29 protein-coding genes and 4 pseudogenes (1 of these 33 only partly in view) are annotated in these 41,514 nt (G+C 65.0%); 17 read left to right on the top strand and 16 right to left on the bottom strand.

Annotated elements, in window-relative coordinates; all coding sequences use genetic code 11:
* Positions 1 to 401: 401 nt before the first annotated feature.
* The gene (locus tag E0H73_RS46305; protein WP_165556067.1) at positions 402 to 542 is read right to left on the bottom strand and encodes a hypothetical protein; all 141 of its coding nucleotides are present in this window, start codon (positions 540 to 542) and stop codon (positions 402 to 404) included.
* Positions 543 to 1,444: 902 nt separating this feature from the next.
* Here E0H73_RS46305 and E0H73_RS48540 point away from each other — a divergent pair.
* Positions 1,445 to 2,538, top strand: a pseudogene (locus tag E0H73_RS48540) (choice-of-anchor L domain-containing protein).
* A gap of 282 nt (positions 2,539 to 2,820) precedes the next feature.
* On the opposite strand, the gene E0H73_RS41135 reads toward E0H73_RS48540, so the two are convergent.
* From E0H73_RS41135 to E0H73_RS41120, 3 genes are all read right to left on the bottom strand, one after another.
* Positions 2,821 to 3,804, bottom strand: coding sequence for a hypothetical protein (locus tag E0H73_RS41135; RefSeq protein WP_131365960.1), 984 nt, complete (start codon positions 3,802 to 3,804; stop codon positions 2,821 to 2,823).
* Positions 3,805 to 4,393: 589 nt separating this feature from the next.
* The gene (locus tag E0H73_RS41125) at positions 4,394 to 4,816 is read right to left on the bottom strand and encodes a type II toxin-antitoxin system VapC family toxin (protein WP_131365958.1); all 423 of its coding nucleotides are present in this window, start codon (positions 4,814 to 4,816) and stop codon (positions 4,394 to 4,396) included.
* Positions 4,813 to 5,052, bottom strand: coding sequence for a type II toxin-antitoxin system Phd/YefM family antitoxin (locus E0H73_RS41120; RefSeq protein ID WP_131365956.1), 240 nt, complete (start codon positions 5,050 to 5,052; stop codon positions 4,813 to 4,815). The genes E0H73_RS41125 and E0H73_RS41120 overlap by 4 nt, the downstream gene beginning before the upstream one ends.
* A 273-nt stretch (positions 5,053 to 5,325) precedes the next feature.
* On the opposite strand from E0H73_RS41120, the gene E0H73_RS41115 reads away from it, so the two are divergent.
* The 5 genes from E0H73_RS41115 to E0H73_RS41095 all read left to right on the top strand — a co-directional run bounded on the left by E0H73_RS41115 (position 5,326) and on the right by E0H73_RS41095 (position 14,870).
* Positions 5,326 to 7,035 carry a DUF6119 family protein gene (locus tag E0H73_RS41115; protein ID WP_337590347.1) on the top strand — a complete coding sequence of 570 codons (1,710 nt, stop codon included), beginning with the start codon at positions 5,326 to 5,328 and terminating at the stop codon, positions 7,033 to 7,035.
* Positions 7,036 to 7,115: 80 nt separating this feature from the next.
* Positions 7,116 to 8,681 carry a hypothetical protein gene (locus tag E0H73_RS41110; protein ID WP_131365952.1) on the top strand — a complete coding sequence of 522 codons (1,566 nt, stop codon included), beginning with the start codon at positions 7,116 to 7,118 and terminating at the stop codon, positions 8,679 to 8,681.
* On the top strand, positions 8,678 to 9,418 hold the full coding sequence (locus tag E0H73_RS41105; RefSeq protein WP_131365950.1) for a hypothetical protein: 741 nt from the start codon (positions 8,678 to 8,680) through the stop codon (positions 9,416 to 9,418). The genes E0H73_RS41110 and E0H73_RS41105 overlap by 4 nt, the downstream gene beginning before the upstream one ends.
* Positions 9,415 to 13,818 carry a coiled-coil domain-containing protein gene (locus tag E0H73_RS41100; protein ID WP_131365948.1) on the top strand — a complete coding sequence of 1,468 codons (4,404 nt, stop codon included), beginning with the start codon at positions 9,415 to 9,417 and terminating at the stop codon, positions 13,816 to 13,818. The genes E0H73_RS41105 and E0H73_RS41100 overlap by 4 nt, the downstream gene beginning before the upstream one ends.
* On the top strand, positions 13,815 to 14,870 hold the full coding sequence (locus E0H73_RS41095) for a Wadjet anti-phage system protein JetD domain-containing protein (protein WP_131365946.1): 1,056 nt from the start codon (positions 13,815 to 13,817) through the stop codon (positions 14,868 to 14,870). Before E0H73_RS41100 ends, E0H73_RS41095 begins: the two co-directional genes overlap by 4 nt.
* A 298-nt stretch (positions 14,871 to 15,168) precedes the next feature.
* On the opposite strand, the gene E0H73_RS41090 is transcribed toward E0H73_RS41095, so the two are convergent.
* The gene (locus E0H73_RS41090; RefSeq protein ID WP_131365945.1) at positions 15,169 to 15,837 is read right to left on the bottom strand and encodes a phage integrase central domain-containing protein; all 669 of its coding nucleotides are present in this window, start codon (positions 15,835 to 15,837) and stop codon (positions 15,169 to 15,171) included.
* Between the two features lie 102 nt (positions 15,838 to 15,939).
* Positions 15,940 to 16,188 (bottom strand): hypothetical protein, encoded by a 249-nt coding sequence (locus E0H73_RS41085; protein ID WP_131365943.1) that lies wholly within the window; start codon positions 16,186 to 16,188, stop codon positions 15,940 to 15,942.
* Between the two features lie 1,292 nt (positions 16,189 to 17,480).
* Here E0H73_RS41085 and E0H73_RS41080 point away from each other — a divergent pair.
* The gene (locus tag E0H73_RS41080; protein ID WP_131365941.1) at positions 17,481 to 20,747 is read left to right on the top strand and encodes an ATP-binding protein; all 3,267 of its coding nucleotides are present in this window, start codon (positions 17,481 to 17,483) and stop codon (positions 20,745 to 20,747) included.
* Positions 20,748 to 21,391: 644 nt separating this feature from the next.
* On the opposite strand, the gene E0H73_RS41075 is transcribed toward E0H73_RS41080, so the two are convergent.
* Positions 21,392 to 22,894: a hypothetical protein gene (locus tag E0H73_RS41075; protein ID WP_131365939.1), complete on the bottom strand. Its 1,503-nt coding sequence runs from the start codon at positions 22,892 to 22,894 to the stop codon at positions 21,392 to 21,394.
* A 143-nt stretch (positions 22,895 to 23,037) separates the two neighbouring features.
* Entirely contained in the window at positions 23,038 to 23,196 is a 159-nt protein-coding gene (locus E0H73_RS46300; RefSeq protein ID WP_165556064.1) for a hypothetical protein, read from the bottom strand.
* Between the two features lie 335 nt (positions 23,197 to 23,531).
* Here E0H73_RS46300 and E0H73_RS41070 point away from each other — a divergent pair, with 335 nt between their 5' ends.
* Both E0H73_RS41070 and E0H73_RS41065 read left to right on the top strand, forming a co-directional pair.
* Positions 23,532 to 24,197 carry a response regulator gene (locus E0H73_RS41070; protein ID WP_131365937.1) on the top strand — a complete coding sequence of 222 codons (666 nt, stop codon included), beginning with the start codon at positions 23,532 to 23,534 and terminating at the stop codon, positions 24,195 to 24,197.
* A 156-nt stretch (positions 24,198 to 24,353) separates the two neighbouring features.
* Positions 24,354 to 24,740: a hypothetical protein gene (locus E0H73_RS41065; RefSeq protein WP_131365935.1), complete on the top strand. Its 387-nt coding sequence runs from the start codon at positions 24,354 to 24,356 to the stop codon at positions 24,738 to 24,740.
* Here E0H73_RS41065 and E0H73_RS41060 read toward each other — a convergent pair.
* On the bottom strand, positions 24,712 to 25,971 hold the full coding sequence (locus E0H73_RS41060; RefSeq protein WP_131365933.1) for a sensor histidine kinase: 1,260 nt from the start codon (positions 25,969 to 25,971) through the stop codon (positions 24,712 to 24,714). The two genes, E0H73_RS41065 and E0H73_RS41060, sit on opposite strands and share 29 nt — an antisense overlap.
* Positions 25,968 to 26,519 (bottom strand): hypothetical protein, encoded by a 552-nt coding sequence (locus E0H73_RS41055; RefSeq protein ID WP_131365931.1) that lies wholly within the window; start codon positions 26,517 to 26,519, stop codon positions 25,968 to 25,970. The genes E0H73_RS41060 and E0H73_RS41055 overlap by 4 nt, the downstream gene beginning before the upstream one ends.
* Positions 26,520 to 27,161: 642 nt before the next feature.
* Between E0H73_RS41055 and E0H73_RS41045 the strand changes: the two genes are divergently transcribed.
* The gene (locus E0H73_RS41045) at positions 27,162 to 27,740 is read left to right on the top strand and encodes a hypothetical protein (RefSeq protein ID WP_131365928.1); all 579 of its coding nucleotides are present in this window, start codon (positions 27,162 to 27,164) and stop codon (positions 27,738 to 27,740) included.
* Between the two features lie 821 nt (positions 27,741 to 28,561).
* Here the strand turns inward: E0H73_RS41045 and E0H73_RS41040 are convergent.
* Positions 28,562 to 28,999, bottom strand: coding sequence for a hypothetical protein (locus E0H73_RS41040; RefSeq protein WP_131365926.1), 438 nt, complete (start codon positions 28,997 to 28,999; stop codon positions 28,562 to 28,564).
* A 16-nt stretch (positions 29,000 to 29,015) separates the two neighbouring features.
* Positions 29,016 to 32,129 carry a choice-of-anchor D domain-containing protein gene (locus E0H73_RS41035; protein ID WP_165556062.1) on the bottom strand — a complete coding sequence of 1,038 codons (3,114 nt, stop codon included), beginning with the start codon at positions 32,127 to 32,129 and terminating at the stop codon, positions 29,016 to 29,018.
* 363 nt (positions 32,130 to 32,492) lie between these two features.
* Here E0H73_RS41035 and E0H73_RS47680 point away from each other — a divergent pair.
* Positions 32,493 to 32,660, top strand: a pseudogene (locus E0H73_RS47680) (transposase); the annotation flags it as partial.
* 64 nt (positions 32,661 to 32,724) lie between these two features.
* On the opposite strand, the pseudogene E0H73_RS46780 reads toward E0H73_RS47680, so the two are convergent.
* From E0H73_RS46780 to E0H73_RS41020, 4 genes and pseudogenes are all read right to left on the bottom strand, one after another.
* Positions 32,725 to 33,444, bottom strand: a pseudogene (locus E0H73_RS46780) (helix-turn-helix domain-containing protein); the annotation flags it as partial.
* A gap of 25 nt (positions 33,445 to 33,469) precedes the next feature.
* A pseudogene (locus E0H73_RS48535) lies at positions 33,470 to 33,748 on the bottom strand (recombinase family protein); the annotation flags it as partial.
* Positions 33,749 to 34,192: 444 nt separating this feature from the next.
* Positions 34,193 to 35,440, bottom strand: coding sequence for an NAD(P)/FAD-dependent oxidoreductase (locus E0H73_RS41025; RefSeq protein WP_131365923.1), 1,248 nt, complete (start codon positions 35,438 to 35,440; stop codon positions 34,193 to 34,195).
* A complete protein-coding gene (locus tag E0H73_RS41020; RefSeq protein ID WP_131365921.1) occupies positions 35,437 to 35,637 on the bottom strand; it encodes a ferredoxin in 201 nt (66 codons plus the stop codon). The genes E0H73_RS41025 and E0H73_RS41020 overlap by 4 nt, the downstream gene beginning before the upstream one ends.
* Before the next feature lie 88 nt (positions 35,638 to 35,725).
* On the opposite strand from E0H73_RS41020, the gene E0H73_RS41015 reads away from it, so the two are divergent.
* From E0H73_RS41015 to E0H73_RS40990, 6 genes are all read left to right on the top strand, one after another.
* On the top strand, positions 35,726 to 36,928 hold the full coding sequence (locus E0H73_RS41015) for an ROK family transcriptional regulator (RefSeq protein WP_131365919.1): 1,203 nt from the start codon (positions 35,726 to 35,728) through the stop codon (positions 36,926 to 36,928).
* A gap of 90 nt (positions 36,929 to 37,018) precedes the next feature.
* Positions 37,019 to 38,125: a cytochrome P450 gene (locus E0H73_RS41010; RefSeq protein WP_165556060.1), complete on the top strand. Its 1,107-nt coding sequence runs from the start codon at positions 37,019 to 37,021 to the stop codon at positions 38,123 to 38,125.
* Positions 38,122 to 38,856 (top strand): SDR family oxidoreductase, encoded by a 735-nt coding sequence (locus E0H73_RS41005; protein WP_131365916.1) that lies wholly within the window; start codon positions 38,122 to 38,124, stop codon positions 38,854 to 38,856. Before E0H73_RS41010 ends, E0H73_RS41005 begins: the two co-directional genes overlap by 4 nt.
* Positions 38,856 to 39,644 (top strand): alpha/beta hydrolase, encoded by a 789-nt coding sequence (locus E0H73_RS41000; protein ID WP_131365914.1) that lies wholly within the window; start codon positions 38,856 to 38,858, stop codon positions 39,642 to 39,644. The genes E0H73_RS41005 and E0H73_RS41000 overlap by 1 nt, the downstream gene beginning before the upstream one ends.
* A 15-nt stretch (positions 39,645 to 39,659) precedes the next feature.
* Entirely contained in the window at positions 39,660 to 40,856 is a 1,197-nt protein-coding gene (locus E0H73_RS40995; protein ID WP_131365912.1) for a Gfo/Idh/MocA family protein, read from the top strand.
* 13 nt (positions 40,857 to 40,869) lie between these two features.
* Positions 40,870 to 41,514 carry the 5' portion of a sugar phosphate isomerase/epimerase family protein gene (locus tag E0H73_RS40990; protein WP_131365911.1) on the top strand. Its footprint extends 360 nt past the window's final position, so only the first 645 of its 1,005 coding nucleotides appear in the window; its start codon is at positions 40,870 to 40,872; the stop codon falls past the right edge of the window.

Genomic DNA, 41,514 nt, shown 5'->3' with positions numbered 1-41,514 from the left:
TCACCCTCACGCAGAACCAACGCAGCAGCAGGACGATTCGCCATGCCTCATCATCCCAACCACCAACCGTAAATCAACTAACGACGCGCGGCACTAGCGTGTGCCGGAAACGTTCGCGAGCGGCTCTGCCGCGCGGGCGTGGGGGAATCCAGATAGGGGGGACCATGAGAGGAAAACTACGTGTATTACTGCTGCTCGTCGTACCGCTGGCGCTGATCGTCCCGGCGGCGTCCGCGGGGGCCACGGGAACGCCCAAGACCGGCAGCGTGCGAGTCACGATCGTCACGCCGCCTGGAGTGCCGGCGAACGTCGAGCTTGCCGGAAAGACGGCGTACGTCGCCATGAAGCAGCCAACCCGGAACGCTGACCCAGACGACGCTGAGCCTGCCAGCTGGCTCGTATCACGTCCGGCTGCCCAGCGTGCCCTTCAACGGGTTCGGTACGTCGGCCACTCGGTGCCGCACGAGGTGATCGTCCGGCCGGGCCGGACGATCCCGTTGTACGCCGGTTTCGTGCCCGACCTGGGCGCCCGGCAGCTGCATGCGACTGCCATCACCCAGACCGGGGTAACGCTGAACTGTCGGCCTCGCCCGGATCGCGTTTCGTGTTGCGCCGAACTAGCGGTGACAAGCCGGCGTCGAGCAGGTTGCACGGCACGGCGATCTCAACCCACGGGACGTCGGCGTCGGACCAAGGGCTGCAACCGGGCAAGCAATTCACCTACTCGCTCTACACACAGCTGAAAGGCCGGTGGGTCGGCCCACTGATCCTCACCGTGCAAACGGGAGCAGCACCGGGCAGTAGCGCTGCGACCTATGTCGTCTCATCGACGACACTGTTGGCCAAGGCAACGGATCTCACGGCAGCGGAGACCACCGGCGCGGGTGTCAAGATCGTCTTGCGTCCGGGGCTGCCGGCGCCGCTGGCCGGGGCGGGCGTCGTCCTTCCCATCTCGAATGCGCTACCTGGCGGCTTCCTGGGAGTTGTCACCTCTGTCGCCACGGATGGGCGGACTGTCAACCTTCAGGCCGGTGGGCTGAGTGACGCGTTCGACTACTACGAGCTCAACCTCGATGAACTGGCGACCGCAGCGATTGTCGGTAAGGCAGGCCCGGGTCCGCAGCAGAAGTCAGCTGCGGCTGCCGCGGGCTGTGGGGGCAGCGCGGGGACAGAGGTTGTGTTCGCGCCCTCGCTGGCGCTGGCCGGGCACTTCAAGACAAAGGTCGACAAGTATTCCTTGTTCGGGCAGGAGGTCCCCGTCGGTGCATCGCTCGACACGGCGCTCACTGTCAAGGTGGTCGGTGCCGCGAGCATCAACGTCAGCAGTGCTGTGCACTGCAAGATCGGGTTGCCGAAGCTCTTCCGGACGCTGAGCGTGACGCCGGTTCCAATCTCGATCTCGCTGGACGCCAAGGCGGAGATCGGTGTCGAAGGAAGCGCCGACATGTCGAACGTGGGCCTCAGCGCCTCAGGAGGCGTGGCGATCGCCGGCTCGATGAGCCTGAAGAACGGCGCGTCGTTCTCAGGCAACGCCATCATGGAAGCCGCGCCGCTCGTGCCGAAGGTCGGCTCGAACACGGTCATCACCCTCAAGGCGGGCGGCGAACTCATCCTGGGCCCGGGCGTCGGGACGACCGACGCCGGGGTGATCGCCGGGGTCAGCGGCGAGATCAATCCGCTCGATGCCAAGTTCAATCCCTACTGTCCCCAGGCCGATCCCCGCTTCAATCAGTGCAGCAAGACTGAAGCCTCGTTCACCCGCGGGCTGAGCATGGTGGCGAAGGCGTGGATCGGCAGCTGGGACGTCAGCCAGAAGGTGACCATCGATGCGCTGACCGGCAAGACGCCGTACGGCAGTTCGCCCTGGTTCCTGCCGAAGGGGTGTGAGGACCTCGCCGCGGATTCGCCCCCGGACACGCTCTACGGACCTGGAATCACCGGCGTCGATGACACGGTCGGTGGCGATCCCGGCCAGTGGGGGCACGTGGACGGGTTCGTTCCTGGCAAGAAGACGTGGGTCCTGACCACGGGGCAACTTTCCGGTGCAATAGGCACTCCGGACCAGTTCGCCAGCACCGAGTTGGGGCGCCCGGGCGACGACGACCTGACGCAGCTGGCCGGCGGGTTGCCGACGTTCGACGCCGCCTGCTACCAGGTCAGCCTGGTGCCAGCCGGTACGACGCTGCACATCAGATACGTCTTCGCCAGCGAGGAGTACCCCGAATTCGTGGGCAGCCCGTTCAACGACGTGATGGCCATCTACGTGACGGCACCAACTGCGCAACAGTTCCGTCCACCACCGAGGCCGTGTCGGTGAACACCATCAACGACAAGACCAACAGCGAGTACTACGTCGACAACGCGACCGGTGCGGCCGGCTACTCGACCACGATGGATGGTCTCACCGTGCCTCTCACCTGCTCGGTGCCCGTCACCCCAGGTCAAGCTGTAACTGTCAAGATCGCTGTCGCAGACACCTCTGACTACCGGTATGACAGCGCCATCGCCCTGGTCGACAGCGGCATCTGGACCGACTGATCACCACACCTGTTGCCGGAGTCTCCGACGGAGGGCTCCGGCAACGCGGGCGCCGCATCTTCTCAGATGGCCCGACCGGCGCCGCGACGGAGTTGTGAGGGTTGACGATCGAGACGTCGAGGAACTGCCTGATGGTCAACAACGGGATAATGCTGCTCGATGTCGCGTGGCCACCAGGCTGGAACGTCGTTTCGTGCACAGGTCACCAGCGTGTGTTCGGTGCGACCGGGCTGTCAGGTCCTTGGAGCAAGCGGGTCTGGTGGGTCGCTCGGGGTCGTCAGGTCAGCTCGCGAGTAGGTCGAGGAGTGAGCCGGCGATGAACAGGTACGCGGCTGCCCAGCGAAGCGGATGGGCAGGCTGCGCTCGGTCCATGAGGTGGGTGATGAACCGCGCAGGCAGCACCGGGAGGTGCTGGACGAGCGCCCACAGCCACATGAGCGCAATCGCGGCCGAGCGTCGTTGATCAGGCTCGGAAGTTATCATCGCGAACGCCGAACCTGACCAGAAGAGCAGAAGCGCCGGCGTCACTGCGAGCGGAAACGGTACGACCGGCATCAGGAATTTGAGAATGAGCATAGCCCCGCCGACTCCTACGAGCAGGCCAAGGCAAGAGCCTCCGAGCGCCCACCGTTGAACGCCGCCTCTGCCGGAGTAGCGCCAAGCCGCCTTCTCCTCGTTCGTCAGGTCGTCGAGGACCGCTGCTTCGACGTAGGGACCCAGGATCGTCCGCCCGTGCAGGCAATCCCATTTGGATGGATGCTCACCAGGAATCGAGACGCGTTGAGGCTGAACCTCCATGGTCACGACGCTCTTGGTGCATGATCGGCAGGTGAGCTCCCCATCGAAGGCTTCGAATACGTCGTCCAACAGCGTCTGGTAGGTGTCGTGATCGATGCTCAGGGGCGGCGGTTGTTCGCGCTCGCCTGTCGGTGGAAGGTCCTTTTTCACACGATTCTCGAGCACCTGCATCTTGTCCAGTACTCGTGCCGCGACGCGTGTGTACGTGATCCGTCGACGGGCCGTCGTCAGCCGTCGGCGACCACGCGTGCCGTAAGCCCGCAGCGCGTCAGGACCGATGAGGTCGAGGATGATCACCAGACCCGCAGCGAACTGGGAGACCTTCCCGATGCGCCCCCAGGCGAGGATCGACAATCCCAGCAGTTGACCATCAGCAGCCAGGGGCCCCTGCCACCAACTCGCCCACCACGGCCCCCACCGGTCGTGAGACAACACTGCGAACACAAGCAGCGCCGCACCAACCAGCACACGCCACACACCGCGGCGCCGCTGCCGCCTACCCGATCGTCCACTCATCAGTCCAACGTCTACCAGACTCCGGTGGCAGACCGGCCCGCATGGCAATCGCCGAACGCTCGACGTACTGGCCCGAGTTCTTGCACCCCGGGGGCGCTGACGAGGACGAGGCGGGTGAACGGTCACAGGGCGATCGGGGCGAAGGCTACGAGTGTGTGGAGTTGGAAGCCGATCGGTGCGTCGGCCATCAGGATGGGCTGGGTCGGAAGGCGAGGAAGGCGCACGTGTCTTTGTCCGTCCGGGTTGTGGCCGAGAAGACCGGGCCGACGGTATGGGGCTGTCGATCCGCAGCATCCGGTCCTCGTAGAGCTGGGAGGAGCGGCTTGTGTAGCGGTGCTGCCAGAAGTGGCCGACGACAAAGAAGGTCACGTCGAGGCCATGCGTATACGCCGAGAAACAGCACCGACACCACCGTCAGCGACCACTCGGTGATGCCTTCGTGCCTGTCCGCGAACGTGTCCCTCCTCATGCAACCCCGTGCCCGCTTGATCGGACCGCACAAGTTTGTGGCAGCGGTTCGGTGCCAGGTATGCGTCAGGTCTCAGGCTGGCAGCCACGGGTTGATGAGCGGGACGTTCAGTGGCTCGAAGTCGGCGAGGTTGCGGGTCACCACCGTCATGGCGTGTTCCTCTGCCGTCGCGGCGATCAGCGTGTCGCGGTCGGGCCGTGGATCAGGAACCTGCAGCTGTGCCGCCCTCCGCGCAACGGCCAGATCGACCGGCAAGATCCGGCCGGCGAACTCGGCCAGGACGCTGCCCTCCAGCCAGCGGCGAAGGCGCTGTCCTTGCGTGCGGTCCTTCCGTTCGAGTCGCCCGATTCCGATCTCGAGCTCCAGGATGGTGATGACGCTGAGGTGCAGGTCCGAAGGGCGGCAGGCGGCCGCCCAGGACCGCACGTTGCCGTCGGCCACACGCAGCGGCTTGCGCAGCTCGCTGATGACGTTGGTGTCGAGCAGAAACGTCACAGGTCGGGGACCTTCAGCTCGATCTGGACCAACTCAGGCTCGAAGTCGATCTCTTCGTCCATGCTCAACCTGTCGACGAGGTCCTTCCCGTCCTCACGCAGCCGTCGGTACTCCTCGAACGACAGCAACACGTACGCCGGCTCCCCGCGGTCGGTGATCACGACAGGTCCGTCAGAAGCCGCCCGCTTCGCCGCGCTGACGTCTCGGTTGAAGTCCCGTGCACTCATTGCGGTCATCACGATCACCTCCTGGGTAGGTACATACCTACTCTACTCGCAGTGGTGGAGGCCGACAAGCAGCATCACAGCTCACCAGACGCTAGGTACGACACGCGACCGGCGTGCGGGGAGGACTTCGAATCGTCACGATAGGTGACGGGGCTTGTGGGGAGGGTGGGGGATGAAGTCTGAGGCAGCAGGGGTCGACCTTCCGCTCAGTGTCTTGTTGCTGTCGCGGGACGCGGAGGTCGTCGAGCTGCAGGCTCTGGCCGACAAGGAGCATGTCCTCACGTGGTACTGCGTCCGCGAGGAAGGCCTGGTGGAATCAGGTGGGCCGGCGCCCGACGTCGACCTGCAGATCGCCGTGCGACGGAGCCGGAAGCGCCCTCCGACGTGGCGCCCGTTCTTGCGGCAGTTCGGGCTGCCGCTGCGGATTCTGCGGGCGACAGCGAGGCTGTGCTGGTGGTCGCCAGATCGACGGCGACGCAGGAGCCCAGGTGGGTCGTCTACTGCTTCGGCGGTGCGTCGCGTTCGATGCCGACCGAGTTGCTTGACACCCGGTTCGGTGTTGTCACGGCGCTGAATCGGCATTCCGTCGGCGACGGTGTCGGCCCTTGGCGGGAGGTTCCGGTAGGTGTGCGCAGGCGGCGTGTGGTCGGGGATCCGACGGCGCGCGTGCGACGGGTGTCTGGCGAGGTCCGTGATGTCTTCCGGCATCGGATGGATGCCCGGGCCGACAGTGCCTCGCCGTTGCAGGGGCTGCGGTTCGACAAGGTGTCCGACCTGCTGCGCAGCCTGAGTGTCCGGACGAACGACGAGCTGATGCGTGATGTCGATGGCGGCCGAGGGGTGAGATTCACGACGTACGTCGATTCGCTCGACGATTTCGTCGTACTGGCGGAGTACCTGGTCGACCTGCGGCAGCGCACCGACTACAAGGCGGATTGGGGATGGATCGACCAGATCGTTCCGGTCGCTACGCGCGCTGAGGCGGACGGCGTACTGCGGGAGATCGTCCGCCGGATCGGTACGCCCGACGAACCGGCCGTCGACCTCGTGCTGCCCGACTGGGCGGCCCAGAACGAGCACGCGTCGAAACGGCTCCTGATCGCGCTGCCTGGTCAGCGCGGTGTACCGCATGGGGTCCTCACGTCCTGGCAGCATCTGCGCGGCTGGATCATCAAGCACCCACCTGAGGACGACGACGGCAAACCGGTGCTGCGCAGCCGGATCCGCGCGTGCCTGGAGGGACTGACGAGCGATGTCGAGAGCGTCGCGATCAGCGATCTGATCGTGGCCGAACTCAAGATCGGCGACCGTGTGTATGTCGTCAGCGACGGCGAGGTCTACCTCGTCGAGGAAGGGTTCCTGAAACGGCTCGACGACGAGCTGGAACGGATCCCGTGGTCGACGTTCCCGTTCCCGGACTATCGCGGCGGCAACGAGCCCGACTACCTCGATGCTGTCAAGCGGTCCAAGAATCCCCGGCTTGCCGTTATCGACCGGCTCAACGTCAAGCTCCCCGGCGAGACTGCCTTCGAGGCCTGCGACCTGTTGACCGACGAGGGCACGTTGACGTTCGCCAAGATGAAGGGGCGGTCCTCGACGTTCAGCCATCTCTGCACGCAGGCGGTCGTGTCTGCCGAGATGCTGGTCCGCGAGCCTCAGGTACGTGTGGAGCTTCTGACTCGAGCGATCGACGCCAACGCCCGGCAGCCGATCCTGGATGCCATCGAGGATCGGCTGGGACGGCTGGAGGCCCGTGAGCAGGGCTGCCTGAAGATCTGCCTGCTGCTGCTCGGCACCTGGCGTGGCGATCAACCTAGCGTCCGGTCGTTGCCGCTGGTCTCGCGCCTGCTGCTCCAGAAGACCTGGCAGCGGATCAGCGAACACGGCTTCGAACTCGAACTGGCCTCTCCGGCTGCCCGCGTCCACGCAGGCAGTGAGCTGTCGGGCCGTAACACTCGGCGACCAGGAGCGGATGTACACGACGTTCGGTGATCTCTTGATGGGGCGGCCAGTGCGTGGTTCGCTACTGTCCGGCGAACCGTGAACACAGTGTGTGCGCGAGGGGGTGTACGGTGAGTGAGCTGCAGCCGGTCGGGCGAGCTGTCTTCGACGGTTCGTTCGGCGAGCGGGTGCGGGCGCTTCTCCGGGTACGCCCGGTGGCCGATGCGGCGGACAATGCCTCTCGGCAGGCCTGGGGCGAGCGCGCATACGACGTGGTGACCCTCGCGCTCGCTGCGATCGATTCGGTGATCGCGAGGCAGGGCTTCGACGACGAAGTCACCCATGACGAGGTAGTTGCCGCTCTCCAGAGCCTCACCGCCGCCGCGCATCCCGAGCGCCCGTTTGATGAACACCGGTCCGTCGCGCGGTACGTCGTGGACGCGCTGCTGAACCGGCGGGACCGCGAGACGCCGTTCCGCTACGAGATCTCGACGTTCAGCCGCAACCAGGACGGGGCCGTTGGGCACAGGCAGGTTCCGGTGGAGTTTCGGCTGCTGACGGAGCACGAAGACCATGCGCGGGGTGTGAATGTATTGCGGGCGTCGAAGGATGCGATCAATGCGCTGGTCGGTGGACTGGAGTTCGACGTCGAGGACGAGCAGGCAGCGATCGAGTTGATGCTCGCTCGGCAACTCGAGCGGGGTGCGTTCGGGCAGGCGGAGAAAGCAGCGGAGCGGTCGAGGCTGCTCTCCGTGCGCTACGCGGATGAGCTGCGGACGCTGGTGGCGGACACCACGCGCGACATCCGAACCGTGCTGGACAGGTGGGCCGAGGAGGTTCCGGGCCAGCTGGAGCGCAATCGCGTTCATCTCGAGGAACGCTTGGCGGCCGAGGCCAAGCTGCTCGACCATGTCCGTGGCGCCCTCGACGGTGCCGACACGGACCTGCACATCGTGAGCGCGGCCGCGCGCATCGCCGGCCTGCTCGAGGAATGTCGCCGGCGGCATACGGAACTGCACGGGCGGCTGGTCAACGCGCGGACGGTCTTCCTCGATGAGCAGACTCGCCAGTCGTTCCGGCCGATCGGCGGGCTGCGAAACCCCAACATCACCGATGATGTGTTCCTTCCGTTGCTGATGCTGCCTGCGGACGTGGCTGTCGAGCCTGCCGAGACGTTCGCGACGCTGATCGCAGGCGCCCGGGTGCCGCGGGTCGTCCGGTTCGCTGATCTCGTGGACGACCTGCTCGCGCCCCGCCGAACGAGCGACATCGAGGATCCGCCACCGGCGGACGACGAACTGGGAGATCCGGATCCGCCCGCGGTCCCGCCCGAGGTACTCGTGGCCGCGGCGGAGATCGTCGAGCGGGTCGAACTGCCCGCGCGGTTGTCGGAGCTCTTGCTCGTAGCGCGATCGGCAGATTTCCCCGACGGAGTCGACGGTGGGGCCGTCGAGCGTCTCATCGCACTCTCGGTTCTGTGGACCTACGCACCTGAATCCGTGGAGGACTTCTCTACGGCGGTGGACGCGGCAGCTCGTGTTCTCGGGGCGACGACGGTGGTCGATGCCGACGGCACGACGATCGGCGTCCCCGGCTGGTCCGGCGACGACCTGATCGTGGCCGAGAGCGAGGAGGGGCTCGCCGACTGGGCCTCGACGTACGCGGTGACACATCGAAGCAGCAGGGAGGCTTCATGACGCTGAGCCAACGCGATCTCGCCGACGTCGGCGTACTCATCGGCTGTGGTCTGCGGCCGAAACTGCGCCCTGGCGCGGACTCCGACTACAGGCAGCTGCTTGGCCGTTATCGAACCGATACCGAGTTCCGCAACGCCGTGGACGGCGTTCTCGAGGGCCTCGACGTTCAGGTGCTGTCCGAGTCCGATCTCGGATTGGTGCTCGGCGTACGTCGTGAGTCCGTATTCGCGTATCGGATCTCCGACCTGCCGAACGTCGGTACGGTCAACGACCGGCTCCTCGTGGGTTTGGTGAGCGTTGCGATCGCCGCTTTCGCGTTTCCGGCTCGGGCCGAGTTCGACGACGATCGGGTGCGGTGGGTCTCGGTCGAAGAGGTCGAACGGTTCCTTCGTGAGGTATGCGAGCGGCTGAACAGCTCACCGGACATCGCGGGAAGGCAAGAGGAGTCTTTCGAGGAGGCCTGGCGTTCGTACGACCGATTGTCTCCGGGCTACAAGGCGGACAGGGGGCGTGGTAAGGCCCGACGGTCTGCGGCGTCGTCGGTGTACTGGGTTGCTCATGTGCTCACGTGGATGGTTGATCAGGGTCTTGCTCGGCCGGCACCCGCTCGGGGTGCCGAGACGTTCCAGTTGCTGGAGCGCTTCCGCATCCAGGCTGGCGAGCTGGCGGGGAACGCCACCTATGCGGTGCTGGCGGCGATACGACGGGGGGACGAGGGGATGGAGGGGGCGTCGTGACGTATCAGTTGTCGCGGGTGAGGTTCGCGAGCGTCGGCGATCGGGCTGCGCGCTTCACCGACCTGACGGTGGATCTGACCTCTGGGGACGCGAAGGACCTTGGTCAGCCGATCGACTCGATACTCTGGCTGCGTAACGGGGGTGGGAAGTCGAGCTTGCTGTCGTTGTTCTTCGCGCTGCTGCTGCCGTTGCGCAAGGACTTCATGGGCAAGGCGGTGAAGCGTCAACTGGAGGATTACATCGCGTCGGGCGACACCAGCCATACGGTCGCCGAGTGGGTGAACCAGTCCGACGACGCGTTGCTCGAGCCTCAGCGGCTGATCACGGGCGCCGTGTACGAGTGGGCCGACCGGCGCAAACCGATGGATCCGGATCGCGATCGTGACAAGCTCAAGACGTCGTACTACAGCTTCTTCGCGGTCCCCGGAGCACTCGACCTGGACCGTCTTCCGCTTGACGACGAGTCCGGCCGCCGCCGTCCGCGATCCGAGTTCGTGCGCTGCCTCGAGGACCTCGCTGCCGCTCGGCCCCAGGAGTTCCTGTTCTCGATCACCGAGAAGCGCGGGCAGTGGATGGAGACGCTCGCCGGCCGGAGTCTCGACCCGTCGCTGTTCGGCTATCAGAAGCAGATGAATCACTCCGAGGGTGGGGTCGCGGAGCTGTTCAACTTCCCGTCGACCGACAAGTTCATCGACTTCCTCATCGATCTGACCGTCGACAACACACAACCCGACCTGATCGCCGCCAACTTGCGCACCATCATCGGGGTCCTGAGCCGGAAGCCGGATCTACTGGTGGATCGTGACTTCTGCGCCGAGTTGGCCGGCAAGCTCGACGTAGTGGCGGACCGCCACCTCGTTGCCGAGGCCGCAGAAACTGGAGCGGCCGAGGCCCGCCTTGCGGCTGCTCGGCTCGGGGGTGCGTTCCGCAGTGCGGCGACGGCGTACGAGACCGATGCCGCGTGGTTCCGCGAGGAGGAGGAGCAGCGGCGTACGGCCGCGACGAAGCTGGACAGCGAGCGGAATCGACTGAACGACCGGGCCAACGAGCTGTTGAGGGTTGCCGCGACTCATCGACGCGCGACCGCGGAAGCGGCCTGGAACGATGCCAGAACGGCGGCCGAGACAGCGAAGGACGAGAGCAGGGCCTGGGAAGCGTCCCAGTGGCTCGCCGAGAGGATGGAGGTCCAGGCGGAGGCGAGCTCCGTCCAGGCGCAGTTGGATGAGGAGGAACGCGAGACTGCGCCCTTGCGGGCTGCGCGTGACGATGCCGCGATCATGCTGAAGTCCCGTCTCGAGTCCCTCGCCGGCGCCGAATCCGCCGCTGAAGCGGAGAACACCGCCGCCGCTGGGGAAGCAGACCAGACGGCTGAGACCGAGGCGGGGCAAGCACAGAGGGATCGTGACAAGGCCACCGAGTGCGCGGTGCGTGCAGATGGCCTCGGTGAGAAGGTCGCCGCCATTGAGCAAGCCATCGAGACGGCAGTGGGCCGGGGCGACCTGCCGGACGCGATGACTGGCCCCAGGACCGCGTTGGCCGAGGCGAGAACAGCCAAGCGTCAAGCCGCCGCGGACCTCGAGGTGGTCACGACGCGCCGAGACGCTCGGCCGGCAAGACGAGCGACCATGGTCGACGAGGCGAAGAAGCTCGTCGGCGAGCTGACCTCGAAGGCTGCGGAGCGGGACCAGTTGATACTTGACCACGGCAAGCTCCTGGCACGTGCCGACTCCCTCGCAACGGACGCGCGACTCGCTGAACTCATGCAGCTCGAGGAAGGCGGACGCCTCGATCTCTGGGCAGAAGCCGGAGATCTTCGTGTTGCGCTGACGCACGCGGCATCGATGGCCGAAGCGGCCATCGTCGACACGCGAGTTGACACAGCAGAAGACGATCGTGCGCTGGAAGGGCTGCGCACAGACGGCTACCTGCCGAGCACACGTGACGCCCAGCGTGCAGCCGAAGCACTTGTCGACATTGGTGTCTCGGCGAGGCCTGGCTGGGAACTGCTGCGCGACCTCGTTGCCGAGCAGGAGCGTGCGAGCGTCCTGGAGAACGTTCAGGTCGCCGAACTCGCTGCCGGTGTCGTGGTTGCCGACTCGGACCTGCAGACCGCTCGCGCGGCCGTGAAGTCCGGCCAGTGGCATTCGGTTGCCCATGTCGCGGTCAGCAGCGCCGCACAGCTGCAGCAAGTGTTGGGAGGGACAGCGGACTGGTTCGCGCTGCCGAGCGATCCGGCGCTGTTCGATCGCGCTGCCGCGGAGCTGGCCAGGACCGACCGCGAAGTACGACGGGAGGAACAGGACACGCGGATCAGCCTCCTACACGATCAGGCCAGCACTGACAGAGCCCTGCTCGCGGCGATGGAGACGTTGCTGCGCGACTGCCCGGCGGGCCACCTGGAGGAGCTCGAGAAGGCTGCCAAGCTGAACGATGACGCACTCAAGGAGATCACAGCGAAGGCCAAGTCCCTGGACCTGGAGATCGCGCGGCTCGATCTCGATGACACCGAGGACGCCGGCCTTCAATCCGACCTGTCCAGCCAGCTGAACGCCTTGGCGGGGAAGATCGAGCGTCTGAGCGCCTTGGAGGAAAGGACCTCCGAACTGCCTGCCCTGCGGGAGGCGATCGAGCGGCTTGAGAACGATGCGAGGCACCATCGCGCGACTGCTGCCGAGGCAGAGACGCGGGTTCGGCAGTCCCGCACTGTCGCGCAAGCTGCTCGTTCGCGGGTTGCTGAGCACAAAGGCAACAGGGAGCGCTACCTGCGCGATGCCCGCGAGATCTCGCTGCTCAACGCAACCCATGAGACAACCGGGGCAGCGTCCGACGAGCCGGTGTCGGTTCTGCAGAGCAGGTTCAACCAGTTCGCCGCGCAATGGCAGACGGTCACCTCGGAATCCGTTCTCGCCGAGCGGCTGAAAGGGCTGCTTGATCGCGGGCAGCGTGTCGAGCGTGAACTCGGAGCGTTCGCGGAGAGGATCCGTGAAAGAGCCGCCGAGCTGCTGCGCAGGCCTGAGGGCCAAGATGCGGACCGCCGTACGTCGGCTCGCGGCCGCGCGCAGGAGACCGCGTACACGGCGCAGAGGCAGCTGAGCACCGCTGAGTCCGAGTTCGAGCGAGCGGAAGAGGAGGTGAAGCAGCGGACACCACGGGACCGGCCGCGGCACGCGCAGTTGGAGGTTGAGCCTGCCACGGAGACCGAAGCCCGCGAACTGGCGCGTGGCGAATCTGAGCGTGCCACGGAGTTGAGCGGACGTGTGACCAGTCTCCATCGGGAGGCCGAAGAGGCCGGCAAGGCTGCTGCCGAGGCCGGATCAGAAGCCCTGGTGCTCCAGCAGCGAGCCGGGAGACTCGGCGATGCCGCCGCACCGATCGAGTTGCCCGACGAAGTGCCGCCGTTCTCCGGTGACGATGCCGAGGCTGAACTTCAACAGGCCCTCGGGCGCCTGACCAAGTCGGTCGATGCCGCCGCGACGGCGGGTCGGCGACGAGACGAGGCGCTCCGCGAGGTACGCCGGGTGGCGTCGCAGAGCCGCTTCTCGGTAGTTCCGGAGACGATCCGGGATCGATTCACGGCGGACGACACGGCGACCGTGGCGGCCAGCGCCGCTGCCAGAGCTGCGGAGATGCGGTTGCGTCAGACGACGATCGAAGGGCAGCTCGCCGACATCGGCCGCGATCAGCGACTCGTGGTCGTCGAGATCGCGGGACTGGTACGGGGCGTGCTCGCGAATCTGGAATCCGCGAACCGACATTCGAAACTGCCCGACACGTTGGGTGGCTGGGGCAACGAGCAGTTCCTGCGGATCAGGTTCGTACGTCCGAGCACCGACGAGGACCTGCACACGCGCATCGACGCGGTGGTCGACCGCATCGTGGCCGAGGGATCGAAACCCGAGGGCCTCGTGCTGCTGAAGCAATGCGTCCACGAAGCAGTCGCGCCCCGTGGCTTCACGGTCAAGGTGCTGAAGCCCAACAGCGACCTGGCCGTCGAGCCGGTCGATGTCACGCACCTGGGTAAGTTCTCAGGTGGAGAGAAGCTGACGGTTTGCGTGGCGCTCTACTGCACGCTGGCACGTCTTCGGGCGGTCAACCGCGGCCGGGGCAACGGCGCGCTGGGCGGCACCCTCGTCCTCGACAACCCGCTCGGTACGGCGAGTCACGTCGCGCTACTGAGATTGCAGCGCGATGTCGCTGCGGCGCACGGCGTACAGCTTGTGTACACGACCGGCGTTGAAGATCTCGGTGCGGTTGGACAGTTCCCGAACGTAGTGCGGATGCGCAACGCGCCCGGTGCACTTCGGACCCGGAGGTACGTCGTACTCGAAGACCGCTACGGCTCTGCCGTCGACGGAATCACAGCGGCGCGCGTGAGCCGCAGCGACGGCGGTGAGCGATGACGCTGACCGCTCTCGCACAGCATCTCGCCGAGCACGTCTCCAACGCGGCCACGCAGCGCGTTGAAGTCAAGGTCTTGTACGGCGCGGCCGTGGCTTTCGATCGCCGCCTGGCAACGGTGCCTACCGCACGGACAGAAATCGGCGAGGCGCTCGATGAGCTGGTGCGGGCCGGCATCGTGATGCTGCCGAGCTCGCCGAAATACTTCGACAGGCGGGAAACACCCCCGCTGCCCATGTGGGTACGGCGTCCGCCTCGTGAACGCCAGGCTCGCGCCCGTCGGGAAGTGCGTGTCTGGCCCGCCGTACTCGAGGAAGCTGGTCGACTGGCCAGTCGGGACGACGAGTACGCCGTACTCGAGATCGTGGCCGCCTTCCTCCGCGGCGGTGGGGCCGAGCACCCTTCCGTACCGGCAAGGGAACGCTCGCTCGAGCTGTTCGGCGACGAGAAGCGACTCGACGGCCTGGCCATGACCCGTCTGTTCACCTCAGGTGCGTTGACGCTCGAGCTACTGCGTTGCCATGCGGTCCCAATCCCGTTTGTGTCGCAATGGGTGCCCGGGCGCGCCGATCCACGAGGTACTGCGCTGCTCATCGCGGAGAACCATCACACCTACACATCGCTTCTCGAAGTCATCCGCGAGTGCGCCGGCCAGGGCGGGCCTGGTCGCCATGTCGGGTACGGCACCGGTAGCCAGTTCCCGTCAGCGGTCCTGACGGTGCCACTGCTGGAGCCGAGACCGGAGCGCATCGTGTACTTCGGCGATATAGACCTGAAGGGATTGCAGATCCCCGCGGCAGCTGACCTCAACGCGAGGGGTGCTGGTCTTCCTGAGGTCGCACCCGCACTGCCGCTCTACGAACTGCTGTTCCAACACGCGCATCGACGACCAGCTGATCGCGTCGCCCCGGACCTGGCTGGAAGGGCCTCCCAATGGCTCGGACACCTCGCGGAGCACGCCAGCGCCGCCTTGACGATCGGCTACCGCCTACCTCAGGAGGCGGTCGGCTACGAACTCCTGTCCAGCCACCTCGGCATCCTGGATCTGGTCTGATCAGTGCCGTGAGCGGATGTCCCCACAGGGTGCTGTCGAGGCAGGCGCGGAGCGAAGTTGTCCTGATGTCGATACGAGCCATCGTGGTGGTTCGGAGCCAAGTCGCTGGGGGCGTCTGCTTGGCAACTGGACCCGCGCGGCTTGGGGGCTGCGCGCTGGGAGAGCTGGAGGAGCCCGTTCAGGGAAGTCATGGCGGCGTTCGACCGCGAGGACTTCGGCTCGGTCCGGGGGTACTGGCGCCGGATGCGACCAGCTCGAGGCACGGTCCACGACAACCAGGGCGGCGGAGGAAGCGGCATTAGCTTGGTTGGGCTGGATCTGCTCGGCCGGTCGTCGGCGTAGTACGTCGCTGACGAGGCACGGTGCGGGCGTCAGCCGTGAGCGCTCGGGGCGGGTTCTTGGGTTTGGCTTCGATGGTGTCGACTTCCCTGGCGGGGTTCGTGGTCATGGCGCCGTAGCGGACGGCGAGGTTCATGGCGCCGGAGATAACGGCGCGGCAGGTTCTGGCGGTCGCTGCGCCGGCGTGGTGCTTGATGTCGGCGAGGACGATGTCGAGGCGCCGGGTGGTGGCTTCGCCGATGTGGAGTTCGCCGATGGCGGGACGGACATGGTTGTTGAGTGCGCGCCGATAGGTGTCCAGCGAGGTGGGTGAGCGTGTTCCGTCGGCGACCTGTCCTTCGAACCTTCGCTCCCACAGATTGAGGAGGTGATTGATCTTGTGAGCCGCGGTGAGGTCGCCGGAGTGGTTCGTCTTGGCGCGGTTCTGGAGTTTGGTGAGTAGGGCGGTTCGGGCGGCGGTCTTGGTGGTGCCGGTGGCGGTGACGGCGCGGACTTTGCCGTCGTGGTCGCGGAACCTGGCGTGTGCCAGGTGTTTGACGGGCTTGCCGTTCTTCTTGGTCTTGTTGAGCTTCAGGGTCCTGGTGGAGATCTCTCCCCAGGTTCCGATGGGCAGCGGTGTCCTCGGCATGTCGTGCCTCCAACCTGTATGAGCGTTGTCTGTTCAACGCTCGGCGGTGCGGAGGACTGGCGAGCTCGGAAGCGTCGCGCACGGATGTGATGTGACGCACAGTCACGATCGGATGAAGTCAGCACGTCGGGTCGGCGAGGGCGACATGCGGCTGAAAGCGTCGAATAAAAGGTGTCCTGCGGGCATGAAGAAACCCAGGCCACGCTGTGACCTGGGCTTTTGTGCGCCGCCAGGGACTCGAACCCCGAACCCGCTGATTTCCGGCTGACGATGATCGTCATCTCTCAATGATGCGCGAAATCCCTTGTTTGTAACGGACATCACGGATTCGCGCAGCGCGTTGGTTGTCATCGCTCGCCATCCTCGCGCGCTGATTGAGGCGTGTAAAGAGGTGTGTCCTACGCGGGCATCGCGGAGCCCTCAGACAGCGCGGCACGGATGGGCAGGTACTTGGTTACGGCGTTGCGTGCCAGCCTTCAGAGTCGAACGACAAAGGCACTGACACCCCGACCATGCCCACGCGGTGATTCCAGACCTGCGGTGAGTGTCGGCTCTGTGGCCGGGGGCGAGCAGTCGATCGCCTCCACCACGCCGTTGAAGTCCACAGCGCTGACAAGCTAGCGCTGACCGGACCTGAAGATGATGTGCCGCGCCCGGAGCGCCATCTGAGCGACAAGGTCCTGGTAGAGCTTCCGGATCTCGGCGGCGGCTCGCGCCGCTGTCGATGAGGTCTCTGGTCTTCACGTAGCGGAACGGCTTCTTATCGGGAACGTTCGCCACGTCCGGGAGCTGCTACTCGAGTGCGAGCAGGTGGACAGTCAGCGGACTGGTGAGAGGCCTGTGCGCTTCGGGGCCAGCTGTGTCAGGATCGGCCGATGGATGAATTGGGGGAGATGCCGCGAAATGGGTCTGACGTTGACGGGCTGATCGTGTGGTTGCCAGCCCAGACGACCCCGCAGGAGGTGGCGTTCGGGTGCAGGTACCAGCTTCGGAGCGGGCTCAGATCGAGGAGCTGTTTCGGGTCTACGGCATCGAGTACCAGCAGACGCTCGAAAGGTGTCGGGCTTGGAGTGGGTGATTGTGATCCTTGACCGGTTCCCGGTGGAGGCCCTCAGGGTCTAGGTCTCACGCAGCGACGACAAAGTGATTCGGTACGGCGATACGGAGATCAAGGGATACAACGCCAAGGATGGCGAAGGTGATGGAAGCCCACGCGGCGATGCAGCAAGGTCGCTCAGGCGAAACTCGCATACGACCGGTCGGTGGCGGAGATCGAGGCAGGGGTCGAAGATCTGCGGCGGGCTGAGCGGCCGAAAGCGATCGAACCACCGGATCGACCCGGTGGTCGGCAGCGCTGATCGGTCGAGCGCTAGGGAAGGCTGATGGAAGGGTACCGATGCCGCTGATCGACCGAATCGATCGTGCGTTCGAGGCTGGTGTGGACACCGACGTATTCGAGCGGGCGGCCGTTGCTCTCCTGACTGGCCGGTATCTCTGGCTGTCTCCTGTGGAAGCCGGAAAGGACATCGGCAGGGACGCTGACATCTACCGTGTGGTTGCGGATGACCCAGACAGCCGCGGGAGGCTACTCGCGACCACTGGTGATCCCCCTCGCCAATCTGAGGTCCAGTCACAGGACCTGGATGAAGCACGAGGACTTTCGCGTCGACAAGATCGTCATTGCCTGCACGAGAGATATTACCGGCTCCATGCGGGCCAAGATCGACGAGTTCTGTCATAGCAAGTCGTTGCCACTTCCGGAGTACTACGGTCGTGACTGGTTTGTCGCAGAGCTGGTACAGAACCCGCACTGGCGCGAGGAACTGACAGGAGTCCGCGGGCGCATGGACTCGCTGAGTCTTCCGCAAACCCAAGGGCCCGGAGCACGAACGCCTTTCGTGGGCCGAACAAAGACGCTCGAGGAGCTCGAGAAAGCGCTGGCTCTCGGAGCGGACGTGCTGCTGGTCGGCGTACCCGGTGCAGGCAAGAGCCGACTGCTCGGTGAGCTTGCACCCGCGGCAGGGCTGATGTATGTCGAACCTGTGGCGAAGGCCTATTTGGCGGATGATCTGGTCGAGCTGAGGCCCACGTGTGTTGCTGTGGACGACGCTCATCTGAACCTGCAGCTGCTCGCGGAACTCGTACTTCTGCGGGGGCAGGAAGGGCTGAGCTACTCAATTGTGGCGACTGGGTGGCCAGACTCAGTGCAACAGATTGCGGAGGTTCTTCCGACCGCTCGTCCGCTGAAGCTCGACGTCATGCCGCGCGACGAGATCGATGCCCTCGTTCAGGCATTGGGGGTGACCAGCTTTCATGCCCGGCGGATGGTGCTCGACCAGGCCGAGGGCCGGCCAGGCTGGGCGATCTTGCTCTGCGAGGCCATGCTCGACGGCACCGGAGAACTCGTCGCGTCCGGGGTCTTGTTGCTCGACCGCGTCGAGCGGTACCTGCGCGAGAGCACAGATTCGGAACTTACACTCGACGCAGTAGCCTGCGTCGCGGCGGTGGACGGTGCCGACACCGACGACCTTCAGCGCGTGAGTGAGTTGGTCGGGCAACCCTTGGCGATCCTGGTCGACAGTCTCAAGAGGATGTCGACCAGAGGACTTCTCGAGCAGCGCTCGGGACGATGGCAGCCCTTACCTGCGTTCAGGATTCCGCTGGTGAGCAGGTGGTTCTTCGGGGTTCAGCGGACGCGCGGCTGGCGGTCGATAACGGACGCCTTCCCTGATCGTTCGGACGAGCTGACGACGACCTTGTTGCTGGCCGCCGCGCGATCGCAGGACTCCGCAGTACTCAACGAGGCCAGGACGTGGGCACGAGCACTCGGGGATCCGACGGAGTGGGGGACAGGCACGCTCAGCCTGATGCGGCTGTTCGCCCGGACAGATCGAGAAGCCGCGGATTTCGCCGCCAAGTCGGCTCGCACGATTCTGCGGACGAAACGGCCGATGATGAGGACAGCTTGGGGTACGGCGTATGACGACATCGGTCCGGCGGCGGTCGAAGTTCTCGTCGCCTGCGCGGAGGCCTGGTGCAACGAAGAGGCGATCCATGGACTACTCGACGTGGGTTCCTTGGATGATCGTCCTCGTCGGCAGAACCCTGCCCATCCACTTCGCGTGCTGGGAGATCTGGCTCGTCATCTCGACCCGGATCGTGGACCGCTGTTCGAGACCCGGCACATTCTGCTGTCGCACGCGATCAGTTTGCTCAGGTTCGACCTCGAGTCTCGCTGGACGGTCTTCGCGGAGATGGTCGGATACTGCTTCTCGCCCTCGGTCGAAGGAACCTGGACGGACCCGGCGATGGCGCGCACCTTCACGTTCGCCAACGGCATCGAGAGTGCCGATCACCTACGGCAGCTAATGTCGCTATGGCCGAACGTGAGCGCCTTGGCCGTCTTTGGCGCCGTACCCAATGCTTCTGTGCAACACATGATCGAACTAGTGGAAAGCTGGCTTCGGTTGGCCGGTGGGCATGGAGAGGGCAGTGCCGTGGTCACCGATGAGCAGCGAGCCGCTGGTGCTGAGGGCGCACGGGACATGATGAGTACGCTGCATCCGCTCCTGACGACGCGCCCTGGACTTGCTTTACGGGTTCAACGCGCACTGGACCTGGCTGAGCTGTGGGGCGTCCGGCAGCCGGACAACCTGCCACCGTTGGAGATCGACCCGGACCTGGCGCTGCTCGTGGGACGACGTGAACTGCAGGACTCGGCTGAAAACTGGCTGCAGCAGCGTGCCGCCGAGCAACGTGCGCTTGCGGAGCGGCTGCATGGACTCGGACCATGGACGGGAACCGAGCGCCTCGTACAGCTCGTCAGCGAGGGCGAAGCGTCGGGAAATCTTGATGGGGGTCGGATGGTGGCGCGGCAGATGCTCCGGCTCGCCGACGATCCTCGCGACTGGCTCGAGCCTGCCATCAGGCTGAAGTCGCCGTCAGTACTGCGGGATGCGATCTGGGACGCACGCGAGCAGGGGCGCTCGATCGACGCCGCTGTGATCCTCCGGGCGCTTGACGATCAGATGCTGCGAGGTGCCGTCATTGATCCCATTCTGTCCGTAGGCGAACTGGATCCACTCGCTGAGAGCATCCTGGTCCGGCTCCACGCCGCGGATGCCGGCCACCTCCAGTACCTCCACACCTCAGATCACAGCACCGCGGTGCTGGGAGACCTGCTTCGGCATCCTGTTGTCGAGATCCGAGCTGCAGCGGCTCTCGCGTTCAGAGTTGGTGTGCCCGACGGCGCCGAGCTGCCCGAGCAACGAAGACAAGAGTGGACAGCGGCATTCCTGGATGCCAGCGAAGCAACAGTTCACGGTCACATGCAGTGGCGACTGCAGGAGATCCTGAAGGGCTTGGTGAGCGCTGACCCTGCGCTGTGCGCGGACTGGTACGAGCGGCAACTGCTCACTGACACCGGAGTCCCGGGGAGTGGCGGTTGGATGCACGACGTGCGAACGCTGCCAGGAAGCCTGCCGGCTGCCGAACGTGAGCGCCTCGCCCGGATCGCGTCTCGCAGCGGCTACGGAACGTACAGCCTCCTCCAGCACATTCTCGGCAGCGACGCTGCGCTCGCGGCGCGGTTGATCGAGGACGGAACGCTCGATGAGCGGAGCGCGCTGGACGTGCTGACTGGGCACCTTGATGAGGGTGTCGAGATACTTGGCCCAGTTCTCCTCGCGCACGGCGTGCCAGCAGCTCAGGTTGCCCGCAGAATCTGCTCGCACCGGCAATGGACCGGCAACGAGTCCGCTGCGATCAAGGCGGATATTGCGTGGTTGAACGACCTCGCCGAGCGATTACCCGCGATGCGACCGGTCACGGAGATCGCGATCGCCGACCAGGAGCGAGACCTCGAGCGAGCGCTCGACGACGAGCGCGAAGAGGCACTCCGCGGCTGGTGACAGGCAGGTAGCGGCGCAGTAGTCGGCGAGATCTCTCCAGGTGGCTTATGGACCGTCCGCGCCTCGGTTGTTCAGTGCTCGCGAATCTCGCTACGGTTTTCCGAAACGGCTCCCGGCCGGGCCAAACTGCTTCCGTGATTCGCCGGAAGCGCACGCTGAGCCACTCGCGCTAAGGGCCACGAGCTCGGCGTTCATCTGGACGCGGTGCGGCGACCCCGAGAGGCACATGGACCAACTGGTGAAGGGTGACCCGACCATGCACACCCTGAGCACCAAGGACGGGCACGCCATATCGAACTCCGACAAGAGCAGGCTGCTCGTTGTCACGCTGCCCTGGATGTGACCGCGTTCCGAGTCTGTGGACGGCAGAACCCGAGCGGCGACATCTGCTCCGACAGCGATGTCGACAGTCGTGACCGGACCTGTCTAACCGCCTTACGCCACGGGCGCTGGACCTCGAGACCGACCGCGGCGACACCGCGGGTCTGATCGCCGTCCACCCCGACCTCGCGCACGAACGGCAAGCTGCCGGGCACCTGTGGGCCGAAGTCAACCGGGTCCTCCCCGCGGAACCGTCCTCACCAATTGCGAACCTCGAAAGTGCGGCCCTCCTGGAGGTTCCGGGGTGTTGTTGTGGGATTCGATCAGCCGTCGATGGTGCGGCGTACTGTCAGCTCCAGGATCGCGTAGGGAGATGTGTTCGGGCCGCCGCCTTGGAAGCTCGTGAGCTTCGCTGGATCGGCTGTGCCGAGCCACATGCCGATCAGGAGGTCGCAGAGGTAGGCACCGAGGGGGATCGCGGCGTGCCGGATCGCTGTGTAGCGAATCGAGAGCGTCGCCTGCTCCTGCTTTGCCTGTGCGTTCGCGAGAGCCTTGAGAAGCTTGGCAGGTACGACGAACACCTCGCCGGTGGCGCTCATCAACCAGTAGACGGCGCTCGAACTCATCCCCAGTAGATCGTCGAGCTGATCGAGCGCAATGCGCCAGGCGTCATCCGCGCGTCCCGGATGCGCGATCCGCTCCGACTTCTTGACCTGGGCGAGATCGCCGAACTGCAGCGTGAGATCAGTCGAGATCGCTACGGTCACCAGCAGCACCAGGTCGGCTCCGAGGGTCCGTTCCTCCTTCTTCGCGACGATCCGATGCGCCAGGCTCACCGCCGGAGCCGCCGTCCGGCGGCCCGTCGCCGACTGGTGGGTGGCGTCGATCTCGTCGAATCCCCGTTCGAGGAACATCAGCAATGCCGTCGTCAGACCCTCCTCCTCCGAGGTTCCTTGTGACGTCAGCCAGGGCACGAAGGTCAGTGTGGCGTTCTTCGCCGCTCCCCTGATCAGATCCTCGAGCTCGCGATCGGAGAGCCACGTGCATGAGGGTTCTGCCAACGGGCGGGGAAAGTTATCGCGGCGCCGGTCCAGTCGAGCTGAGGCGACATCGACCGCCCATTCCGGAAGCGCGACCGGGCCGAGACGGGCCAGCAGGCCGGTGACCCGGATGCCAACCTTTGGGTGCAGATGCTCGCGTTGTCCGGACACAAGATCTAGGAGCTCGGGATGTTCTTGCAGGATCTCGATCGTCAGGTCGGTCACCTGAGGCTCCGGGGCGCCGAGGCAGAGAAGCCAGGGGAGAGCCCGAACCCACTGAGCAGGCTTTGCCTGTGCAAGCTCTCGCAGCTGCGACCGTGCTCCGGTGAGCTCGAGACCGCCGCGGTGGGGCTGCCAGCGGTGTATGAAGTACATGTTGTGCCAGACCTCCGCGCCCCAGGCATCGGCCGCCTCGGCGATCAGTCGATCGCCCAGAAGGGTCTGGCGCTCTACGGAGCTGCTCGGCGTGTACTGGCGTTTCCGGCCGTCTTCACCCAGCTCGGTGAGGAGCCGGTCGGAGGACAGCCAGCCGGCGGAAATCGCGATGGCCGTGGCAACGTGGGTCTGCGGCGTATCTTCACCGTCGGTCAACGAGTCGCGCAATGACGACAGGAAGCGAGGTTCGGCAAACGAGCTGTAGGACTTGAGGTCCCAGCATCGAAGCAGAACTTCCTCCGCGACGAGGGGATCACCGACATTGTGCCAGGCCCGGCGAAGCAGGTTCCACACGTCCATAGCGTCCAGGGCGCGGAGCTGCTCACGGTCCATGCCGTTGAAGCCAATCATTCCCGCACGGTACCGCCACACCGGAGTAAGGCGAACCATCGCGATTCGTCATGGCTGCGATGAATGGTCGTTGGACGCGACGGGTGCCGCTCGCTTGGCAAGTGGCCATCGGCATCTCGGCATCCGCAAGGCATCTTTTAAGATCAGGCTGTTCCGCTCCCCCGCAGGCGTACTCGATGCTCCCCTGCACCCGGTGGCGAGGTGGCCTGGCCCGCGGCCTCGAGGAACAGCCGGGCCTGGTCGGCCACGATCTTGTCGTGCCGCGGATGCAGGAAGCACAGCTCGTCGTCGGTCAGCGGCACCAGTTGGCCGCCGGCATGGCATTGCCGGGCGCGGGAACCCGCCTCGGGCGACAGGTGCCTCGTTGAAGTCCAAGCGGGAGCAGTCAGGTATGGCCAGCCGAGACTGAACCCGAGGCAGACCGCGTTGAGCAACGAAATACAGGACTGCAGGCATGTGTCCTGTATGAAGAAATTCTTAGCAAGCGCAGATACTGCCGCCGACGCTGTGTAAAACTGAGCATCTGAAGAGATTTGCGCACTTGGTGGCAGGTGGGGCTCATGGTGGATGGGGAGACTGATCGACGCCCGATCTCTCGCGGGGCCAATGCACTTGGGCCGGTCGGTGGGGCGCGTCTATGAGCATCCGGGTGCTGGTGGTCGACGACGAGGACATCGTGCGAGATGGGGTGGGGCTGCTCCTGTCCGGCGAGCCAGACTTGGAGATCGTTGGTGAGTGTTCGGATGGGCGGTCGGCGTTGGCGAAGATCGTACGGCTGCGACCGGATGTTGCCTTGATAGATGTTCGAATGCCAGGGATGGACGGTATCGAAACGACGGCTGCCATCCGGGCTGAGCTGGGAACGGCAGCGCCGGCGATCGTTATGCTGACGTCTTTCGACGTCGACGAGGCGGTGTGGGACTCGCTGGGCGCAGGTGCAGCCGGGTTCGTCCTGAAGTCGCAGACCGCATCTGACTTGGTGAGAGCGATCCGGAGCGTTGCTGCTGGTGAGGTGGCGCTTGAGCCTCGCATTGTTCGGCTGTTGGTGGACAGGTACGGCCGGGACTACGCGAGCGCGTCTCAGGAGCCGCCGGAGGTCGGTCGGCTCACACCGAAGGAGCGGGAAGTACTGTTGCTCGCCGCCGAAGGCCTCTCAAATTACGAGCTTGCAGAACGGTTGACGGTCGAGGTGGGCACGATCAAGACGCACATTTCGCACATTCTGACGAAGCTCGGTGTCCGTGACCGGGCTCAGGCTATTGCCTTCGCGTATCGGCACGAGCTTGTTCGGCGCAACGGCTGAGCCCTCCGCCAATAGTGCAATTACCGGTTGGTCGGCTCTGTCGGCGGATAGAGCGGGATTTCTGTCCTGCGACTGACGACTGGCCACGTCAGCAAGCTCGACGCTGGCATGACCGATCTCGCAACTCGTGCGAGGTCCGTCTGGAGGAGGAACGAGATGGCTCTCGTTGTGGACAAGTACGTTGTGATCAGGGAGTTCGACACCAACGTAGATGCCAATGTCGAACTGCAGAACGGCGATTGGATCGACATCAGTGTGACCGGGTCGATCTGGGCCGGCGTGTGGTTCACCGGTCGCAACGGGCCGAACGGATGGCCGGGCTGGTCGGCGAACAACGACTCGCCGCTCCCCGGTGCTGCTCCGTTCGGTGTGCTCGGCTGGACGGCCGAGGACAACTACTTCTGGATCGGCTCTGGGATGCGTCGCACATACCAGAACTCGACTCTCGGACCCGGAAGAACGCGATTGTCCTTCCGCATCAACGACGACCGGCCGGGCAACGGCGACGGGGCCTTCATTGCGAAGATTCAGGTTTGGCGTTGACGGTTGGACGGCTGTCTGCTGGATCAGATGCCGGTCGGCCCCGGTCGCTCTGTTGGGCGGCCGGGGCCTGGCCTGCAAGCAAGGCTGGCATCCGATGAGGCAACACCGCGACCACATGGAACGTGCCATCGTCGAGTCGCTCCGACTCACAGCGGCCGCCGACGGCCTTGGCTCGCTCGCGCATTCCGACGAGGCCATGGCCGGTGGACAACCTATGCGAACCGGGCCGACGCCGCCGGTTGGAGGTGTTCCTGAAGTCCAGCACAACTTCCTCGTGTCCCCATCGCACCTGGACGCCGGCGGTAGTGGTGACGTCGGAGTACTTGACGATGTTGGTCAGTGCCTCTTGCGCGATCCGGTACGCACATACGTCAACGCCTGGGTCGACACTTTCTGGTGCTCCTGTCACCGTGAATGCAATCGGAACACCGCTCGTGGAGAGTTGCCGGACGAGGTCGACGATATGGGCAACGTTCGGGGGAGTGGTCGCATCCGGATCGCTCGATCCACTGTCTAGAACGCCGAGAAGGTGGTGGAGTTCACGGATGGCCTGTTGCCCGAGGGTATCTACAGTTTGCAAGGCGCGTGCGGCGCTTGCTGGAGCGGTCGTCAAGACAGCCGCCGCAGCGCCCGCTTGAAGGAGCATCAGGCTTACAGAATGCGCGACGATGTCATGCATGTCGCGGGCGATTCGGTTCCGCTCTGCGGTTACGGCCTCGGCTGCCGCGAGTTCAGCCACCAACTGGCGCTGGCGTCTGCTCCATGCGACCCAGCGGCCCACGCCGAACACGATCGTCGTGAAGAGAACTCCGAGGACCGCCGAGACGAGAAAGGCGTCGCTCCGCTCAGCGGGCGGGGCCCGACGCACCTCGTCGGCGACATTGAGCGCCGTTGGCACGTACGCGGCGACGAGGGCACACAAGGACGTCAGACGGCTACATCGGGATGCGACCGTGTACAGCGCGAGCCAAACGCCCAGGGTGGGCACGAAGCCCGGTACGACGATGTAGGCGAGGATGCTATGGACAAGCATGACGAGGTAGACCGCGAGCGGATACCGACGTCTCCACACCAGCGCCAGATAGCCTGCGACCGCATAGACGGGCGTCGCTACTCCTCCGGACAGGCCACCGCTGCGGTCGGTGTCCCATGACACCAGGAGGTCGAGGACACACAAGCCCAACGCAACGAGCAGGTCGATCATGACCGGCCGTCGGCGGATAAATCTCATGGCCACCACTGTGAGCTCGGACAGTCGCACGTCCGGGTTATACGGCACCACTTGAGAATGACTTCGTCCAGTCCGCCGAGCTCGGTGCTGACGATCAAGCCGTGCCTGCGGTTGATCTCCCACTCCTCGATCGGGCCGAACACGTCGCTCGGAGAGCGATCACGGACCCCCGAAGGTACTGCTTCGAGGCGCTCTAGGGCATTCCAGATGTTTGATTCCTGCTCAAGGGCGGAGCGGAGCTCGCTTGGTGCTGTGGATGCGACCTGCGGCTGGTAGCGAGACCTGTGAGACAGGGTAATGACCGCGATGGCTCCTGCTCCTTCCGCGTCGCCACCCAGTCCGACGATGTCGGCCTGCTTCGCTTCAATCCTCTCGACAGTTCCTGGGCCTACTGGCTCTGCTCCTGCAAGGAGGACGTCGAACACGACCCCGGTGTCATGGAGCCAGCCGAGTGGTCCGTGCACGATGATCATGTCGGGTGCAGCCAGGACACCCCAGGCGAGGTGTCCCTCAGCAAGGCTGCCAGCTTCGCGGCGCTGAATCGACACGACTGAGACGCAAGGGCTGGATCCCATTTTCATCGCCCCCAAATGTGAACCCAGGATCCTTTCAGTGTGCGCCGCAAACGCTCAGGTGGCCACCGTTGCCCGAAAGTCTGGTTGCTGTCAGTGGATTGATCGGCAATCAAGCGCATGTTGCCATTTCGGAGCGTTCAGTCCGTTCATACGCAGGGCGATGTCGATCGCGGGTGAGATGCGTCGCACTCGTTCCTGTGTCTGGCTGCAGGAGTAAACCAACCTCCATCCATGGTGAGGCATTCGAGCATGCGAAGTTGCGCCTCAAGACAGACGCGATGGCGGCATTCGAATCCTAGCGTCTAGCAGTACGGCACGTCATCCGCCAGCAGGGCGGGCGAAGGACCGTGACGAATCGATGAGGAGCTCAGCATGTGCGTATTACCAGAACACCGAACCATCGTGTCGATGCTGGCCGGCGGCAGTCCTGTCTGGTTTGTGGCCGCAGTCATGAAGACCGACCGGCATCAGGTCTACACCGTCGGTAGGCGGTACGGCTATCCGGACCACGTCGCTCTGGACTCAGCCATGGCGCAAGTGCGCGCCAGTCAACACGGTCCGGTCCCCGTCTCCACATGACATCGGGGACGGACCAATTCTTCAGGGGGTTTCGAAATGACATTGAGCGTACTCGCGGGATTCTTTGGTGGCCTGCTGCTTCTCGTCGCCGCCGTCGGCGGCGGTTTCGAACTGCGCGAACTCAAGGTCCCGAAGGTGACTGCGGTCGGGAGATTGGTGTCGGCGGTCGTCGGCATCACGTTGGTATTTGTCGCAATCATGGTCAGCCCAGTCGTCGCTCAAAGCGATGAGGCCTCGCGATCGATCGTGCCGGACTCTCAGACAGAGGCTCACGCGCCCAGCGCGGCCGCGGAGACTCCGACTTCGATCGATTTCACGATCCAGGATGTGCTGGGTGAAGACCAGATCACCGAGCAGGTGAAGGTTCAGGTGGATGACCGCGTGGTCGGCACCCTCACTGTCGACGTTGCTCACCCCACCGCGACCCTCACAGTCACTGTCCTGAAGCCTGGAACGCACACCTACATCCTGTCGTCCTTGTCGACGTTCGACTACGAGGGCGAGATGGTGGAGGTCCCGGGCTCCGGAGACGGACAACTGGACGTCAGCGCAGGCAAGCTCTTCAAGCTCCGCTATGAGTTTGGAGAAGAGGAACTCATGTTGCGTCTCGAATGAACATGGAGACCTCGCTCATTCTGTCGTCGGCTGGTCGACTCCCTGAGCCACTCGTGGCACGGTCGACCAGCCGACGCTGCTGAGCTGGGCCATCAGTCTGATGAATTCGGAGATCGGGAGCGGTCGTGTGGATATGCACGGACTCAGGTCAGTAGGGCCAAGTTAGCGAGGCCGACTTCGATGCCCGGCTGGCTGGCCACCGACCGCGTGAGGTTCTGTACTGACGACCTCGACCGCTGCGCTCTGGCAAAAGTCTGGACATGCCCAAGGGTTTCATCAGGTACCTACGCCCTGCGTCGTTCGTGGTGGTGGTCGTCAGGTCGGCTGAGTCAGGGCGTAGATTCCGAGCTGGTCGATCTCTGCCGTGACAACTCTGTCGCCACGTCGTTGGTTAGGCACACCATGCCAGGCCGGAGATTCGTTGGTGAGACGGAGGGTGGGATTGACCTGCATGGTCGCCTGCTGGCGCAACCAGAGCTCCTACCAGCTGCGCGACATCGACGGACGCCGGGTCAACACCGCCGAGGCCCGAAGGATCATCGCCGACCGCTACACGGTCCCCGAAGAGATCCGCCGAGCCCGCACCACGACAACGACGGGCCCGCGAAGCAAGGAGTCACAAGGTGCTCCATCGACCGGCCCGTCTCAACCACCACGCTAAGCCAGCCGGAACCGCTCGACATCCCTTAGGGACTCAACGGCCAGCCATTTCGCAGCCTTCACACCCAACCCGACCGCTTCCACAAGCAACTGGTCAACCGCGTGCTGCCCCAGCTGGGACCGACTGATCGATCTGTTGGGCCTAGCTCGCTGAGACTCGGTCAGGTCTGAGGCTTGGATCCAAAGCGGCGACGGAACTCATCTGCGAGCATACCGCCCGCGGCTTCGACAAGCTTCCCCAGTACGGGATGGAAGACGAGACTGGTGATCGAGCCCGCGATCTGGGGGAGGTGCCGTCCGATCCAGCCTCGGACATATTCGATCTTGCTCAGGTCCGGCTCGTCGGTGTTCACCGCCTCGTCGAGCTCCTGAACGCATTCGATCGCCGCCTGGCGCAACTCCGGCGGAGCCGCCGCAGCAACCTCTGCCTTGAGCTGGTCGACCGCTGCGCGCAGTTCTTGTCGCTCTTCCTCAGTGACCTGTACGCGTGGAACGCCAACATACTGTTCTTGGCGAATGTCGTTGCCTACGGCTACCTGCCCGTGGACGTCACCGTCGATGTGTGCCTCAATGCTGCCTGGTGCCGGATCTTTGGTCACGGTCATATCCCTTCAATTACCCCACCGGCTGATTCACGATCACCGTGAAGCTCGCGTGGCTCGTGTTGCCGCTCCGGTCGGTTGCGTCGCACGTCACTTCCTTTGTGCCAAATTCGAAGTGTTCGCCGGAGGCTGGCTCGCAGTGTGGAGTTATGGGTCCATCCACTTTGTCCGACGCTGATACCTCGTAGTCGACGTCAGCCCCGTCAGCCTGGCTACTCCCTTCCACGCTGATGCTCTCCGTCGGCACGATCAGGTCAGGTGGCGTGGTGTCGACGACGCTGACCGAGAATGTTCCATCGGCAGTGTTCCCGGCGGCGTCGGTGGCCGAGCAATCGAAGTTGGTCGTACCGAGTGGGAACAGCCTGCTTCCATCGGCCTTGCCAAGCAGCCCGCGTCTGGAAGACAGACTGCACTCCACCTTTGCAGTGCCGCTCACAACGTCACTCGCGCTTGGCGTTCGAACCCTGACCCACGCGCCACCCTTGCTTTCGGCTTCGACCGTGAGATCGCCTGGCAGTTCGAGTTGTGGTGGCCGTGTATCGCGGACCGTGACCTGGAACGCGGCCGTCGCGCTGTGGCCGGCAATGTCGGTTGCGGTGCAGGTCACAGACTTCGTGCCGATCGCGAACTGGCTGCCCGAGGCCGGTACGCACATCGGCGACAAGGTGCGGCCGATTCCGTCGACCGCTGTTGCGCGATAGACGACGGACGCCCCGGTCGGTCCGGTCGCCTCTTGGACCACAGCCTGCGGCACAGTCAGTGTCGGCGGCGGAAGCTGGCTGACGTCAACTCCGGTGCCCAAGAGCGGCACGACAACCTCGGGCTCTCCGGACACAGCCAACCTCAACGTCGCAGACCGAGTGCCGATTGCGCTTGGCACGAAAATCACCTGAAGCCGGCACCGCGCATTCCGCCTCAGCTTGATCTGCCGACAGTTCCCCGGGACAAGTCGAAAGTCACTCGCACCGACCCCAGTGGCGCGGACGGCACCTAGCTGCCGAGTCTCGCCAGTAGTGTTCCTGACGGAGACTGTCTGCGCACTGCTGGACGTGGCCACCGGCCGAGCAGCGAACGACAGTCGAGTCGGCACCACAGTCATCGCTCCCCCTGAGTCCACGATCCCAGTTCCGACGAGTGACACCTCGCGGTGGTCTTCGGAACCCGCCTGGCTCAGTACGAGCGCGAGCACGGCTTTGCGAGTGCCCTTCGCAGTGGGCGTAAACGTCACCGATACCTGACATCTGCCGTCGGCTGGCAATCGCCCACAGGTCCCCGATGTGATGGAGAAATCGCTCGGGTGCTGTCCGGCGATGTGCACTGCACCGATGCCGAGCGTCTCATCGCTTGGGTTGCCGACAGTGATGGCGAGCGGTTTGCTAGCCGTGTTGATCAGCTGACTTTGGTACGACAGAGCACTGGGGATGAGATCGGCCTTCGTGATCATGGACGCCCCAGGCCAACCGCCCAGAGCGACAGATGTGACCAAGACGGTCAGCGTCAACACCAAGAGAACGAATGCCTTGACCACCATCGGAACGGCCCGTACGGCGCTCCAGACACGGAACCACCATGACTCATCGCTGGTCGGATCCCCGCCACCGGCCACCGGCGGTGCTGGCAACATGCCAAGGTTATGCCGCGTCACGCTGGCCCCCGCCGCGTCACCGTGGGCCTCGCGCAGGTGAAGTGCGTCGGTCAGCTGCGCACGCGCCGTGTCCACCTCTCCGAGGCAGAGCGACCGTGTCCCTAGCTGGTGCAACGCGTAAGCCTCGGCCGCCTCGTCGGAGATCTCGCGGGAAGCCGTGAGCTGCACGGACAAGGCCTGCAGCCACGTCCCCCACCGCCCAGACAGGGCAAGCGCCTCGTCGACCCCTCGCGCTAAGGCAAGGGCATCACTCCACCGGCGGGCCTCCGCCGAAGCCCGTAGGAGCTCAACACCAGCCTGCACCCGCAGAGTCGGTGTCGGGTCCCGCGGACGCCTTTGTGCCCACGCAATCAGGTAGTCACGCACATGCCGGCGTGCGGCAGTCACGGCCACGGCCGGAAGGCTTTCGAGAACTCCCGATACCACCTCGTAGCCGTCTTCTTCTTGGTTCGGGGCAGGAGCAACCTGCACCAAGCCACTGGCAGCAAGATCGGACAGACGCGCGACCGTGTCGGCCACGCCGGACGCCAAGCGGAGATCCTCCGCGCTGAGACGCAGAGCCGGCAGAGCAGCTAACGTCGCCAAGAGACGACGGTCAGGCTCGTCCCTAGCCGCAACCTCATTCCACAACTCCGGCGTGGTCATCGCCGCTTCCTCCAGCGTGACCAGGCCATCCCTGACGGCAGCGGCGGTCTGAACCAGGGACAGCGGTACGCCGCTCACGGCTGTAGACAAAGCGGTTGCCGCAAGGCGCTCCTGCGCCCCCAAGCTACGCCCTAGCGTGTTGGCGAACACCTCGATCGCGAACTCCGATGAAAGCCCTGACATCAGCACGGACCGCAAGCCGTCGAGGTCGCCAAGCTGATCAGCGGAGATGACGAAGCGGCATTGGGGCACGAAATCCAGGAGGGCCGCGACATCATCAGGCCCGCCCATCAGGTCATCGAGAAGGATAGTGCAGTCGATCGACTGAAGATAGTGACGCAACTGCCCATGGGTCGGCTTGTACGGCCGATCGGACTCGTAGCAGAGATCGAACAGGCAGTGCAGCACATCGTCGAGGGGCTGGCCCCGAACGGACAGGTGAGCAATTCCGCCGGAGCCACCAATGAATGGCTGATGTGCGAGATGACGTAGCAGGCTGGATTTGCCGATCCCAGGCCCACCGGTGAAGGACAGGCTCAATCCGTCGCCGAGCACAGCTCTCGCTGTGGTCGTCTCCCCGTCTCGATCGACAAAGGCGGCAGGGCGACGGGGAAGCAACCGGAGCGGCGATGGGCGGCGGTCGACCTTCACGGATTGATCGACGGGCATGATGACGTTGCCGTGCACCTCGCCAATCTGCATCTGCACGATGTTGTTGCCGACCGCGATCTGCCCCCTGAGATCCCCACCAACAGTGATCGAAGCGCGGACGCCGGTCGTGGGCCCGGAGGTCGGCACGTCCACGGTGTGGATCCCGGGCGTCGTGGCTTCATCCATCGGAGACTCCGCCGGTCGCCTTGGTGCGCGGTATTGAGCGGCTTCACGCCAGCACATGTCCGGGGCGGTATCGAGATGGGTGAGCCGTCGACATGGCATCTCGCCGCGTACACCGATGTCCCCCCAATAGCCATCATGCGCCGCCCCAGCACAGCACACAAGAATGCCGCGAGCATAAGCAACCGCTTCAAACATCTCGATGATGTCCCGTTAGACTGACGTCACTGAAGTCTTCTCACCGGGTGCCTCGTTGGGGCTGGAGTAGGACGAGTGCTGCGGCGGTGATCGCGCCGATTCGCCAGGGGTCGAGGGTGAACCACCTCGGGTTTGATGCACACCTCCTTCGTTCGGAAGGTGGCACTCATGCCGAGGAAGTACGACGAGCAGACCAAGGCCAAGGCGGTCCGGTTGGTGACCGAGCATCGGGGCGATTACGCCAGTGAGTGGGAGGCGATCACCACGGTCGCGGGCCGGCCGGGGATGAGGCCGGAGACGCTGCGCCGGTGGGTTCGCCAGGTCGCGGTCGATGCCCTGGGTTCGGATCTTGTCTCCAGGACCAGGACCCCGGCGATGTCCAAGAACAGGACGTCGTCGATCAGCAGTACCTCGACGGCAAGGTATCTGTGCCGGTGCTGCCCAGCCGAGCGGTCAGTTCGTCGAGGGGTTTGGGAGGTGATCGCCGCACATCCATCAGCCGCCGGCACATCTCCAGCCGAGGTCGGCGAGCCACAGTCAGGCTGTGTCCGGTGTCTGTGCCGGGTCGCCGTGCGCGAGCTCGTCGCCGAGGATCACGGTCGAGCTGCACAGGCCGCAGATGATGATGCGCGCCTGATGGGGCTGGCAGCGTTCGCTCGACGATCGCCGTGCCGGGCTGCTCCGGATCGGCGAGCAGCCAGACGGTTTCGAGGCCTTCGCGATGCAACTGCAGCTCGTACTTGCTCGAGGGGCGGTACCCGCAGGTCGGGCAGGCCGCCACCCGGGGTGGCTTCGGCATCGGCGCCAGCTGATCCGCCGTACTGGCCGCGGGGAGCTCGAGTGGAGCCGACCCGCTAGGTACGGCGGTGGAGCGGAGCTCCGGAACATACTTGTAGATGGTGGCGCGGCTAACGCCGAGCAGCCGGGCGATCGAGGACACGGTGTTCTCGGGGTTGCCGAGCAGATCCTTGGCGTGCCGGACCTGTTCCTCGTTCATCGCGGGCGGCCGGCCTAGGCGGGTTCCGCGGGCCTTGGCGGCATCGAGACCTTCGCGGGTGCCCTGGACGATCATCTCGCGGATGAACTCGCCGAGCGCGGCGAAGACGTGGAAGATCATCCGGCCGCCCGGGGGTGGTGGTGTCGAGTGCCTCGTGCAACGACTTGAACCCGACCTTACGCCGACGCAGCCCGCTGACGATCTGGATCAGGTCCTGGAAGTTCCGGCCGAGCCGCCACAGCTCGGTGACCGTGACGACGTCGTTGGGGCGCGCGAACGCCAGGCAGTCCTGTGGGTCGGGCCGATCGGCGTTCTTGCCGCTGAGCTTCTCCTGCCAGATCCGGCTGCAGCCAGCCGCGTTCAGGGCGTCGATCTGGCGGTGCAGGTTCTGCTCTCTGGTGGCCACCCGGGCGTACCCGAGGAGCATGCTGCCGCCGATGACGCCGAGCGGGTCGGGATCGAGCGGCAGGGCGGCCCTGCGGGCGAGTTCGGTGGATGTCACACGCCGACTGTTGGAAAGGGCGTGCGGGGAGTTGTTAGACACTCCGGGTTTGCAACACGTTCTTCGACACTTGCGGTGCGGCGTGTCGGGATCGGGATCCGGCCGGCCTGTTCGGCGGGGGTGTTGAGAAACGATCGATTCTCAACACCCTCAAGCATTGCGAAGCCGATCGCATGCCCGCAGTTTGTGGTGCACCATGACGATGGTTCGATCCGCACTCATCCGGTGCTGCCAGGCGGGGCTACTGAAACTACTGACGGTCGCGGGTGGCTGACAGTCCAAGCACATGCTCTGGCGTCGGTCGAGGTGTCCTCTACCTGCGGCGCGCTGCTCTCCGTGTGCGTGCAGCGTGGAGGGACGGTCCCGTCGTCAAGGGTCCAGCCGGACAGACCGGCCCGAATTCTGCCGCGGGTCGAGCTCTTTGCTTTCGGAGTGCCAAGGGTGGATCTGGTCGCGGTAGCGCATGACAGTCGATCGCATGCCTAGCCCGCAGACGCCGATCAGATCGTCGTCTCGGTAGTACCCGAATACGAACTCCGAGTTGGGCGTTCCGTGGAGGAGTTCGATCCGGTTCGCCCGTTGAGGCATGCCGTAGGAGAGCAGGTGGCTGTCGTACTGATCGCTCCAGAACGACGGCAAGGGAACGAAGGGCTGGTGCTGTGCGTCTAGGTCTTGGTCGGCGGCTGCGATCTGGCGGCCGACGTGTTTGCCGCTTTCGATAGCGATGTTCCAGTGTCCGATGAGGTTGGCCGCGCCGGTGGCAGCCGGACAAGGGAACCGACCGAGGTCGCCGACAACGTAAAAGGACAGGTGTGGCGTACCGTCCCTCTTGACCGCCCGTAGGTTGCTGTCGGTGAGCACTCCGTGCTCGAGGTTGAGATCGTTGCCGGTGAGCCACTCGGCATTCGGGTGCGATCCCATGCACTCAATGATGAGGTCACAAGGGATCTCGGCCCCGTTGTCGAGAAGTACACCGGTCACCCGGGCGTCACCCAAGGCGTCGATGACCTTCCGGCCAGCAAGGAATCGTACGCCGTGCCGTTCGTGCAGTTGTCTCAGCGCGCGGGCAGGAGCCGGACCGAGGGTGTTCTGGAGGGGGTAGTCGAGGGAGGTCACGACGAGGACGTCGCAGCCCATCGTTCGGGCGGTCGCGGCGGCTTCGCACGCGATGAACCCGGATCCAGCGATCACGATCGACGGTCTCGCGCGAAGGACGGTCCGCATCGCGACGGCGTCCTCATAGGTTTTCAGCGCGAGGCAGCCTGGCACCCGGCGAGGGAGGCGGCGCGGTCGGAGTCCGGTGGCAGCAACTAGCCATCTGTAGGGGTGGACACGGTCTCGGTCGTCGACGACAACGCTGGCAGATACGTCGGCGCGCATTGCTCTAGTACCGAGCAGCCATCGCACGTCGGCGACCGCTGCCCTGCGTGGAAGGGTGAGTTCTTCGATGAGAATCTCCGATGCCAGCGCGCTCTTAGAGAGAGGTGGCCGGTTGTACGGGAGATGCGGCTCATCGCCGAGGATCGTGATGGGCCCGGTGTAGCCGTACCTGCGGGCCGATTCTGCGGTCCGAAGGCCGGCTAGCGATGCCCCAACGATCAGGAGGACATCGTTCACTCCGGGCGTTCCGTGAACATGATCGCCTGCATCGGACAGACGTCAGCTGCGGCCTCGACGAGGCCGAGTGCGTCGTCCGCTGCCCGACCCTGGTATTCGAGTCGGTCGGCGTCGTTGAAGCGGAACGTGTCCGGTGCCTCGAGCACGCACTGACCGTAGTGCTGGCATTTCGTCATGTTCACCCGGATCTCGATCATGGCTCTCCCTTAGCTCGTAGGGATTATACGATATCCGTTTAATTAGGCAAGATGGAGCGAAACAGTTGGCACCGACTATCGTTGCGGCATGCGGGCTGAGCTGGAGCGGGACCGATCTGGCCCGCAGGGGAAGGACGCCATCAGGCGCCAGAATCTGTCGGCAGTTCTGCGGGCGGTGCGTCGTTCCGGCTCCATTTCCCGCACCGGGCTCGTGCAGGAGCTGGCGCTCAGCCGTACCACTGTGGGGGAGTTGGTCACCCAACTGGTCGGTCTCGGCCTGGTGGTCGAGGACGACGTCAAGGAGACCGGAACGGCAGGACGACCTAGTCATGTCGTCCGGGCCTCGGACCTGGTGGGCGCGCTGGCGGTGAACCCCGAGAGCGATGCGCTGACGATCGGCGTCGTGTCGCTCGGTGGGCGCATTTTGTACCGGGTGCGGCACGAGGCAGGCAACGTCCACAGTCTCGATGACGTGGTCGCGCTGTGCCGGGCTACAAGCGATGAACTGCGCAAGGTACTGCCCGGCGGTTGCCGGATCGCCGGGGCGGGCGTGGCGATCGGAGGCCAGGTGTCCAAGCGCAGCGGCCGCGTCCTGCTCGCACCCAGGCTCGGCTGGCGGGATGCGGACGTCGCATCGGGGCTTTCCCGCGCGCTGCGGATGCCTGTATTCGTTGACAACAACGCCCGGTTGGTTGCCGTGGCCGAGCAGCGCCATGGCGCCGTCCGTGGCGTCACGGACTTCGTGTACCTCTTCGGCGGAGCCGGTGGGATCGGCGGCGGAATTGTGGCGGGCGACGCGGTTCTGTCCGGTCGGGATGGGCTGGCTGGCGAGTTCGGCCACATGCGGATCTCGTCGGCTGCGGACGTGGACTACGGCGGTTTCGCGGGCACGGTCGAGGCGCTGATCAAGCGAGACGATCTTGTCGAGTCGCTGGGTCTGCGTCACGTCACGGACGCAGAGCTGGAGTCGCTGGTTCGCACCGAGCACGCCCCCGCGTTCATGCGTGTAGCGCGCCGGCAGGTACGTGCCCTCGCCGTCACACTGGCCAACGTCGCGAACATCTTCGACCCGGAAGTGATCCTTCTCGGCGGCTTCCTCGGCATGCTGGCCGCCCGGTTCGATGACCAACTCCGAGCCGCCATGCTGGCCGCGACGCTGCCGTCCATCGGGGCCACTGTTGACGTTCGTACTGCAGGCGAACCGGTCAACGGTGCCCTCTGGGGCGCTGCGGAGCTGGTATTCGACCGGCTGGTCCAAGATCCGCTCGACGTCGCTCTCGCCAAAACCTGACTTGCTCTGCTAGCGTGCGGCCACCGGAGATTAAACCGGATACCGCACAAAATGGTGGGGTGGACGATGCGTGAGACAGGTAGTGCCCGCGTGGAGATCCGAGGGCACAAAGAGGTACGCGCGGCGGCCAAGGACTTCACGCGGTTCTCCAGCGACGTGGTGGGGGACCGGGATGTGCGCGACTATCAGCAGCTTCCGCTCGAGCTCGACCCGCCGCGCCACACGCTGTTCCGCGAGGCGGTGCAGCCGATCTTCATGAGCTCGGCGATTGAGCCGAAGGTGCCGCAGTTTCGCGCGCTCGCTCGCGACCTCATCGGCCGGATCAACGCCAACGGCGGCGGCGAGATCTGCGGGGAGTTCGCGTTGCCGTACGTGATCGGTTGCCTCACGATCATCTTCGACCGCCCTCAGGACTACGACGAGTGGCTGTCCTGGGGGCCGGATGTCTGGACGGCGGACGCATGGGCGTCGGGCCAGGTGACTGCCGCGTCGAAACGCGCGCACCGGGAACGGCGCTTCGACCAGCCAACGCAGCGATCGGGGAACACGCTGCATGCCTACCTCACCCGGGTGTTCGATGACGCTGAACGTGCGCCGGTCGAAGATCCTGAGCGACAGGACATCTGGGACCGGATAGCCCAGCTCGTCGTGGACGGGCGACAACTCTCCCGACCCGAGATGTTCGGCATCGGCAGCGTTCTCATGGCCGGTGGACGGGACACCGTCATCAAGCTCGCGACCGGACTTGTCTGGCACCTCATCCGATCGTCCGACGACCGCCGCTACCTGGCTGGGAACGCCGCGGCATTCAATCGCACCGTTGCCGAGCTCGCGCGTTTCTTGTCCCCGCTGCCGAAGATGGAGCGGGTCGTCCAAGCCAGCGGGGATCAGCAACGGAACGTCGTTCTCAGCTTCGTCTCGGCCAACCACGACGCGACGGTGTGGGAACGCCCTGAACGCATCGACATCCACCGTGAACGCAAACCGCATCTCGCCTTCGGCGCAGGCCGCCACTCATGCCTGGGAATGAACATCACCGAGCTGGAGATGCACGCCCTCTTGGAGGTCCTGGTCGGCGAATGGCCTGAGTGGGAATTCGACGGTGAGCCCGACATCGACTGGGCCCGGGAAGGCGCCGGCGCGGACACGATAACCGTGCTCGAACGATTTAACGCGATCCCGGTGATCCGCCGATGACCGCGCCAGGGCGGACCGACAGCCGGGTCGCAGTGGTGACCGGTGCCGCGAGTGGCATCGGCCTCGCGGTGAAGCAACGGCTCATCGGTGACGGTATGACTGTCGTGGGTGTCGACCAGCGACCGGCGCAGGACTGCGTGGTCCAGGATCTCGCCGACGCTGAAGGTACCAGTCGGCTGATCGACACCGTGGTGGACCAGTATGGCCGCCTGGATCTGCTGGTCAACAACGCCGGTCTGGCCCGCCATGCACCGGTCGACCGGATCCGGATGGCAGACCTCGAGTTGATGTGGCAGGTGAACGTCCGGGCCGTCATCCAACTCACTGCGGCGGCATTCCGTGAGATGGCCCGCCTGGGGTGCCCTGGCCACATCGTCAACGTCATCTCCACCGCGGGACAGCGAGCAGAACCCGGGCAGGCTGCCTACTGCGCAACCAAGTTCGCCGTGCGCGGCTTCACCGAGGCCGCGCAGCTGGAGGGCCTGGCCGCAGGAATCAAAGTCACTGCCCTCTTTCCGGCTGGTGTCACCACCGGATTCTGGAACTCCGCGGTCACCGATCCGGCTGGATTCATCGGCTCCAAGGCGTTTCTGACTCCTGACGACGTCGCTGACCAGGTCGTCACCGCGATCAATGCCCCTGCCGGCGTGCACGTCGAATCGATCACCGTGCGGCATGTCCTCGACGCCGACCTGGACGGCATCGCCGCTGCGACAAGGGCCGTCGGCTGATGAGTCGGCCGATGGGCGTGCTTCCCGCGGGGGTGAGCATCGCCGATGTCTACAGTCCCGCCAATCGTGCCCGGGTTGCTGTCTGGACCTGGAAACCTGCGTGGCCGGGACCACACCCGCTCCTGGTGCTCCTGCACGGCGTGAATGACGCCGCAGGACATAACTGGTTCCTCAAGGCGCGTGTCCACGACATCGCGTCCCGGATCCTCGACGTCTCACCGACTGATCAACCGGTCATCATCGCTCCGTCGGACACCGGGATCCTGCACGGCTCGGCATGGGCGGACTGGAGCGACGGCTCCGCCAAGGCAGAGACGTGGCTCATGCAGGAGCTTTTGTCGTGGGCTGACGTCACGTTCCCGTTGGACGGTCGTCGGTGGATCACCGGCTTGTCGATGGGAGGGTACGCCGCGCTGACTCTCGCGCTTCGTCACCCGATGGCGTTCTCCAGTGCTACCGCGATGAGTGGGTACTTTCGCCCCGATCAGCTGTACGTGTTCGTCGATGACGACAGTCGCCGGCGGATCTGGGCCGGCGAAGCCGCCGAACTCGAGCACGATCCGACCCATCTCGTCCTGGATGCCAACCGTCGAGCCGGACTACAAATCGCGTTCGGCTGCGGCACCGCCGACTCGGTAATCGAGTCCAACCGTGCCTTCGCGCGGCATCTTCACCGTCACCACATCGCTCACCTGTACGAAGAAACCCAGGGCGGACACGACTGGAGTTACTGGTCCGGGCAGTTGCCGCGGCACCTGAAGTTCCACGTTGCCGGCACCTGGGCCTGACGATTGGGGGTATTGGTGTCCACTGCAGAGAGCGAGTTGCGAATCGGCATGGTCGGCTACGCCTTCATGGGTGCTGCGCACTCACAGGCTTGGCGGATCGTGAACCGGGTGTACGACCTGCCGGTCCGGGCGCGGATGGCGATGATCTGCGGTCGGGACGAGACAAACGTGTCGGCTGCCGCGGACCGGCTCGGCTGGGAGCGGTACACCACGAGCTGGCGGGAGCTGGTCGACCGGGACGACATCGACGTGGTCGACATCTGCACCCCGGGTGACAGTCACGCAGAGATCGCGCTGGCCGCGCTGGCCGCCGGCAAACATGTGCTGTGTGAGAAGCCCTTGGCCAACACGGTGGCCGAGGCACAGTCCATGGTGGCCGCCGCGCAGACAGCTCGGGCCGACGGCACTCTGTCGATGTGTGGCTTCACCTACCGGAGAGTGCCCGCGGTCACGGTGATGCGGGACCTGATAGCCGCCGGACGGCTCGGTGTGATCCGGCACGTGCGCGCGGCGTACCTGCAGGACTGGATCGTCGATCCGCAGTTCCCGCTGGTGTGGCGCTTGCAGAACGACAAGGCAGGTTCCGGCGCGCTGGGCGACATCGGCGCACACATCATCGACCTGACCCAGTTCGTCACCGGCCAGCGGATCGCCACGGTGAGCGCGCTGACCGAGACGTTCGTGACCGAGAGACCGTTGCCGGTCGGAGCCGGCAGTCTGACCGGCTCCGCGGGAGCAGGCACCGGACCGGTCACTGTTGACGACGCAGCGCTGTTCCTGGCCCGGCTCGACGGTGGCGCGGTGGCGACGTACGAGGCAACCCGGTTCGCTACCGGTCGCAAGAACGGGCTGCGGGTGGAGATCAACGGGTCGCAGGGGTCGGTGACGTTCGACCTGGAACGGCTCAACGAGTTGGAGTTCTACGACGCTGCCCGACCTGGCAGCGAGCAGGGCTTCACCCGGATTCTGGTCACCGAGCCGGACCACCCGTACCTGTCGGCGTGGTGGCCGCCGGGGCATCTCATCGGTTACGAGCACGCGTTCACCCACCAGGCCCGTGACTTCCTTGACGCCATCGCGACCGGTACGGACCCGCGTCCGTCGTTCGCCGACGCGCTGCAGGTGCAGCAGGTCCTTGACGCGGTTGGCCGAGCCGCTGACGAGAAGGCGTCGTGGACCGACGTGGACGCCGGTCCCGACCACCAATTCTGAGGAGATCTCCGCTATGCCACGACCGATCACGCTGTTCACCGGCCAGTGGGCCGACCTGCCTTTCGACGAGGTATGCCGACTGGCCGCCGAGTGGGGCTACGACGGCTTGGAGATCGCCTGCTGGGGTGACCACTTCGAGGTGGACAAGGCGCTCGCCGACGAAACCTACATTCCGCGCAAGCTGGAGACTCTGGCGAAGCACGATCTGAAGGTGTGGGCGATCTCCAACCACCTTGTCGGGCAGGCGGTCTGCGACGACCCGATCGATCGGCGCCACCAGGGCATCTTGCCGGCCCGGGTTTGGGGGAGCGGGAACTCGGATGAGGTCCGCCAGGCCGCGGCGCGGGAGATGATGGACACGGCTCGCGCCGCCGCCAAGCTGGGCGTCAGCACCGTGGTGGGCTTCACGGGCTCGTCCATCTGGCACACAGTGGCAATGTTCCCGCCGGTCCCGGAGTCGATGATCGACGACGGTTACGACGACTTCGTCGTCCGTTGGAGCCCGATTCTGGACGTGTTCGATGTGGAGGGGGTCCGGTTCGCGCACGAGGTGCACCCAAGCGAGATCGCTTATGACTACTGGACTACGGCACGCACACTCGAAGCGATCGACCACCGGCCGGCGTTCGGGCTGAACTGGGACCCGTCGCACATGATG

Source organism: Kribbella pittospori (genome assembly GCF_004331465.1).
Lineage (GTDB): Bacteria > Actinomycetota > Actinomycetes > Propionibacteriales > Kribbellaceae > Kribbella > Kribbella pittospori.
The sequence above is the reverse complement of the archived record's forward strand: the minus strand, read 5'-3'. Positions and strand labels throughout refer to the sequence as shown.

What these genes read in the sequence shown, in the direction of transcription:
- E0H73_RS46305 (WP_165556067.1), bottom strand. Translation starts at nt 542, where the DNA reads ATGCAGCTGCCGGGCGCCCAGGTCGGGCACGAAACCGGCGTACAACGG.
- E0H73_RS41120 (WP_131365956.1), bottom strand. Translation starts at nt 5,052, where the DNA reads ATGACCGCAATGAGTGCACGGGACTTCAACCGAGACGTCAGCGCGGCG.
- E0H73_RS41105 (WP_131365950.1), top strand. Translation starts at nt 8,678, where the DNA reads ATGACGCTGAGCCAACGCGATCTCGCCGACGTCGGCGTACTCATCGGC.
- E0H73_RS41095 (WP_131365946.1), top strand. Translation starts at nt 13,815, where the DNA reads ATGACGCTGACCGCTCTCGCACAGCATCTCGCCGAGCACGTCTCCAAC.
- E0H73_RS41090 (WP_131365945.1), bottom strand. Translation starts at nt 15,837, where the DNA reads ATGCCGAGGACACCGCTGCCCATCGGAACCTGGGGAGAGATCTCCACC.
- E0H73_RS41085 (WP_131365943.1), bottom strand. Translation starts at nt 16,188, where the DNA reads ATGACAACCAACGCGCTGCGCGAATCCGTGATGTCCGTTACAAACAAG.
- E0H73_RS41080 (WP_131365941.1), top strand. Translation starts at nt 17,481, where the DNA reads ATGAAGCACGAGGACTTTCGCGTCGACAAGATCGTCATTGCCTGCACG.
- E0H73_RS41075 (WP_131365939.1), bottom strand. Translation starts at nt 22,894, where the DNA reads ATGATTGGCTTCAACGGCATGGACCGTGAGCAGCTCCGCGCCCTGGAC.
- E0H73_RS41070 (WP_131365937.1), top strand. Translation starts at nt 23,532, where the DNA reads ATGAGCATCCGGGTGCTGGTGGTCGACGACGAGGACATCGTGCGAGAT.
- E0H73_RS41065 (WP_131365935.1), top strand. Translation starts at nt 24,354, where the DNA reads ATGGCTCTCGTTGTGGACAAGTACGTTGTGATCAGGGAGTTCGACACC.
- E0H73_RS41060 (WP_131365933.1), bottom strand. Translation starts at nt 25,971, where the DNA reads ATGAGATTTATCCGCCGACGGCCGGTCATGATCGACCTGCTCGTTGCG.
- E0H73_RS41045 (WP_131365928.1), top strand. Translation starts at nt 27,162, where the DNA reads ATGACATTGAGCGTACTCGCGGGATTCTTTGGTGGCCTGCTGCTTCTC.
- E0H73_RS41035 (WP_165556062.1), bottom strand. Translation starts at nt 32,129, where the DNA reads ATGGATGAAGCCACGACGCCCGGGATCCACACCGTGGACGTGCCGACC.
- E0H73_RS41020 (WP_131365921.1), bottom strand. Translation starts at nt 35,637, where the DNA reads ATGATCGAGATCCGGGTGAACATGACGAAATGCCAGCACTACGGTCAG.
- E0H73_RS41015 (WP_131365919.1), top strand. Translation starts at nt 35,726, where the DNA reads ATGCGGGCTGAGCTGGAGCGGGACCGATCTGGCCCGCAGGGGAAGGAC.
- E0H73_RS41005 (WP_131365916.1), top strand. Translation starts at nt 38,122, where the DNA reads ATGACCGCGCCAGGGCGGACCGACAGCCGGGTCGCAGTGGTGACCGGT.
- E0H73_RS41000 (WP_131365914.1), top strand. Translation starts at nt 38,856, where the DNA reads ATGAGTCGGCCGATGGGCGTGCTTCCCGCGGGGGTGAGCATCGCCGAT.